This is a genomic window from Microbacterium wangyouchuni (assembly GCF_054072595.1).
The window spans coordinates 1-56065 of record NZ_JBSVRM010000009.1; the positions used below are offsets into that span (position 1 = coordinate 1).

Below are 56065 nucleotides of genomic sequence, written 5' to 3' on the forward strand. Positions count from 1 at the left end.
ACTCAGCGGAAACAACGTGACCATGAACAGCTCCTTCAATCAGAGCGTTGCTCCCACCATATGAATCCGCCTGGGTTTTAGCGACACGAAGTGCGACCGGAGCGGGAAGGGGGCGACACTCCAGCGCTCCCGTCGCAATTGGTGCTGTTAAAAGTGGGTTTTAACGACACAAAGTGCGACCGAAGCGGGTGGCGCGGGTAGCGCGAAGCGCTACAGAATCACGGTCGAGCGGCCGTGCACGATCACGCGGTCCTCGGCGTGCCACTGCACAGCACGCGCGAGCACCAGCCGCTCGACGTCGGCGCCGCGGCTCTGCAGCTCGGCGGCCGAGTCGGAGTGCGTGGCACGTGTGACGTCCTGCTCGATGATCGGGCCCTCATCGAGGTCGGCCGTCGCGTAGTGCGCGGTCGCACCGATCAGCTTCACGCCCCGCTCTTTCGCGCGTGCGTACGGGTTCGCGCCGATGAACGCCGGCAGGAACGAGTGGTGGATGTTGATCACCGGAGCGCCGACCTGCTCGATGAAGTCGTCGGTGAGGATCTGCATGTACCGCGCAAGCACGACCAGGTCGACGTTGCCGCGCAGCAGGTCGAGCTGACGCTGCTCCATCAGAGCCTTCGCCTCGGCGCCGGAGCCGGAGGGAATGTGCACGAACGGCACACCGAAAGTGCGCACGGACTCGGCGAGATCGGGGTGGTTGGAGATGACCATCGTGATGTCGACGTCGAGCTGACCACGCTGGGTGCGCCACAGCAGCTCCATCAGGCAGTGGTCGTACTTCGACACGAAGATCGCCACGCGCTTGCGCTTGGCCACGTCATGCAGCGACCACTCCATGCCGAACCGCTCGCCGACATCGCCGAGATCGGCTTCGAGCGCGAGGCGTGCGGCCGAGAGGCCGGGCAGGTGAATCACCGTTCGCTGGAAGAAGCGTCCGTCCTCGGCATCGGTGGAGTGCTGATCGAGCGAGATGATGTTCGCGCCGTGCTCAGCCAACACGTTGGCGACGGCGGCGACGATGCCGGGCTGGTCATCACAGGCGATGAGCAGACGTGCGGTATCGGGTTGAGACATGGATGCTCCTTGCAGAAGTTCTGTGTCGATTCTGCCCCGTTCATCCGGGGCTGGCGAATCGAGCGCGCCGACCGCAGTGCCGATACTCTGAGCGAGTGAACGCGAGCGAGGCCGGACTGGTGCTGATACCGCTGCTGGCGGTTGCCGCGCCCTTGCTGGCCCGCGGCATCCGCCCGGCGCTGCGCGTGCCCATCATCGTGTTCGAACTGCTCCTAGGCATCCTGTTCGGGCCCGCAGTACTCGGCTGGGTCGAATCGGGTGTCGTGCTCGACAGGCTCAGTGACTTCGGCCTCGCGATGCTGTTCTTCATGGCGGGCGCCGAGATCGACTTCCGCGCTGTCTCCGGTCGTCCGCTGCTGCGTGCTTCGCTCGGATGGCTGCTCAGCCTGCTGCTCGGCATCGGTGTCGGATTCCTCATCGCGCCCGATGAGGGCATGGTCGTGATCGGCATCGCGCTCAGCTCGACGGCGCTGGGCACGCTCATGCCGATCCTGCGTGACGCGCGTGAGCTGGATACGCCGTTCGGTCGGGTCATCTCCGCGATCGGCGCGGTGGGGGAGTTTCTGCCGCTGATCGCGATCTCTATCTTCCTCAGCACCCGCAGAGCGCCGATCGCCGCCGCGGTCCTGCTGGCTTTCGTCATTCTCGCCGCGGTCGTGGTGCTGCTCGCCCATCGCGCGCCGCACGGGCGTCTGCACGAATTCATTCGGGCCACGCTGCACACATCCGACCAGTTCGGTGTGCGATTCGTGCTGCTGCTGATCTCCGCCCTGGTCGCGCTCAGCGTCCTGTTCGATCTGGACATGCTGCTGGGCGCATTCGTCGCCGGCGCTGTCTGGCGCATCATCATGGCGAGGGCGCCGAAGCCGGATGCCGAAGCTATCGAGAGCAAACTCGAGGCGATCGCGTTCGGGTTCCTCGTGCCGGTCTTCTTCATCTATACCGGCGTCACCTTCGATCTCGCATCGCTCACCGCCTCACCTCTCGCACTTGTCCTGGTACCGGTGTTCCTGATCGCGCTGCTGGTGATCCGGGGCAGTGCCGCACAGTTCTCGGCACCGTCGGACGCCGGTGGCAAAGACCGCATGTCGATCGCGATGCTGGCTGCCACCGGACTGCCGATCATCGTGGCGGTGACCGCGATCGGCGTGAACGAGAAGATCTTGGACCCGGCGATCGCCGCGGCGCTGGTGGGCGCGGGAATGCTGTCGGTGTTGATCTACCCGCTGATCGCGATGACGCTGCGCGGTGACCGCGAGCGGTTGGATGCTATCGAGCAGGACCAGCCGCAGGGAGAATTGTGACCGCTTCGGAGATGCTGTCCGCCGCACGCGCCGCGCTCGCGGATGTGTCCAAGGAAGGCCTCGGCGAAGAACGCTCGTCCCGCTGGCGCGGGGATCGGATCGTTCGCGTCGGCGAGGCATGGCACGTCGGCGTGCTGCTGCTCACCGATGATCGCGTGCTCGCTACCGCCGAGATCCTGCGCGCCGCAGATCCCGGGCGTCGTGGCTATACGGCCGAGTCGGCGCGCGAGCGTGCTGCGCGTCGACAGATGGCGCTGCGTGGTGGTTTCGCTGAGGGGGAGGTCGTCCACGTCGGCTGGTCGGTCATTGATGTGAATGTGGTGGATGCCGGCGGCTCATCCGGCCCGCTCGCATCGGTGGATGCCATCCCGCACGTGCGATGGTCTCCGACGGGTGCGTACATGCCGCTGGACGCCTATCTCCGCGAACGCATCGAGCTGATGCGCAGCCTCTGACACTCGTCGGGAATACTTGCGTCCTCCGCGCGTTTAACTTGAGTGAACTGCACTCAACTTTCAGGAGAACGCACATGCCCAACGACTTCAGCGACACCGGCGCGGACTCGTTCGATGAGTTCCTCGCTCGTTATCTCGCGGGCGATCGAGCCCGTCAGACGCGATCGATCGACCTCAGCCGGTTCCTCACCGCGCGCACGCAGCAGATTCTGCAGAGCGCGGGCCGTTTTGCTCTGGAACGCGGACAGACCGAGATCGATGCCCTGCACATCCTGCGCAAGATCGTCGAGGACACCGCCGTCGCGCAGGCGATCGAGCGCATCGGGGTGACCCCGCAGCAGATCATTGACGCTGTCGAGACCCGGTTGCCATCGCCCGCCGAGCGCGCCGGAGTGGATGCTGCGACGATCACTCCGAGCGCTTCTCGTGCGCTCTTCCACGCGTATCAGGTGGCCCGCTCTTCCGGCGCGACATACATCGAGCCCGTGCACCTCTTCTTCGCGCTCGTGCTCGGCCAGGACGTGCCGGCAGGTCAGGTTCTCGCACAGATCGGCGTGACGGCGGATGCCCTTACCGAGGGCGTCCGTGAGCACGTCGATGCACCGGTGGGCGGCGATGCCGCGCAGACCGGCGACGCGGCATCCGACTCGCCCATGCTCGACAAGTACGGCATCGACCTGACCGCGCGCGCCCGCGAAGGCGCTCTCGACCCGGTGATCGGCCGCAGCGAGGAGATCGAGCAGACCATTGAGATCCTCAGCCGCCGGACGAAGAACAACCCCGTCCTGATCGGCGAGGCCGGTGTCGGCAAGACGGCGATCGTCGACGGCATCGCACAGGCAATCGTCGACGGCACCGTTCCCGCCCAGCTCGAGGGGCGCCGGGTGATTTCCCTCGATCTGCCCGGCATGCTCGCCGGAGCCCGCTACCGCGGTGATTTTGAGGAGCGTCTGACCAAGACCATGGATGAGATCGCCGCCCGCAAGGATGCGGTGATCGTGTTCATCGACGAGGTGCACACCGTCGTCGGCGCCGGCGGATCGGGAGAGGGCGGAATGGATGCGGGCAACATCCTCAAGCCGCGCCTCGCTCGTGGAGACCTGCACATGGTCGGCGCTACGACGCTCAAGGAGTACCGCCAGATCGAGAAAGATCCGGCGCTGGAGCGCCGCTTCCAGCCGGTGAAGGTGGACGAGCCGAGCATCGAGGACGCCGTGCGCATCCTCGAGGGCCTCGCAGACGCGTACCAGGATCACCACCGCGTGACCTACACGGATGCCGCGCTGCGCGCTGCCGTGACGATGAGCGCGCGTTACCTGCCCGAGCGTGTTCTGCCGGATAAAGCGATCGATCTGATCGATCAGGCCGGTGCGCGGCTGCGGCTGAAGCTGGGCCTGCCCGAGGACACCTCCGCGCTGATGGCAGAGCTCGCCGACCTCGAGGCACAGAAGAACGCGGCCGTTGCGGCTGAGCACTATGAGGAGGCATCGCGGCTGCGCGATGAGATGGTTCAGGCTCAAGCGCGGATCGACGCGGTCGAATCCGGGCACTCGGCTGACGGTCCGGCGATCGTCGATGAGCGCGAGATCGCCGAGGTGATCGCGCGGGCGACCGGTATCCCGGCCAGCCGCCTCACCGAGGGTGAGCGTGAGCGTCTCGCCGACCTGGAGAGCGACCTGCATGCGCGGGTGATCGGTCAGGATGACGCTGTCGCCGCCGTGGCACGTGCCGTCCGTCGCAGCCGCACCGGCATGGGCGATGCCCGCCGACCGGTCGGTTCGTTCCTCTTCCTCGGACCGACGGGTGTGGGCAAGACGGAGCTTGCGAAGGCTCTCGCTGACCGTCTGTTCGACGACGAGAGTGCGGTGATCCGCTTCGACATGAGCGAGTTCGGTGAACGTCACACGGTGTCGCGGCTCGTCGGTGCCCCTCCCGGATACGTCGGCTACGACGAGGCGGGACAGCTGACCGAACGGGTGCGGCGCAATCCGTACTCGATCGTGCTGTTCGATGAGATCGAGAAGGCGCACCCCGACGTGTTCAACCTGCTGCTGCAGGTGCTCGATGACGGACGCCTCACCGATGGTCAGGGGCGCACCGTCGACTTCCGAAACACGGTGATCGTGATGACCTCGAACATCGGCAGCGAGTTCCTCGCCTCACGCTCGGGTGCGCTCGGTTTCGTCTCATCGCAGGATGCCTCGGCAAACGGCTTCGCATCGATGAAGGATCTCCGCGATCGCGTGATGGGAAAGCTCCGTGAGGCGATGCGACCGGAGTTCCTCAACCGCATCGACGAGATCGTCCTGTTCCAGAAGCTGACTCGCGATGAGTTGGTGCCCATCGTGCGGTTGCTTCTCAGCGCGAGCTCGGCCCGTCTGGCTGAGCGGGATATGCGTCTGCACGTGACGGATGCCGCGGTTGAATGGCTCGGCGAGCACGGCTACGAACCGGAGTTCGGTGCTCGTCCGCTGCGCCGCCTGATCCAGCGGGAAGTCGATGATCGCATCGCCGATCTGTTGGTCAGCGGCGCTCTGGACGATGGTGGCGATGTGCATGTGGATGCTGACGAGAACGGCCTCATCGTGAAGGCGGCCGTGCTCCAGGAGGTGTGACGGAACCTCGTCGTCAGCCGAACGTTAGCGCGAACCTGCGCAGCAGATCCTCGCCACCCACATCCTGGGCGGCGAGGATCTCTGCTTTCACCGCGTCGAATTCGGCAGCATCAAAATAGCCGTTGTTTCGGTAGAACGTCATGCGGTTCGCGAAGTCCTGCGGACTCGGCTCGGGGTGGAACTGCGTCGCATACAGCTGCGTTCCCACCCGGTACGCCTGTACCGCGCAGGCGGCGTTGGTCGCGAGAAGCGTCGCACCGGGCGGGACGGCCACCGCGCTCTCTTTGTGCGCGGTGAAGACGGTCAGCGCGGGTGCGCTCGGTCCGAAGAGCGGGTCGGATGCGGCCTCATCGGTGGTGCGGATCTCGGATGCGCGCGTGGATTCGGGCCGCTCGAGCGTGAGCGCACCGCCGAGCAGCCGGGTGACGACGCCGATGCCGTAGCAGGTGAACATCGCGGCGGCTTCTCCGGACAGCGCGCGAGCGGCGATGCGCTCGAGGTCGGCTTCGACGCGCTGCTGCAACGGCGTCTTCACAGCATCCGTCACGTTGAACGGTGAGCCGCCGATGACGAAACTATCGTGGCGGCTGAGCAGCTCATCGGTGAGTGGATCGGAGATGAGGTCGAGCTGATCGAGCGCTGCGACGCCGAGCCCGCGCTGGAACGACACATGCTCGGCGTCGGCGGCGCCGCGTTCCGGGCGCACGCAGACGTAGAGGATCGACGCCATCAGTTCGGGCCCATCACTCCGGTACCGTGCTTGTGCAGTAGTTCATACGCCTCGGCGTAGGTCTCTGGCTCCGGGGCATCCGAATCTCCGAACCTCGCCTGCAACAGCCCGATGAGTCCGCGCGCGGGCGGGCTGAGCGGCTTGTCCTTGTGCACGTGGGCAGGATGCGGCGGTGCCTCCTGCGGGTTGGCGGGCACCCACTGCGGCATGGTCTCCGGCCAGTCATCGGGATGCCGCGGTTCGGTGAGGTTCACGATCGACAACAGATCGTTCGCCCCGGCGTCGCGGTGAGTCAGGGGCTCGAGGCCGTGCAGTTCGCTGAGCGTCTTGATGACAGCGCCGTGGTGCATCTCGTCGTTGATGATCGTGCCGCGACGGGTGTACGCCGACACGGCGATGGCGGGAACGCGGCATCCGAGTCGGTCGAATCCGAAGCCCATCTCGCCGGGTTCCTGATCCGTATACGGGGGCTGGGCGGCAGGAGGTGCGGCATGGTCGTAGGTTCCGCCGTGCTCGTCGAAGGTGATCAGCAGCATCGTGTTGACCGCGTTCGAACCCTTCGGCGTGCGCGAGTTCTTGACCGCCGTGTAGATCTCGTGGATGAGTGCCTCACCGGCGCGCACGTCCGAGATCGCGCTGTCGACGACCTCGACGACGTCGATCTTGCTCCCGCGCAGCTTGCCGAACGGCGGATGGAAGTCGTTGTGGTTGAACGTCATCCGGGGTTCGATGAATGCGTACGCCGGCAGGGTGCCGTTTGCCGTGTCGGCGTAGAACTGGTCCATCGTGGCGAAATGTTCGCTCTTCCAGAAGCGCTGCAGCGCCGGTGCGTGCAGAAAGCCGGTGTATGAGACGAGTTGCAATTCGTCGTAGTAGATCTTCCAGCTGAGACCGGCATCCTCGAGGCGGTTGAAGATCGTCGGGATCTCATCGGCATCGATCCACTTGTCGTAGCCGCCGCCGTGCTTGTTGGTGACGAATCCATGCGAGGACGAGGCATGAAAGAACGATCTGTTGCAGAACGTCTGCGATGGCACGGCCGCGAACCAATTGTCGAAGACAGCGAACTCTTTCGCCAGCGTCGACAGCACCGGCAGCATCTGCGGGGAGAAGCCGCCCATGATGTTCTGCAGCTGATCTGTGCTCGGCTTCTTGCCGTTTTGGAGCCGGCGATAGTTGATGAAGTAGTCCTGCACGAATCCGCCGTTGGTCGGCTTCGCGCCACGGGGCGGGGTGTTGTACGGGGACGACATCTCCTCGACCCACAGGTGCTCGTTCTCTCCCGGGGCGACGTGCTCGAAGAGCTGGGTGTTGACGTGCGGGAACTCCTCGCCCGGGTCGGGATTCGGGTAGCCCATCACGTCATCCGTCGGGCCGTCGTACACGTGGGCGGGAATCACGGTGCCGTCGGGTGCGACGTTCGAGTAGTCCCCGAACGCGATCCCGTCGAAGCTCTGCCCCTCGGGCAGATCATCGGGGGTGTACAGGTGGCCGAGCAGGTTGTCGAAGGAGCGGTTCTCGCCCATGACGACGACGATGTGGTCGAAGCCGGGTGCCGATCGCGGCTCAAGCGCGTCGAAATGGCTGTCACCAGCGGCGAAACCGGCACGATATCCGGATGCTGCGCCGATAGCCGCACCGGCAGCACCACCGGCGGCAGCACCGAGAGCAGCCGCGCCGCCAATCTTGAAGAACTGCCGCCGGGAAGCATCCTTGGGGCCGTTGCGATCGCTGGACATGCAGATAAATCTATCGCCGGTCAGCGGGAGGAGTTTGCCGTGCGTCCGCGCACGATCCCGACGAACGCCTCGACGTCTTCGGTCGTCCGCTCGCGGGGCCAGGCGAGTGCGACGGTGGAAACCGGTCCGTCGACGAGCGGGCGGTAATCGGCATCCTTGCGCTGGTGCATCCGCGCGAGCGACATTGGCACGATGACGATGCCGACACCGGATGCGGCCGTCGCGATCGCTTCTCCGGTGGTGGGAAGCGGCGCGAAGCGCGGGGTCTGGATGCCGGGAATATCCAGCGGCCCGAGCACGTCGTCCAGCGGCGTGATGAGCACTTCGTCGGCGAGGTCAGCGGCGGTGAGCTCATCGGCTGCCAGAAGGTGCGATTCGATGGATGCCACGACCACCGCGAGCTCGTCGTAAAGAGGAATGAGGTGCAGGCTCTCATCGGTCAGCGGCAGGCGGATGAGGGCAGCATCCAACTCATCGAGGGCTGAGCGCTGCGTTTCCGCCTCGATCGGGACGAGTTCGAGCGTGACATGGGGCATCCGCTTCTTCCACGTGTCGATCCACTTGCCCGGTGTCGCACCCGCAACCGCTCCGAGGCGGAACGTGCGCGGTTCGGGGGCCGGGGGCGGCGGCGGTGCGGGCTGCTTCTTCGCGACTTTCTGCGGATGCTTCGCCGGCTGCCGCTTCGTCGATCGAGCGGGTCCGCCCAATGACGCGCGAGAGCGTGATCTGCCGGAATGTGCCATGGGTTCAGCGTACTCGCGGCTGCTCGCGCTCGCGGAATTCACGACTCGTTCACGCAGCCGTCAGAAGCGCGCCGCGCTGCGGTCGCCTGCGGAGCTTTAGCTGTTCGACATCGGCTGTCCCGCCGAGAAAACCCATGCACCCACGCCTGCGAAAGGTTCCCCATGCAGTCAACTCTGAAGCGCGGTCTCGCGATCGCCGCCGGTCTCACCCTCGCCTTCGGTCTTGCCGCCTGTGCCGCTGACCCGGCTGATTCCGCAACCGGCGGAGAAGCAACCGGCGGTGAGAGCGCGGAAGGCACGTTCGCCTCCGGCGACTCCGACACCCTTGTTTTCGCTGTTCTCCCCGACCACGAGGGCGCCGACCAGGACGCCCAGCCGATCGCCGACTGGATCGCTGAGATCACCGGTAAGAAGGTCGACTTCTTCCAGGCGACCGACTACACCGCCGTCGTGCAGGGGCTCGCCGCCAACCAGATCGACATCGCACAGATCTCGGCGTTCACCTACTACCAGTCGCAGAACGCCGGCGCTGACATCGAGCCCATCGGTGCGCAGATCACCCAGGATGGCGCTGAGCCCGGATACTTCTCGGTCGCTGTCGCGAACCCGGAATCCGGAATCACCTCACTCGCGGACTTCGCCGACCAGCCGGTCTGCTTCGTCAACCCGACCTCCACCTCCGGCTTCGCCGTTCCCATGGGCGGCCTGCTGGATGTCGGGGTCACCGTCCCCGCGAACGACCGCGTCTTCGGTGAGGCTCACGACCTCAACGCGAAGAAGGTCGCCGAGGGTGTCGACTGCCAGGTCGGCTTCGCACAGGACCTCGACGCCCAGCCGCTCATCGACTCCGGCGAGCTCGTCGAGGTCGAGAGCGTGCAGGTTCCGGCTGCGCCGATCGTTCTGCAGGCGGGCCTCCCGCAGGAAGTCAAGGACCAGCTCTTCGACGCGCTTGCCGACAGCACCCAGTCCGACCTGACCGACTCTGGCGTTGAGCTCAACGAGTTCCTCACCGATGGCTGGTTCGGCTTCGGCGCAGTGGACGACTCGTACTACGACCTCATCCGCACCCTGTGCGATGAGATCGCAGACGAGGTCGAGGCCTGCCGCGCCTGATCCCGGTTCCCGACGCACTGACAATCCAGGAGTAAACAGATGACGTACAGCGACACCCCCGCCGTCCAGATCGCAGATCTGGGTAAGACATATCCCGGAGCCGGAAAACCAGCTCTGTCGGGGGTGTCGCTGGCCGTCGATCCCGGAGAGATCGTCGTGCTCCTGGGCCTGTCCGGTTCAGGGAAATCGACGCTGCTGCGTCACATCAACGCGCTGGAGACTCCCACCACCGGTGCGGTCGAGTCTCTCGGCCAGACCATCTCCGCCCTGCGCGGGTCCGAGCTTCGGGCGCTGCGCGGGCGTATCGCCTTCATCTTCCAGCAGTTCGAGCTGGTCGGTGCCCTGACTGTGCTGGAAAACGTGCTCACCGGTGGCCTGTCCACGCTGCGCGGCCCGCGCGTCGGCATCCGCACCTACCCGCGCTCCATGCGCGAGAAGGCACTCGGACACCTGGAGCGGGTCGGCCTGCTCGATTTCGCATACCAGCGCGCCGACAATCTCTCCGGTGGTCAGCAGCAGCGCGTCGCCATTGCGCGCGCGCTGATGCAGGACCCGGAGATCCTGCTCGCCGACGAGCCGGTGGCATCCCTCGATCCCGAATCCAGCAGCCAGGTCATGGCGCTGATCCGCGAGATCGCCGCGGAGCGCTCGCTGACGGTGATCTGCTCCCTGCACCAGGTCGACCTCGCACTCAGCTGGGGTGACCGCATCATCGGATTGCGCAACGGCGCCGTCGTCCTCGACACCAGCACCGACGACCTGACGCGCGAAGAAGTGATGGAGATCTACGGTCGGGTTGCCACTACTACCCGCGAGATCCATGCGCTGGACGACGAGCTCGCGGAGGCCCGCGAGCAGGTGCTCAGCCGCGAGCTGTACCGTGCTGCCGCCCGCGAGCGCCTCGCCGAGGACTTCGCCAACGAGGAACCGGCATGACCGCACTTGCTCCACGCACGATCGAGTCACCGACCGCCCCGCGTGCAGCATCCGTGCCGCGGCCGGCTCCGCGTCTGTCCGCGATCGTCTCGTACGGCACCATCATCGCGATCCTTGCCCTCGGTGTGTGGTCGTTCATCGGCCTCGATTACTCGTTGAAGAGCCTCGACGTCACCGCCGGGAACATCAGCCGATTCCTCACCATGGCGACACCCATGCAGTGGCCGGGCTGGGAGGTCGCCGGCGAGCGGCAGGCAGACGGCACGACGGTGTTCGTCACCACCTGGGTCGGGTTCGAGCCGATCTGGGACATGTTCCTCACGATCGTCATCACCCTCTCCCTGGTGATCGCGGGTACGGCGCTTGCTGCGGTGCTTTCGGTTCCGGTGGCGTACGGCGCCGCGCGGAACACGACCCCGAACTCCGCCGTGATGGCGCTGTGCCGTGCGATCGGCGTGATCGCCCGCGCGATTCCCGACGTCGTCTTCGTCGTGGTCCTCGCCTTCCTCTGGTTCAACTCCGGAACACTCCCCGCGATCGTCGCGATCGGTCTGCATTCGGTGGGCATGATCTCCAAGATGTTCGCGGATGCCATTGAGCAGATCGATGAGGGACCGAGGCTCGCGATCCGCGCGGCTGGCGGTTCGAAGTCGCAGGAGTTCTGGTCGGGGGTCGTGCCGCAGGTGCTGCCCGCCTGGGTCGCTGTGACGCTGCACCGCGCCGACATCAACCTGCGTGCGACGGTCATCCTCGGCGTCGTGGGCGTCGTTGGCATCGGCTACGAGCTCAACGGAGCGCTGCACGGCGGGCCTGCGGGCATGCGTCGAGTGATCCCGCTGGTGGTCATCATCATCGCCCTGTGTGTGGCTTTCGAGATCGTCTCGTCGCTGCTGCGCGCTCGCCTGTTGAACGTCCGTCCGACCGGGAAGGGCGTTGGTGACTCGGTTGCCCGTGCGGTGTCGCGCAAGCCGTCGGCATCCGCCGGCGTCACGAGCACGATCAAGACGCAGGATCGCAACGCCCGGATCGAAGCGGCCATGCACCGGCCGTGGGATCGGAGCCGCATCGGCAACACAGTGTGGGTGTGGGCCGGCATCCTCCTCGTCGTGGCAGCATTCCTTTACGCCGCGCCGGACGTGGCGAAGATGTTCGCCCCGTCATGGAGCGAACTGGTCAATCCCGAGCGCGACCGGGCGATCTGGCCGCCGCACTTCGGCAGCCGCAGCTGGGGCGACGTTCTGGCCGCGGTGGTCACGACCATTCAGATCGCGTTCGCAGCAACCCTGATGGCCACGATCATCTCGGCTGTCGTCGGGCCGCTGTCCGCCCGCAACGTCGCTCCGAACAGCTGGGTGCGCAATACGTTCCGGGGCATCGCCCTCGTCATTCGTGCGATCCCGGACCTGGTCATCGCGATCCTGTTCATCATCGCAGCCGGCATCGGGCCGCAGGCCGGTGCGCTCGCGCTGGGTATCGGCGGAGTGGGCCTGCTCGCAAAGCTCATCGGCGATTCGATGGAAGAGGTACCAGGCGGCCCCGAGCGGGCGCTGTTCGCCGCCGGTGGCACCCGCACTCAAGTGTTCTTCTCCTCCACCATGCCGATGTCTGTTCCCGCGATGGTCAGTCACCTGATGTACCTGCTCGAGCAGAACATCCGCTCGGCGACCCTGCTCGGCATCGTCGGTGCCGGCGGTATCGGCTTCCTGCTGCTGAACGCTCTGCAGGGCCGACACTTCGACGAAGTGCTGGCCTATGTGCTCGTCATCATCGCGATGGTGGTCGTGGTCGAGAGCGTGTCGATGCTCATTCGGCGGTCGCTGAAGTAGCCCGAAACGGTAATACCGCGCCGGGACTGTCACGATGGGTGGCAGTCCCGGCGCGGTATTCGTGCAGGTTCAGGTGAGGTGCTCAGGCAGCGAGCCAGAGGCCCCTGCGGTCGGTCGCGATGCGCAGGCCCGCGGCGACGGTCTCGTCGTCGCCGATGCGTGCTCCGCGGGCGATGCGTGCGCCCGCGCCGATCTCTGTGCGGACGCCGATGTGGGCGCCGTCGCCGACGGCAGCGCCAGCGCCGATGTGGGCGTGAGCGTCGATGTACGCGTTTTCGCCGATGCTGGCATCAGGTTCAACCCACGCTCCGCGCACGAGTATTGCTCCGGCGCCGATGCGCGCGCCGGGTTCGACATAGGCGCCGATTTCAACCACAGCCTGCGGATGCACCTTCGCGCCGTGCGCGACCAGTCCTCGACCATTGACATGCTTGCGGTAACGCAGTGCCTTGCCCTGGTCGTCTTCGATGTCGATGTAGTTCTTACCCAAGATTCCTCCCGTGTCCGGACACCTCCGGATATATCAACAACCACGGCGAGGCCCGATTCATTCCCGAATCGAGATGATGGCTACCTCTGGCAACGCGGGCACCAGAACGTCACCCGTTCGCGGGTCGCGTCGGCGCCCTGTTCGCCGCGCAGGATGAGTGTGCCACATCGGCGGCACGGACGATTCGCGCGACCGTACACCCAGGTCGTCTGGCCCCGCCGGTTCACCCCCGTGAAGGTGCGATCGAGCCGGTTCCGGTTGGCCTGGATCGTGCGCGCGCCCAGATCGAGCAGCGCTCGGGCGTCGACGTCAGATGCCGCCGTGGTGGGCAGGATTCCGCGCAGGAAGAGGAGCTCCGCTGCGTATTCGTTGCCGAAACCGGCGACGTTTCGCTGATCGAGCAGGGCGACATGGATGCTGCGGGCATCCGCGCCCACGCGCCGCGCCGCCGCTGCAGCATCCCAATCCTCGGCGAGGGGATCAGGGCCCAGATAGTCGACGAGCTGTCCCTCGTCGCGGGTTGAGACCAGCTCGATCTCGGCGAGGTCGACGCCGACAGCTTCGCACCGTGCGGTGCCGACGATCGCGCGCACCGGAAACGCCGGATGCCGCCACTTCTCGCCCGCGCTGTACACGAGCCAGGCGCCATCCATGCGCAGATGAGAATGCAGCGTGTGCTGACCGATGCGCATCAGCAGGTGCTTGCCGCGGGGAACTACGCTGTGCACGGATTCACCGGTGAGATCGGCGGTCGCGAAGGCAGGAACGCGCAGGTCGAATCGTGTGACGGTGTGCCCGGCGAGCGCGGTGTTCAGTCGCTGCGCGGCGCGAAAGACAGTGTCTCCCTCAGGCACTCGGGTGCTCCGGGTCTCTCGGCGCGTTCTGCGCCGTCATGGTGGCCGGAGGTGGCGCAATGGGTCGCTCCGGAGCCGTCGGGGCGGCCCATTGCGACACCTCCCGGCTGTCCTGCAGGCTGCGGGCGAGGATCGTGGAACCCGCGACAGCCGCCGGCATCGTGACGATCGCCCCGAGCGGCACCAGAAAACAGAGTTGGGTGGCGACACCGAAACCGATCACCCGTGCCCGTCCGCTGCCGAGCAGTTCGGAGCGTGTGTAGGTCGTGATCCCGCGGGCATCGAAGGCACGGGCGGTGAGCTCTCGTGCCAGCAACCGTCCGGAGAGGATGACACCGATGACCGAGGCGAGCACACCACCGACGAGCGGCATGAAACCGAGCAGCAGCGTCAACAGCGCGACCAGGATGCCCAGGACGACCAGCCGGATGCCCTCACCCACGGTGGTCCAGAAGCCGGTCTCGCCGCTGGGCTCTGGCCCGCCGAGCTCGCGCTCGACGCCGCGCCAGATGCGCTGGTAGAACGGATCCCCGATGGTCAGGGTGAGAGCGGTGAACACCGTCCCGGCAAGGGCGAGCGCGGCAATGAAGATCACGATGCCGAGGCCGACCCGCAGCAGTTCTCGCCATGGCGAGAGCCAACTGTCCGCGAACGGGGTGATCCAGTCGGTGATCGAGCCGAGCGTGAACCCGAGGGGGATGAGCGCGGCCACCAGCGCGACGAAGGCGATGAAGGCCGGAATGAGCCCGAGCGCAAGCAGCTTCGGGTGCGTGCGCCACATGCCGAACCCGCGAAGGAGGATGCGAACCCCGGCGAAGAATTCACGGATCAATAGGGGTACCTCGCCTGCAGGTTTGTGATGGGTCGCTCACTGGTCATCGTAACTTCACAGCGCCTTGCGCAGCGTGAACCCGCGTGGGGTGGGAACGAATCCGGCCTCTTGCAGAGCCAGCGCGAACGGTGTCGCATAGATCGCCTCACCGTTGATCTTCTCCACGGTGAGTGTCTCCAGCCGGCGGGCGCGCGAGGTTGCTACGAGATCGGATGCCGCGGCCCGCAGTACCTCCGGATCATCATCGAATGCGAGCACAGTGCGTCCACCGCGTTCGAGGTAGAGCACGAGCGAACCGTCGACAAGGACGACCAGCCCGCCCGCTTTGCGCCCGGGCCGGTGGGAGACGCCCTCTCGTCGCGGCCAGCCGAGCGCCGCGCCGTAGGGGTTGGCCGGGTCGGTCGCGGCGAGGGTGATGGCTTTCAGCGGGGGTGGGTCGGCGAGGGCTGCGAAGGTGCGCAGGCGGTCGACGGTGGCGGATGCTGCGAACTGCGCGACGCCGAGCTTCTCGATGACGTACCCGCGGCGGCAGTGTCCGGCCTCTTCGAACCCGGCGAGTATTCGGTACGCCTGGGCGAAGCCGCCGGGTACGCCCTCGGACTGCACGGCGCCTCGGGTGACGACCCCATAGCGGTCGAGTAGCAGCCCCGCGGTGACGGTTGCCCGGCACGCAGCATCCGTACTGGTCTGCGCTCCTGTGGTTGCAGGCAGGGCAGACCAGCGTCCGCCGGTGATCGTCGGACGCGGCGTCTGGCCGGAGAAAGAGACACCCCGGTAGGCGCGTGTGCGCGGCGCGCGGCGCACCGACTTGTGCGCCTGTGAACCGCCGGCGAGCAGCTGGCGCACGGGCGCGAAGGTGTCGTTCGTGATGCGGCTCGACCAGGTCAGATTCCAGAGGGCGTCGAGCACGGACTGCTCGTTTGGGGCTGAGGTCATGTCGCGCAACTGAGCTGCGAAGTAGGCGCCGCCGGCGCTGAGCGCCGCGAGCAGGTCGGCTTCGAGGGACTCCGACGCCGCGCCCTCTGGCTCGGGCAGTGTGAATGGGGCAAGGTCGGCGGGATGCAGCGACACCCACCCGTCACGCCCTGGCAACGTGCCATGCCCAGACCAGACGACTTCGCCGCTCGCGGTCAGTTCGTCCAGCAGCGCTGGTGTGTAGTCCCGCACTCGTGAGGGCAGCACCAGCGATTCCCAGGCGCTGGCGGGAATCGGCACCCCGGCGAACTGCTCGATGACGTTCAGCACGCCGTCGATGCCTTCGAGCGGACGATCCAGATGCTGCCACGCCGGAAGGAAGCGTGCGTAGGCCTCGGGGGAGACCGGCTCGACGCTGCCGCGGATCGCCGCAAGCGAGCGCATCCGCAGGCGGCGCAGCACTTCGGCATCGCACCATTCGGACTCCGACCCGGTGCCCGCCGCGTTCGGCAGAAAATAGCCGCTGGCGAGCCGTCCCGCCTGCTCGAGCCGTTGCAGAGTGTGGCGTGCGACGGCGCCACCGAGACCGAATCGAGCGGCGGCAGCATCCGTTGTGAACGGACCGTGCGTGCGGGCGAAGCGCGCGAGCAGATCACCGAGCGGATCGGCGACCGGCTCGAGGAAGGCGATCGGGATGCCCGTGGGCAGCGCCACACCGAGCGCGTCGCGCAGGCGCCCGGCATCCTCGATCGCGGCGACGCGCTGGATACCGGCGATGGTGACGGAGATGGCGCGGCGCGCGGCGATCAACGCGTCGAGGTGGGCAGATGCCTCCTGTGTGCCGGATCCCAGACGGTCGGGGCTCTGGTCGGAGTGTCGCCCGTCCGACACGCCGTCGACGGGTACCTCCGTCTGGGATTCGGAACCAGCCTCGGCGGGCTGCAGTCGTTCGGCGACCTCAGTGGCATCGAGAGGTCCGAGCAACCGGAGCAGATCGGCAACGCCCTCGAGCCCGCGCACGCGCCGTTCCGGGTCGAGCCGCTGGGCTTCGCGTTCGAACTGGGCGAGCACGTCCGGGTCGAGCAGTTCGCGCAGTTCGACCGTGCCGAGCAGCTCTCCCAGCAGTGCCGGGTCGACCGACAACGCCGCTGCCCGTCGTTCGGCCAGCGGCGAATCGCCCTCGTACATGAATGCGCCGACGTAGCCGAACAGCAGATCGCGCGCGTACGGGGAGGGCTGGGCGGGCTCGGTCTCGATGAGGCGGACGCGTCGCTCGGCAATCGACGTCGCGAGTCGGCGCAGCGAGGGGAGGTCGTAGACATCTTGCAGAACTTCGCGCAGCGTCTCGAGGATCACGGGGAAGGTCGGATGGCGGCGGGCCACCTCGAGCAACTGCGCGGAACGCTGTCGCTGCTGCCACAGCGGGGTGCGCTTATTCGGATTCATGCGCGGCATGAGCAGCGCACGCGCCGCGCACTCGCGAAAACGGGACGCGAACAGGGCTGATCCGCCGACCTCCTCGGTGACGACGTGCTCCAGCTCATCGGGTTCGAACACGAACAGTTCGGCGCCCGGCGGTTCGGCGTCAGCATCCGGGATCCGCACGATGATGCCATCGTCGCTGGCAACAGCAGAGCCATCGACGCCGAGCCGCTCGCGCACCCGGGCGTTGATCGCCAGCGCCCACGGCGCGTGCACCTTCATGCCGTATGGGGAATGAAGGATGACACGCCAGTCGCCGACCTCGTCGCGACCGCGCTCGACGGTCAGAGTTCGATCGGTGGGGAGGGTGCCGGTTGCCTCGCGCTGCTCGCTGAGATGCGCGAGCAGGTTGCGGCGCGCCTGCTCGTCCAGGCCCGCATCGATCAGGCGCTGGGCCGCCTTCTCTGGCGGGGCGGATGCTACTTCTCGGGAGAACGCACCGAGCGCCTCACCGAGTTCGAAGGGGCGGCCAATGCCGTCGCCGTGCCAGAACGGCACGCGTCCTGGCTGTCCGTAGGCCGGGATGACGTTGACGCGGTCGTGGGTGATCTCGGCGATTCGCCAACTCGTGGTGCCGAGGGTGAAGACGTCGCCGACGCGGGACTCGTAGACCATCTCCTCGTCGAGCTCACCGACTCGGCGTCCGGCTCCTTCGCCGGCGACGAAGACACCGAACAGGCCGCGGTCGGGGATTGTGCCGCCGCTGGTGACAGCGATGCGCTGTGCGCCAGGGCGGCCGGTGAGGGTGCCGGCATCTCGGTCCCAGACAAGTCGGGGGCGCAGCTCGGCGAACTCGTCGGAGGGGAACCGGCCGGCGAGCAGATCGAGCGTCGCCTCGTACGCCGAGCGCGGCAGCGTGTGGAACGGCGCGCTGCGGCGCACCGTCTCGAACCACTCCTCGACGCTGAGCGGGTCGAGCGCGCAGGCGGCGACGGTCTGCTGGGCGAGGATGTCGAGCGGATTGCGCGGCACGGCGATCGCCTCGATCTTGCCCGCCAGCATCCGTTCGGTGACGATCGCGGTGTGCAAAACGTCGCCGCGATGCTTCGGGAAGAGCGCGGCGCGGCTGATCTCGCCGACCTGGTGCCCCGCACGGCCGACGCGCTGCAGACCGGATGCCGCGGATGGTGGTGCCTCGACCTGGATGACGAGGTCGACCGCGCCCATGTCGATGCCGAGTTCGAGGCTGCTGGTTGCGACGACACAGCGCAGGATGCCGGATTTCAGTTCTTCTTCGACGAGAGCGCGCTGCTCTTTGGATACCGAGCCGTGGTGTGCCTTGGCGAGCACGGGATCGGCGCCCGCCGTGGACCCACCCTGTGCCATCATCGCGGCGGGCGGTGCCGTTGCCTCGGGAAGAGGCGCGCCGATGCGCTCCGCGTAGATCTCATTCAGTCGTCCGGTCAGTCGTTCCGCGAGACGACGCGAGTTCGAGAAGACGATTGTCGAGTTGTTCTCGAGGATGCGATCGACGATGGCCTCTTCGACGTGCGGCCAGACCGATCCGGTGACCTCCGTGTACTCGGCGGGATCATCGCCTGCGGCCGGCGTGCCGGGCGGTGGCGGCGGGTTCGTCATGTCGTCCATCGGGACCGTGACGCTGAGTTCGAACGTCTTCGATGCCTTCGGCGCCACGATCTCGACGGGCTCAGATCCGCCGAGGAATCGGGCGACCTCGTCGATGGGACGCACAGTCGCCGAAAGTCCGATGCGCTGTGCCGGTGGGGCATCCGGTCGATGCGAGCGCCGCAGCGAGTCGAGGCGTTCGAGACTGACCGCAAGGTGCGCACCGCGTTTGGTGGCGGCGACGGCGTGCACTTCGTCGATGATCACCGTGTGCACGTCGCGCAGCGTTTCACGAGCGCGGCTGGTGAGCATCAGGTACAACGACTCGGGTGTGGTGATCAGGATGTCTGGCGGATTCGCGACGAGTTTTCGCCGATCGCTGGAGGTGGTGTCGCCGGAACGGACGCCCACGCTCACTCCCGGAGCTTCGAGTCCCAGCCGTCGGGCGGACTGGCCGATCCCGACCAGGGGCGAGCGCAGGTTGCGCTCGACGTCGACGCCGAGCGCTTTCAACGGGGAGATGTACAGGATGCGCGTGTGGGCTTCGCCGTCGGCGGGGCCGGATGCCGGGGCATCCGCTGGCTTGTGAATTTGATGGGCACGGAAGACGCTGTCGATCGCCCAGAGGAATGCCGAGAGCGTCTTACCCGACCCGGTTGGGGCAACCACGAGCGCGTGCTTGCCCGCTGAGATTGCCTTCCATGCGCCGGTCTGCGCGGGAGTCGGCGCGCTGAAGGCACCTCGGAACCAGTCCTGGGTCGCCGGGGTGAAACGGTCGAGCACGTCGCTCATTCTTCAATCATCACCCGGGCCACAGACATTTGAATTCAGCGGTCTCGCCGACCGGTCACCCGCGCCGCATAGTTTCGACCCTGGACGATTTCGATAGACGGGGCCATGCTGTAGCCATGGCTGCGCACACGACGAACTATCAGAGCACTTTCATCGAGGTTTCGGAGGACTGCCCGATCGATCATGGCACCGAGCCGCCGATCGCGGAGAACATGTCGATCGCTGCGCTGCAGTATCGGCTGATCATGGAGCGTCCGTTCGAGCTGACGTCTGACGATGTCATCTTCGAGACGCATGCGCTGCGCAAGGGTATCGACGCCGACGATGCCGCGGCGCGGGAAGAGTTCTTCTCCAAAGGGCAGGCGTGCTTGCGGTCATCGCAGTTGGGGAAGCGCTACGGCTGGGGGATCCTGCACGACGCCGAGGGGCGCGTCGGCCTGATTCCGCGTGACTCCGCTGAGTACACGGCGTCTGCCGCGGATTCGGAGCTTTCGCACATGCGCGCGATGCGCAGCAGCCGGCGCTGAGACCCCCGGGCCGCTGGCCCCGCACAACGCGCGCTAACGTGAGGTCCATGGATGACGCCGCGTTCGAGAGCCTCTACGGAAGCTGGGCGCCTCGAACATCGGCGGACGCGGCCCAGCTGTTCGACGGCTACTCGGGTACCTGGTGGATCGCCGGAGGCTGGGCTCTGGAGGCTTTCACCGGAGTTCGCCGGCACCACGAGGATATTGATCCGTCCGTGCTGCGCGCAGAACTCCCCCTGCTCCGAGACCACCTCATCGGACGCCTGCACGTGTGGGCTGCCTTTTCCGGTGCATTGAAGCCCCTCATCGATGGTGACCGTCCGAACGCACCAGCGGAAGATCTTCTTCCGGACGGCTGCGGGCAACTCTGGGTTCGCCCGAACACCGCCCATCGCTGGGAGTACGACATCCTCCTCAGCCCGGGCAGCATCCAGGAGTGGGTCTACAAGCGTGACGACCGTCCGGTTACCGATGGCCGAAGCGTTGTGGATGCGCGATGGCATCCGCTATCTCCAACCGGAGATCCAACTCCTCTATAAGGCCAAGGGGCAGCGGCCCAAAGACGATATCGACTTCGCCGCCACCCTGCCGTACCTGGACGTTGCACGTCGTGACTGGTTGCGCCAGGCTCTTGAACGGACGCTTCCCGGCCACTCGTGGCTGCGGCAGCTGTGATCAGCGCCACGCGTTCAGAAGCTACCGATGCCCTTTCCGAGCACCTGGGAGCCCAACACAATGAACACAACGGTCATGATGGTCGCATTGTTCGCGGCGAGCCAGGTGCGCACACGAGCCAGAACCTGTGCAGCCTTGTCCGGCGTGATGATCGTGATCAACACGGGCGCGGCAACGGAGAGGGCGGCAACGACGATGAAACAGGCGATGGCGATCATCGAACTGCCGAGGTCGACGCCGGCCCGCCCGATCACCGTTCCGGCCGCGCCAGCGACCAGGAGATTCTTCGGATTGACCGCGGCGAGGGCGAACCCGAGCCCCAGGGCGGCGATTGCACGCAGTGAATCGATCTTCGACATCCACGCCGGAAGTTCCGCTTCAACACCGACGGCCGGGCGCGAGCGCCATTGCCGAATGCCGAGCAGGATCAGCAGCAGACCGATCACCAGCTGAATCACTCCGATGACCGGTTGAGATTCGCCGGAGGAACTCGGCTCCGGTATCACCCCGGCCAGGAGCGTGAACACGGTCGTTGCGACCAGGATTCCGAGAACCCATCCGATGAGGAAGCCGATCCCCAACTGTTTGGACCGGGGCGACATCAGCATGAGGATCACCGCGATGATCGGGATCGGACTGATTGCGACCGCGACAGCATTGGGAAGGATGCTGCCCAGGATCTCAAGCATTCATGGATCCGAGCAGTTGCTGCTTGGCCAGCGTGAATTCCTCCGAGGACAGCAGACCCTGCTGGTGCAGCTCACCGAGCTGCTGCAGGCGCGTGACAACATCGGTGGCTGGCGCCGCGGGCATCGCCGGCGCGGGAGTCGTCACGGGCGCGAATGCCGCCTGTTGCTGTTGTTCCTGCAGAGCCTGCCGCTCGGCGGCGCGATTGTGCTGGCGCTGTGCGACGGCACCGCTCACCGCAGTCGCCGTGCCGGCGACGACTGCGGTCCGCGCGGCCATTCCCAGCAGACCGGGGCGACCGCCCCTTCTCATGATCGGCATGTCAGGCTCCTTCATCCGCGGCCAGTGAGGCCGCGACCAGTTCGTTCACCAGTGGGGCAGGAACGCGTTCCGTGCGCACCACTCGTCCCTGCGCGGCGGCGAGACGAGAAGCCAAAGCGGTCGCCCAGCGCATCTCGATCGCAGCAAGGGCCACCCCGAAGCCGGGCGCGACGCCAGCGATGGATTCAGCGATGTCTTCTTCGCCGATGAGTCCCTCGATCTCCAAGTCGAGTCCGATTCCGGACAGAGCGTTCGCGGCATCCTCACGCAGCTCGGTGACCCGCACCTCGCCGTCAGACATTCGCGTGACCACGACAAGGTCGACCACGCGAACCGTCCCGGTCGCCGACAGCTCGAGAAGCGCATCGAGGACGGTAGGCGCGAGGCCCTCTCCTTCGAACTCGACCACGTAGACATCAATCGGCCCGTACTCGAACCCGGCGGAAGCCTGGTTGTTCGTCATGATGCCTCGATCGTGGGGAAGGTCCAAGTGCCGTCCAGCACCTCAGGACGCGGACGATACAACCGAACGAGGTAGTTCCAGCCCTCCATGATCGGCAGCGCATTGGGCGCGCTGGGATCCCCGCCGAACCGGACAGTGACCGAACCGTCGGCGTTCCGCTGGCCGGTGATGTTGTTGACGCTGTATGCGCCCGCGGGGTTCTCCGCGAAATAGCCCTCCGAGTTGTACAGAGAGATCGACCAGAATCCGTCGACGGGAACGTCTCGGACTGTCAGCGTGTACTCGCCGACCGGGAGCTCCGGATTGACGTTGATGTAGAACGCCTCAGCCTCGGGCAGGCCGCCCCAGCCGGCCGCGGTGCCGAGCAGATGGCGGATCGGGTCGACATCCTCCTTCGCGCCGAAGCAGCTCTCCAGGCCGCCGAGTCCTTTCGCGAGCTCCAGGATCGCGCCGCGTGTCGTTTCGAAGGACGCCTCGTCGTAGGGCTGCATGGCGAACTGCCTGCCCGCGACGGAAGAGAGAGCGAACTGATCCTGCAGCGTGTTCACAGCCGCGACGTCGGCCGCATCCTCGGGGTCCACCAGGACGCGGGCCGCCGCGAGCACGAAGTCGCTTCCCAACTGGTCGGCGGTGAGGTCATAGGTGCCGGCGGAATGCAGCACGAGATTGATGTAATGGTCTTCATTCACCAGCATCACCGAGACGTACCGCTCTCCGGCCTCGGGGATGGTGATGCTCGCTCCCTGCGAGACGTCGATGATCGCGGCGCTGTACAGCGTGTCGCGATTCATCCGAATGACGGTCTGTTGATCCACAGGAGTCGGCGTCCGGTAGTGGTTCCAACGGTTGGATCCACCAGCCGACGCGGCGATACCAGCGAACATGCGGGCGCTTTCGACTCGCGCGAAGTCTGCGAAGGTGACAGGGACAGGGGAGTCGGCCATGGACTGCCTTTCTCAGGGATTGCGCTCATCCTCCGGTATCGCCGTTGGGGCCACATCATCAAGCGAGGATGATTTTTCCGGATGCCTGCGGTGAAGTCGCCGCGGACACGATGGAATCGATGTGGCACTACGAGCGAAAGGCACACCGATGACCAACCTCACGATCGGGTCCGCCATCGGCGACCCCGCAGCCGCAGTCGAATTGGACGCGCGTCGCTTCAACCGGCACACGTTCTGGTGCGGCCAGAGCGGCAGCGGCAAGACCTATGCGCTCGGCGTGGTCTTGGAGCAGTTGCTTCTCAACACGGAACTGCCGATGCTCATCCTTGACCCGAATGGTGATTACACGCGTCTGCGCGAGACACGCCCATCTGCGGATGGCGCGAGTGCGTCCCGGATCGCGGACGCCGATATCCGGGTGTTCCGTTCGGGCAGCGCGCCGGGCGAGCGTCTGCATGTTCGCTACACCGAGTTGTCGGCGGCATCCAAAGCGGCGGTATTGCACCTGGACCCGATCGCGGATGCTGAAGAGTACAACGTGCTGCTTCACGCCGAGGAAGATGCGCAGAGCTTTGACGGACGCGAGATGCTGATGCGGCTGCGGGCATCGGGAGACGCCAGCGAAGCCAGACTGGCGAACCGCATGGAGAATCTGCAGGTTCTGGAATGGGACCTGTGGTCTCGCGGTGCGGAATCTGTCGTCGATGTCATCGATGAACGTCCGCGCGTCACCGTTCTCGACATCGGCGGTTTCACGCACCCGGCAGAGCCGAAGGTGGCAGCGCTCGCCGTGCTCGAACAGCTCTGGGCGCGGCGCGAGGAGCGTCGCCCGGTGCTGATCGTCATCGATGAAGCGCACAACCTCTGTTCACCACAACCGCAGACCGCGGTCGAGAGGGCACTCACCGAACAACTCGTGCAGATCGCTGCCGAAGGGCGGAAGTTCGGACTCTGGCTGCTGCTCTCCACCCAGCGTCCGACGAAGATTCACCCCAACGTGCTTTCACAGTGCGACAACCTTGCACTGATGAGGGTGAATGCGCCGCGGGATCTCGCCGAATTGGCTGAGGTGTTCGGTTTCGCCTCAGAGGAGGCGATTCGGCATTCCGCGGAGTTCCTCCAGGGCCAGGCGCTGTTCGCCGGTGGATTCGTCTCTGAGCCGACGTTCGTGCAGATGGGCGAGCGGATCACCGAGGAAGGCGGCGGCGACGTGAAGGTGCCGCTGCGCCGAACTGAGTGACAGAAGTCCTCTACAGACGCAGACGGATCGCATCGCGCCGGTTGGAGACACCCAGTTTGCGATAGATTGCGCGCTGGTGTGTACGGATCGTGTTCACAGACACGAAGAGCGCTTCACCGATCTCCGTCGCCGTCATGCTCGTGTGTAGGAATCCGTAGATCTCGCGTTCGCGAGCGGACAGCACGACACCATGGTCGAGATCACTCATACCGCTCGACCCGTGCGACGCGAGACGCGACGCGATGAACTCTTCGTGCGCCGTACCGCTGCCGGCGTGGACGGCGAGCAAAGTGCGCAGTCCCTCATCCGCTATGGCAAACGGACGGATTACCCCTTCTGGCACCGCGACATCGAGCGCGCGTTCGAGGATGCGGTGCGCCCGGGGATCATCGCCGCGTTCGTGAGAGATCAGCGCGGCCGTCACGTGAGCGGAGGCGGCGACGTAGGAGATCGAGAGCTCAGCCCTGGACAGTGCGGAGAGCAAGTGCCCGGCTTCGCCGAGCCGACCGGCACGTCGCATGAGCTCTGCAGCACCGACGCGCACGACCGGTACGTTTGACTGAGCGCGGATTGGTTCGATGGCGGCAATCGCTTTATCGAAGTCGCCAGCGGCAGCGAACAGTTCTGCGCTCGCGAATGCCTGGTAGGTGTGCCACGGCAGACCGTGGACCTCCTGCCTGCTCACCCCGGCGATCGTCGCGCGTGCAGTGCGTAGTGCCATCGGCCGCCCGTCGATCGCGGCGCACAGTGCCACGTAGACCCGAGCGAGCGCCGTATATGACGCGTCGTGCCCACCTGCCGCGACGAGTGCGAGGAAGACCTGCTCTGCCTCGGGGATGCGGTTCTGCCAGTAGTCGGTGAACCCGCGCGCGAAAAGTTCGATGCCGCCGTCGTAATGCTGCCAGTCCTCCACCGCCTCGCTCTGCGCGAGCCCCGAGTCGATGCGCGTACGTGCCCGGGTGAGGTTTCCCGCGTAGCCCAGGGCGAACAGAAGATTGTTCGAGGCGCGGCGAGCGAGCACCACGAGACGTGCGGCATCCGCTTCGTGCAACGCAGACTCGAGCAACCGGACGGCGGACTGCGGATCGCGGCGCAGCCGCAGTTCGGACCAGCCGAGCAGGAACAGGCAGTGCGCATGCATTCCTGACGCGGTACCACCAAGTTCCAACATGGTCTTCGCTCTGTCGACCGCCGACGCGAGCTCTGAGTGCGCATCAGCGAGGAACAGAGATGCGAAGGCATGGGTGATTTGGGAATCGGCGTCCGTGCTCGCGGCTGCGTGCGCCTGGGAGGAGAGTAGATCGGCTCCGGTGCGGTCTCCCATGAGGTTGAGGCAGCATGCCCGGATCAGCAGGATCTCCGGATGTGCAGCGAGCGTCGCCGGAAGCGCGAGACACTGCACATTGAGCGACTTCGCTCCCGCCTCGATGATCACCCGCATCCACGAGGAACGGATGATACCGATCGCAAGAGCGGCATCATCCGCGCGCATGGCATGCATCACGGCTTCTGCGGGGAAGTGCGGTGTCAGCCAGCGTGCGGCCGTGACATCCAGGGCGCGCCGGCGTGAGCTGTCGGCTCGTCCGAGGATGTCGCGACAGCGTGCCGCGAACTCATCGTGCCATCGGTAGATCCTCGAGCCGTTCTCGTCGACGTGCCGATACAGGAAAAGTCCTTGTGAAACGCAGTCCTCAAGGAGAGACTCGGCGTTGTCCGCGCCGCTGAGCGCACCGGCGAGCGCGGGCGTCAGCCGACTGCAGACGCTGGTCGCCAGGACGAAATCCGCGAGCCCTGGACTCAACCGGGGCAGCACGTTGCCGGCTATGTAATCGGTGAGCAGTCCTTCTGCGCCGGTGAGTGAGGGTTCGTTGCCCCCGGCCAGTCGATGAAGGTGCACGGCGATCGGCCATCCGTCGGTCGCTTCACGCAGCGCCGCGGCTGACGCCCGATCGTCTGCAGTCGGTGTACTGACCCCGTCCGTCATTATCTCTTCGGCCGTCAAAGCGAGATCGGCGGCGGTGAGCACGGCCGTGTGCTCTCCGGCTATCACGCGGGAGAACCAGGACGTCAGCTCCGGCGTGCCAGCGAGCGCGAAGCGCAGTCGGCCTGCGGTGAGTGCCGTGAGCACGTCGATCACACCGCTCGCCAGGGACGGGCCGGCGTGGTGCGCGTCATCGATCACGATGACCACGATCTCGTCGAGCGAGCCAGTGATCTCGGCGATGCGCCCGATCAACGCGCGGGCGTCCGCATCTGGGGTCAACGCCACCCGCACGGCAGTTTCGGATGGCAGTTCCGTGAAGCGACGCAGTGCGCTGAGGATGCCCGCGAGTACGAGGGCCTCGTCGCCGTGATCGTGGCGAGTCAGTGTCAGCCAGGCAGTCGTCGCCTCACGACGTCGCGCCCATTCCGCCAGCAGTACGGTCTTACCGTAACCGGAGGGGGCAGCGATCAGCGTCACCGCGTGATCGCTGGTGGACGCGTCCAGACGCGTGAGAAGCCGCTCGCGGGGGATCGTGCCTCGGGGAGATTGCGGAGGAGAAGTCAGGAACCACGGCGAAGGCGCCCAGAGCGCTTGCGACTGAGTGTCCATAACTCCAGATGATAGCGATCCGGCGACGTCTCATATAGGGGTGGATCCGCCGATGCGCATGCGGCACGACTGCATGCCGCAGGTGGTGCGATTGCGGCCGCGAACCGCTGGCGTGACCGACCGTAGTCGCGCTCATCCATCGTGCATGATTTTCATCGCGATTCCCGCGACGAATGTGCACTACGACACCATCGGGACGATGTGCACCGATACGCTCCGGAGATCGACGCTCGAACGATCGCGCGCCGATTCTCGTCCATTTCTCGTCCAATTCGAAAAGAAAGCTGGATCCGTCATGGGAATCCTCGAGTCCCTGTGGGACATCATCGTGCTGTTCTTCTGGTCGTTCGTGTTCATCGCCGCGCTCTTCGCATTCATTCTGGTCGTCATCGATCTGTTCCGTGACAAGAAGCTCAACGGCTGGGCGAAGGCCGTATGGGTTGTGTTCCTCGTCTTCGTTCCGCTGTTGACCTCGCTGATCTATCTCATCGCGCGTGGTGCCGGTATGCCCGATCGCATCAACGACGAGGCACGTCGTCAGCGCGAAGCCAACGAGGGATACATCCGCGACGTGGCGGCGATCAGCCCCGCGGACGAGATTCTGAAGGCGAAGACACTGCTTGATTCCGGAGCGATCTCGGCCGAGGACTTCGCAGTGTTGAAGGCGCGGGCGCTGGCTTCTTCCTCCGTCTGAGCCCGCGAAATGACAGACGCCGCGGCTGACTTCACGAAGGAAATCAGCCGCGGCGTCAGTCGCGAAAAGGCCCGTTAGCTGCGCGTGCGCAGCCGGCGGAACAGGACCAAGCTGCCGCCCAGGAACAGCAGAATTACAGCCGCGGACAGGGCAATGATCGGTGCGTCGGCACCGGTCGTTGCAAGGTCCGTGCCGTCTGCGTTCCCAGCCTCGGTTGCGTCTGCGGCATCCGTGCTGGTCTCATCGTTGTCGGCGTTTCCAATGCCCTGGTTGCCAGAACCAGAGACGCCGTCTGTTGCGTCGGTGGCGTCTGCAGCGTCGGTTGCGTCAGCGTCGGTGGCGTCGGTAGCGTCAGCGTCGGTTGCGTCGGTTGCGTCGGTTGCGTCAGTGTCGGTTGCGTCGGTTGCGTCGGTTGCGTCGGTTGCGTCGGTTGCGTCAGTGTCGGTGGCGTCGTCTGCGTCGTCGGCGTCGTCTGCGTCGGTTGCGTCAGTGTCCGTGGCGTCAGCAGCGTCTGCGTCAGCTGCGTCGGCATCCGTTGCGTCGGTTGCGTCGGTGGCGTCGGTGGCGTCGGTGGCGTCGGTGGCGTCTGCGTCGGTGGCGTCGGTTGCGTCAGTGTCGGTGGCGTCGGCTGCGTCGGTTGCGTCAGTGTCGGTGGCGTCGGTTGCGTCGGTTGCGTCAGCGTCCGTAGCGTCAGCGGTGACATCGATGATCGCCGCAGCGTCGAAGCCCTCTGTCTCCCAGAGCGCGAAGACCTGGCAATCGCGGTCGAGCAGGTCACCCGTGTCGCTCTGGACGAAGCGGTTTCCGTTGCCGATGCGGCTCAGCGCCAGCTCGTAGCCGCCCTCCTCCGAAGCAGGACCGCCACAGAGCGAGATTGTGACCGACGAGCCGGCGTCACCATTCACGGTGAGCATTCCATCGGTGATGGTGGCGTCTCCCGCGCACACTGTGACAACGGTGTCTGCGTCGATGACGATGGGGGTGTTCACGACGTTGGTCGTGACGCCCCACTGCAACGTTTCGCCGATCTCGATCTGGGAAGACACCGGCGTGACTGCCATGGCCGGGCGCAGAGCAGCACCGGCCGCGACGAGCTCGGCTCGCTCTTCATCGCCAATCCCCGTGAGGAAGCAGTTCATGCCGCCGGCGGAGTCGGGGTTTGTGATGCACCACACCATGTTCTGCAGGACGCTCCGCTCGAAGCTCGTCATGTCGGTGGCGCCGACCACGTCGTTACCCATGAAATCAGTGCCGGTGTACCCGAACTCGATGAGCGCGCTGACCGCGTCGATCTGGTCCTGGCTCAGCCGGGTGGTCTCGATGTCTTCGGGAAACGGAATGGTCACGGCGGTGCCGGTGTCATCCCGAATCTGCACGAGCTCGCCGCCGGCACCAAGGCCGCCGCACGTGTGCAGATCGGCATCGGTGCAGAACATCCAGGTGGTGACGGGACCATCGACGGTGGCGTCGTAGTACAGGGCGCACACGGCGGGGGTGGAGTCGGCCTCGGCGCGGCCGTTCGTGTCGTACAGTGGCACAACCTGGCCGGCGTTGTACGCCGCCAGACGGTCGCCGTTGACGGTGGCGAGGTTTTCGTAGCCGCTAACAGTTCCGCTCGTCGCTGGATCGAACGTCGTATCGCCCGCGCACAGCTCCGCTGTGAATGCAGAAGCAGGAGTGGCCGGTGCCTCGGCTGCATGGGCCGGGGCCGGGTTCGTAACAGCGAGGACAAGCGAGCCGGCAACAATTGCCATGGCTGTCAGGGCTGCACGCAGTCTTCGAGTTCGACCGGTGGTGATGCGTGTGTTTTTGAGCACGCCGATTCTCCTTAATCGTCAGAGGTCCGCAGCGCGAACATCGTTTCGAGGACGGCAAGCTACTGCGAGGTGCGCTGGGATGTGCGCACAGAGAGAGACATTGAATTATGCATTTTGTAAAGGATGGAAGCAAATCTTTCCGTTGCGTTTAGTTGCACTCAAACGCAGCGACTCGAGCAGCTGCGCCCCTACTGCGTGACCGGCCTGGTTTCGCGCTGCTGCATCCGTTCCTCAGCGATCTCCAGCAGCAGGTCCAGCTCCAATCTCTTCAGAAACGCATCGTCGTGGCTGACGACGAGCACGGCACCGCGGTATGCGCGCAACGCGTCGACGAGCTGATCGACCGTGTCGAGGTCGAGGTTGTTCGTCGGCTCATCCAGCACCACGAGTTGCGGCGCGGGGTCCGCGAGCAACAGCTTCGCCAGCGCGACGCGGAAGCGTTCGCCGCCGGACAGCGATGACACCGCTCTGTCGGCAGCGCCGCCACGGATGAGGAACCGGGCCAACCTGTTGCGCAGCTCCTTCTCCGGTATCGCCGGTGCCACCTCCGTAATGTTCTCGACCACCGATGCCGCGTCATCCAGTCCGTCGATCCGTTGCGGCAGGTACCCGATCCGGTCGGTGTGCGCGGTCGCGGTGAGCGTGCCCGGTGCATAACTCCTGAAGATTTCGGGTTTCGGAACGTTTTCAGCACTATTGAGGCCGTTCTGCCGAGAATCTCCGGAGTTGTGCGCGGCACTCGCCACCAACCGCCGCAGCAGCGTCGTCTTGCCGACGCCGTTGCGACCGATCAGCGCCACGCGCTCCGGCCCCTGAATGATCCAGGACCGCTCCCCGTCCGCGATCGTCGCGATGCGGCGGGACGCCGACACATCCGGATCGGGCAGCTCGATCTTCATCGAAGCATCGCCCCGAACGCGTCGGCCCGCCTCATCAAGCGCGTTCCTTGCGTCGGACTCCTTCTCCGCCACCTCGGTGCGCAGCCGTCCCGCCGACACCTGGGCGGCGGCCTTCCGGCCGTTGGCGACGATCTTCGGCACGCGTTTCTCGATGAATGCCTTGCGCCCCATCTGTGCGCGCCCGGCCAGTTTCGTTTCCGCTTCGATCCGCTGGCGCTTCTCCTTCTTGAGTGACTGTTTGGCATCGCGTTCGTCCTGCTTCGCGGCATCCTGCTCGGCGTCGAGCCATGCCCGCCACTCGGAGTACGGACCGCCGAACACGCTCAGCGTGTTCGCGTACAGCTCGGCGGTGGCATCCATCAGTTCGAGAAGCGAGACATCGTGACTGACGACGATCAGTGTGCCTTTCCACGACCGCACCATCGCGGCGAGCTTCGCGCGCGCGTCACGGTCGAGGTTGTTGGTCGGCTCGTCCAGAAGCGTGATCGGCGCGCGCCGGAGACGGATGCCGGCAATCGCGACGAGTACGGACTCTCCGCCGGACAGCTCGCCGACCGAGCGGTCGAGGAATGACGGATCCAGACCTGCTTCGGCGAGGGATGCTTCGGCTCGAGCCTCGATATCCCAGTCGTCGCCGACCGCATCGAAGTGCGCCGGGTCGACATCGCCGAGCGCGATAGCGCGAACGGCGTCGAGCGCCGGTGCGACGCCGAGGAGTTCGGCGACGCGGCGTTCGACGTCGAGCGTCAGTTGCTGCGGTAAGTAGGCGACCTCACCGGCGGCGTGCACCGCTCCCGATGTGGGCTGGAGGTCGCCGGCGATCAGGCGCAGCAGCGTCGACTTGCCGGATCCATTGCGGCCGACGAGACCGATGCTCCCGGCGCTGAAGACGCCAGAGATCGTGTCGAGTGCGGTGGAGCCGTCCGGCCAGGTGAAGGTGAGGCGGTCGAGAGTGACCGCGGCGTGCGGGGTCGGTGTTGACATACGTGTCTCCGGAAAATGTGCGAGAGCACTGACACCGGGGGTGTCCGGATCGACGCCGAAGATGGCGGATACGGTCCCTGAGCCTGTCGAGGGGTCGTCGGGTCAGCGCGCGGAAAGATGGGCGCGGAGGCGACGACTCAGATCAAAGAACTTCCAAACACGGCGGACAGGAATCATCGATGTTACCCGGGCGTGTCGCAGCGCGCAACCGAAATTGCTCGTCGAGATCCCCCATAGGGCGGATGCTGAAGCTCCTGCGAACCCGTACCGTTGAAGTTATGGCCGACCATCAGATGAGCAGCAGCGAGATGCGCCAGCGACTGAGCTGGGGCGCCGGCATCGCGATCGGCATGGGTGTCGGAGTCGCGATGGGCTCGGCACTAGACAACATGGGGCTCGGCCTCGCGATCGGCATCGCCGTCGGGATCGTCTTCGCTATTGCGATCGGCTCAATCGGGCGCCGTCGTAGGCGCGGTCACTCCGCCGAGGAATCGGCCGAGGAATCCTCAGAAGAATCCGCCGAGGAGCCCGCAGAGAACCCCGACCTGGGCGATGAGGTCGACCCGAACTCAGCTCGCTGAGCCGTCGCGCCACTTCTCCAGGAACACCCGCACGTCGTGCAGTTCATCTTCTGAGATGCTGTGCGTGAGCCCCGGGTAGACGCGTCCAGTCAGCTCGGAGTGGTCGGGCAACCACTGCGCGGTGTGATCGATCAGGACGGCAGGGATCACGTCGTCGTTTGTCCCGCGCCCCCAGAACACCAGCGGCCGGGATTCGCGCAGTTCCTCGTCATCGGGCAACTCACCCGGCGAGGCATAGCCGCTGAGGGCGACGACGGCGCCGAAGCGCGAAGCATCCAATCTCAGCGCCTGCAAGGAAACGGCCGCGCCCTGCGAGAATCCGAGCAGGGCGATCTTCGGGGCATCGGCCGCATGAGCGTCGAGCCACTCGAGCACAGCTTTCGCGGCGTGGGTCACGGCATCCGGATCCCTGCTCTCAAGACCATCGATCGGATACCACGAGCGGCCCGGCGAGGGCCACGGTGGAGACAATGGCGCCGCGAGCGACGCGACAGCAATGCCTTCGGGGAGGTGCGGGACCAGTCCGAACAGGTCGTGCTCGTCCGCGCCGTACCCGTGTAGCAGCACGAGCAAGGGCAGGCCGGTTCGGTCGTGGGTCGTCCAGCGCGTGGCATCCGCGTCGAGTTTCAGGTTCTGGCTCACAGTCTCTATCCTGCCAGCGGGCTCCGACACTGGTAGAAATGAGACATGGCGGTGCGCACCCCTGATCCTGATCCTGACTCCGAGGGCTCCGAGAATGACCTCTCGCAGTTCAGTGAGCTGCCCAGCGACGCGAGCAATCCGGCGTGGCTGAGTGAGGTCGAGCTCGCTGAGGCGAGGCGACGCATCCCGATGCTGTACGTCGAGGCTATTCCGGTGCGCACGGACGGTTCCGGGCAGGTCGCCGAGGTCGGAATTCTGCTCCGTTCCACCCCGCTGGGTGAGATGACCCGCACGATCGTCTCGGGCCGTGTCCGCTACGGCGAAACGGTGCGCGATGCGCTGTTCCGACACATCGAGAACGATCTCGGCCCGATGGCATTCCCGTTACTGCCGCCGCAGCCGTTGCCGTTCACGGTGGCCGAATACTTCCCGCTTCCGGGGATCAGCGCGTACCACGACGAGCGTCAGCATGCGGTGTCGTTGGCATTCGTGGTGCCAGTGACCGGGACGTGCGAGCCGCGGCAGGATGCCCTGGAGCTGACGTGGTTCTCTCCGGAGGCCGCTGCATCCGACGCCGTCGCAGCAGAAATGGAAGGAGGGCGCGGCACTCTCGTGCGCCACGCCCTCGCCAGTCTCGGGCTGCTGCGGTAGCTGCCCTAGTGCGGTTCCGTTCGGATCGCAGTACCCTGTATATACGCGGCGTATATACAGGGAGAGTTGAATGTCTCAGACCACGCTTTTCCGCAGCAACCGCACGCAGGCCGTGCGTCTGTCCAAGGACGTCGCGCTTCCCGATTCGGTCACAGAGGTGACCGTCACCGCTATCGGCGATGCACGCGTCATCATCCCGGTGCGCGCGGACTGGATCGACTGGTGGGCGAACGGCATAAGCGTCACCGGTGATTACCTCACCACTCGGGATCAGCCTGAGGCGCAGGAGCGCGACTGGTGAGTGCGGGATATCTGCTCGATGCGAGCATCCTCGTGTTCGCGCTTCGGCGAAGCCTGCCGGTGATCGCAGAGCGGATGAACGAGGCATCCGGCTCGCTGCACGTGTCGAGCATCTCAGTCGCCGAGCTCTCCTACGGTGCGGCACGATCGAGCGACCCCATGCGCAACCGCATCGCCGTGGAAGAGATTCTGAGCCGGTTGATCGTCCTCGACTTCGATGCTGCTGCCGGGCATCATTCCGGTGATATCAGAGCTGGCCTCGCGGCGCGGGGAGAGACGATCGGTGGGTATGACATCCTTCTCGCCGGGCACGCGCGGTCGCGAGATCTGACGATGGTCACGCACAACGTGAATGAGTTCGACCGGGTCTCCGGTCTGCGTGTCGAAGACTGGACGATCCCCGCCTGAACTCTGGCGGCGCACTACCAAGCCCCGCAGCCCACCCCTACGCGGTTGTCAGGCGTGCGATCTCGGCGATGAAGGCGTCCACGTCCGACTCTTGCGTGTCGAAGCTGCACATCCAGCGCACTTCGCGGCGCGCAGCATCCCAGTCATAGAAGCGGAACGATTCGCGCAGACGATCGGCGATGCCCTCCGGCAGTGTCGCGAAGACGCCGTTGACCTGCGTGGGCTGGGTGAACTCGACGCCACGGATGGTGCCGTCGGCGATTCCGGCCTCGACGCCCGCCCGCAGCCGCGCGGCCATCGCATTCGCGTGGCGTGCGTTCTGCAGCCAGAGGTCACCCTCCAGCAGGGCGATCAGCTGCGCCGAGATGAAGCGCATCTTGGATGCCAGCTGCATGTTGTATTTGCGACCGTAGATGAGACCGGTGGATGCCTCGGGGTTCAGCACCACGATCGCCTCGCCGAGCATGGCACCGTTCTTCGTGCCGCCGAAGCTGAGCACGTCGACGCCGGCGTCGCGGGTGAAAGCACGAAGCGGCACGTCGAGGGCGGCCGCGGCATTGGAGGCGCGGGCGCCGTCCATGTGCAGGTGCATCCCACGCTCGTGCGCGTGGTCGGCGAGCGCGCGGATCTCCTCGACGGTGTACAGCGTGCCGAGCTCGGTGGACTGCGTGATCGAGACGGCCAGCGGCTGAGCGCGGTGCTCGTCACCCCAGCCCCACGCTTCGCGGTCGACGAGTTCGGGGGTCAGCTTGCCGTTGTCGGTCGGGACGGTGAGCAGCTTCATGCCGCCGATCCGTTCGGGTGCGCCGCCCTCATCAACATTGATATGGGCGGTGGATGCCGAGATCACAGCGCCCCAGCGGGGGAGCATCGACTGCAGGCCGACGACGTTCGCTCCGGTTCCATTGAAGACGGGGAAGATCTGGACGTCGTCGCCGAGGTGGCTGCCGAAGACCTCGTGCAGCCGCGCGGTGTACTCGTCTTCGCCATAGGCGATCTGGTGGCCGTCATTGGCCGCGGCGATCGCCTGGAGAACATCGGGGTGGATGCCGGAGTAGTTGTCCGACGCGAATCCCCGGATCTGGGGGTCATGCAGTGTGCTCACCGGATAAGCCTATGTGCAATGTCCGCGGTAGCGTTTACGATTTTTCCATGCAGCGCACCGCAGCGCGAACGGCCTTCGCCAACGTCCTCGTGAACACACTCATCGCCAACGTGACGACGAGCTTCCTGTGGTTCGCGCTGACCTTTTGGGTCTACATCGAGACGCAGTCGGTGCTGGCGACCGGGATCATCGGCGGCGCCTACATGCTGTTCGTGGCGTTCTTCGCGATGGTGTTCGGCACGATCGTCGACCGCAACCGAAAGCACACCGTGATGGTGCTCTCCAGTCTGCTTTCGGCGTCGGCATTTCTGATCGCGGGCCTGCTGTATCTCTGGCAGCCCGAATCTCAACTGCTGAATCTCGGCGGGCCGTGGTTCTGGCTGTTCTCGGTGATCATCCTGTTCGGTGGGGTGATCGAGCAGCTGCGCAACATCGCTCTGTCGACGACGGTCACACTGCTGGTCGAAGAAGACAAGCGCGCCAATGCGAACGGCCTTGTGGGCACCGTGCAGGGGATCGCGTTCATGGTGACCAGTGTGTTCTCCGGGCTGTCGATCGGCTTCCTCGGGATGGGGTGGACGCTGGTGATCGCGATCGGCGCCATGGTCGTGACATTCGTGCACCTGCTGTTCGTGCGGATTCCGGAAGAGGCGCCGCAGCCCGATCCGAACGCCTCGAGTGCGCTGGACTTCCGGGGCAGTGTGACTGCCATCCGCCTCGCGCCGGGGCTGTTCGCGCTCATCATTTTCTCCACCTTCAACAACCTCATCGGCGGGGTGTACATGGCGCTGATGGACCCGTACGGGTTGACGCTGTTCTCCGTTCAGATGTGGGGGCTCGTGCTCGGGGTCACCTCGACCGGGTTCATCGTCGGTGGTGCGCTGGTGGCGAAGTTCGGGCTCGGTAAGAAGCCGATGCGCACGATGCTTCTCGTCGTGATGGTGATGGGGCTGCTCGGTGCCGTGTTCATGATCAGGGAGTGGTGGCCCTTGTACGCCTTGGGGATCTGGGTGTATATGGCGCTCATTCCGCCGGTGGAAGCGGCTGAGCAGACCGTGATTCAGAAGGTCGTGCCGTTCACGCGGCAGGGCCGGGTGTTCGGTGTTGCCGCGGCGATGGAAGCGGCTGCCGCTCCGGTGACGGCATTCCTCATTGCTCCGATCGCGGAGTTCGCGATCATCCCATATATGGATTCTTCGGCCGGGCAGCGGCAGTGGGGCTGGCTGCTGGGTGAGGGCGAAGCGCGGGGGATCGCGTTGATCTGCCTGTTCGCGGGGCTGATCATGGTGGCCGCGGCGGGGCTCGCGTTCCTGACCCGTTCGTATCGCAAGCTCACCGAACTGTATGCGGAGGCGCCGCCGGTCATCGATGATGCTGCGGAGGGTGTCGGGAGTGACCGCGAGAGCGGGGTCGCCGATGCCGGACCTCCCGTGCGGGGCATTCCGCCGACCACTCCTGGTCCGCTTGAATGAGCCCCGCGGACGAGCTGGGGCTGCGAGATCCGCAACGTGTGCGCGGCCGGGCGCGGTCGATGGGTCGAACGTCGGGACGTTCAGCCCAGCTCGATCATCCGGTCATTGAGTGCGGGGGCATCGCCGTCCCAGAGTCCGACAATCGCCGGTGCGAGCGCCTCGGGGTCGAGGGCTTTGGCGCGGAACACGACGGATGCCGTGCGCAGTGGCTCGCCGGCATCCCGCGCGGCCTTCGCAAATCCCTGAGCCATCGCATGGGTCCACGCCTCGCTGGCGGCCTTCACCGCTGCGTAGTTCGCCCCGCCGGCGAGCGGGCGCGCGACGGCCGTGGATGACACGATCGCGAAGCGTCCGGCATTCGAGGCCTGCAGCAGGGATGCGAAGGCACGCGACGTCGCGCGCACGGCCTGAAGTGCAGGCAGGAGCGCAACGAAGTCCTCATCGGACTGACCGGCGAGACCGCCGCCGCCGCGCCAGCCGCCGACGAGCGAGAGTACACCGTCGACCGGGCCGAGCTTCGCGGCCAGAGCGGACATGTCCTCGAACGAAGTGGCATCAGCCACGGCGACCTGGGCGCCAGCGTCACTGAGCGGTTGGAGTCGTTCGGCCGAGCGTCCGGTCGCGATCACCCTTGCTCCAGCGTCGACCAGAGCACGCGCAACCGTGAGCCCCGCCGCGCTTGTCGCACCCGCAACAACGACCACACGATCTGCGACGCTCATCGCTCACTCCCGATCGTGAACTTCGCAGAACTGCACTTATCTCGCACGAATCTGCCCGAAATCTGCGAAGAAGCTGCACTTCTGCGAGAGGCGTGCGCGCCGCCCTCACTCATCGCCAGCCCGGATCCCCGCGGTCGACTCGATCACAGGCCGCATCTTCTTCTCCAGTGCCTCGAAGAACATCGACAGCGGGAACTCATCATCGAGCACCTCATCGGTGTATCCCTTCGGGGTCCCGGCGAGCACCTCGTCCGGCAGCCCACGAGCCCAGACGGATGCCGGGTTCGGCGTCAGCACGGAACGAACAAGTTCGTACGCCGCCAGCCAGTGCGCCTTCTTCGGTCGATCGATAGAGCGCCAGTACAGCTCATTCACCGCGTCGCTGAGCGCGATCACCGCATCCGGCACCGCATCCCAGTCGAACGTCAGCTGGGTGTCGGTCCAGTGCAGCACGCCGCGCTGGTGCAGCCAGGCGAACAGCAGCTGCCCGCCGAGCCCGTCGTAGTTGCGCACCCGGGATCCGGTGATCGCGAAGCGGAAGATCCGGTCGAAGATCACCGCGTACTGCACGAGGGAAGCGTGCTCGAGCATCTGTTGCTCGCTCGCCGAGAGCACATCCGACCCCTGAGCCTGTCGAAGGGTGAGGGCGTTCTCGATCGCCACGCTCTCGCGGAACGCGGTGAGGTCGCAGCGCAGCTCTTCGAGCGAGTACAGGAAGTACGGCATCCGCTGTTTGATCATGAATGGGTCAAACGGCAGGTCACCGCGCATATGCGTACGGTCGTGGATGATGTCCCACATCACGAACGTCGTTTCGGTGAGGTCCTGGTCATCCAGCATCCGCGCCGCGGCCTCGGGCAGGTCGAGCTTGGTGATCTCGGATGCTGCGCGCACCACTCGCCGGTAGCGGGCAGCTTCGCGGTCCTGGAAGATCGCGCCCCACGTGAACGTCGGGATCTCCCGCATCGCGACGGTCTCCGGAAAAAGTACGGCCGAGTTCGTGTCGTAGCCGGGGGTGAAGTCGATCAGTCGCAGCGAGACGAACAGCTTGTTGCCGTAGTCGCCGGCTTCGAGTTCAGCGATGAACTCTGGCCAGATCGTCTCCACGATGAGCGCTTCCACGAGCCGATCGGGCGAGCCGTTCTGCGTGTACATCGGGAACACGACCAGGTGCCGGATGCCGTCGACGCGGTGTTGCTGCGGTTGGAAGGCGACCAGCGAATCCAGGAAGTCCGGGATGCCGAAACCCTCCGCCGCCCACCGTTCGAAGTCGCGGATGGATGCTGCGAGGTATTCGGCATCGTGCGGGAACGCGGGAGTGAGGGCGCGGATGCTCGCCACGATCGCGGCGACGTGCTCTTCAGCCTCGGCTCCTGCTGCAGCATCCGGGATCGACCCGTCCTTGACCTGCAGTCGACGAATGGCGATGGCGGCATCCTTCAGCATCCGCCATGCGGCGCTCGACTCGGCCTGCGAGGCATCCTCGAGGCCCTCGCCCTTCGACAGGCGCAGGGACCGGGCGTCGGTTTGCGGGGGAGTGGTGGACATGAAGTCCTCCGATCCGGAGACGTGACGGAAATAATCCGGCGAATTGATACTTATGCCGATATTCTTCCATCTATGGAAGATGCTGTCGACCGTCAGATCATTGCCGAGATCTCTCGTGACGCCCGGGCGACGCTCGCGCAGCTGTCGGATGCTGTCGGCCTGTCGAGCTCGGCGGTGCAGTCGCGGCTGCGCCGACTCGAATCGCGCGGCGTCATCGCCGGGTACCGACCGATCCTCGACGCGGAAGCTCTCGGCAAACCGCTGTCGGCGTTCATCGAGATCACTCCGCTCGATCCTGCTCAACCCGACAATGCGCCGGAACTTCTCGAGCAGCGCGCCGAGATCGAGGCGTGCCATTCGATTGCCGGGAACGCGAGCTACATGCTGTTCGTGCGGGTGGCCTCACCGCGGGCGTTGGAGCAGCTGGTCAACGACATCCGATCGATCGCCAACGTGAGCACGCGCACGACCGTGGTGCTGCAGACGTACTACGAGAACCGGCCGATCAGCGTCGAGGAGTAGCGGCCTCTTAGAGCATGTACGCTCGTACATGCTCTGAGAGGACCATGATTAACAGCATCCGTCTGCGCCAGCTCGCGCTTGCCGCACTCTTTCTCGTTCCCGGCATCGGAATTGCCTCGTGGGTCACGCGCACCCCGGACATCCGCGACCTGCTTGGCGCATCGACACTCGAGATGGGTCTCGTGCTGTTCGGTCTCTCGGTCGGCTCGATGCTGGGCATCCTCGTATCCGGACCTCTCGTTGCGCGCTTCGGGGCACGGCCGGTGATCGCCGCCGGAGCCATCGGCGTTGTCATCAGCATGCCGACGATCGGAGTTGGAGCCGGTCTGGGTGAGCCTTTCGTGGCTGCCGCAGGACTGTTCCTGTTCGGCGCGGGCATGGGCGGCGGAGAAGTTGCCCTCAACGTCGAAGGTGCCGACGTCGAACGAGTGACGGGCCGATCCTTCCTGCCGCAGTTGCACGGATACTTCAGCCTCGGCACCGTCATTGGCGCGGTGCTGGGCATCTTCGCCACAGCATCCGCTTTCCCCGTCTCGCTGCACCTCACCTTCGTCGGCGTGGCCGCGCTTGCCGCGGTGATCTTCTCGGTGCCGCGGATCCCGTCCGGAACCGGGCGCGTCGAGCGCGCAGCATCCGGCACTCCGCGGCGATCGAACGCCCATCTCTGGCGTGACCCGACGCTACTGCTGATCGGCGTGATCATCCTGGCGATGGCGCTCGCCGAGGGGACGGCGAACGACTGGCTGCCGCTGGTGATGGTTGACGGTCATGGGTTCGACGCGGCATCGGGGTCGGCGATCTACGCAGTTTTCGCTGCGGCGATGACGACCGGACGGTTCATCGGTGGCTGGTTCATCAACCGGTTCGGGCGGGCCACGGTGCTCTGCGCGAGTGGCGTGTTCGCCACGATCGGGCTGGCGGTCATCATCTTCGTCGACGGCCAGGTGGCAGCGACGGCGGCAGTTCTGCTGTGGGGTCTGGGCGCATCGCTCGGGTTCCCGGTGGCGATCTCCGCTGCTGGAGACTCCGGCTCGGACTCCGCCGCCCGGGTATCGCTGGTTGCAACCCTCGGCTATGTCGCGTTCCTCGTCGGCCCGCCCGCGCTCGGCTTCGTCGGTGACGAGTTTGGTCTGCGCGCCGCGCTGATCATTCCGCTCGTTCTTGTTGCGGTGGCCGCCGTGGCCGCCGTCGGCTATGGCCGCCGCCTGCGCGCCGAGGTCGACGTCGAGCGAGTCGCGTAGTCACAGCGTCTGGCCGATCATCGCCTCGCCGAGCGGTGTGCGCGAGTGCAGCATCCGATTGCCGGAGCGTTCGCTGGCGATGAGCCCGGAAGCGCGCAGGACGGCAAGATGATGCGATGCCGTCGAGGCGGCGATCGCGGTGTCGACGGCGACCTGAGAGGTCGTGCGCGCTATGTCGGCCGCGAGGAGGATCTCGGCGCGTGCGGGGCCAAGCAACGCTCGTAATGCCGCGGCAGTGGATGCGGCATCGCGGGCCCACTCCGCGGTGACGCCGCGAGCCGGATAGAACAGCGTCGGCTGCGCGGGAGGTTCGGTGAGCACCAGGCATCCCCACGACGACATGACCGAGGGGACGAGTACGAGTCCGCTGCCGCGGCAGTCGACCTGCTCGCGGTGCTTGCGCAACTCGACCCGTACCGAGCCATCGCCCCAGCTGATCTTCGGGTGCAGCCCCGCGGCCATGCTCGCGAGCCCGTCGGTGCTGATCGTGCGCGAGCGCACGGCGATGTCGGCGCGCAGGATGCGCTCCAGCTGCGGCCACACCGGCGCGAGCGCGGCATCCCACATGATCATCCACGCATCGGCGATTTGTGTGCGAGCGGCTTCGGGGTTCGCGCGCATTTCGCGCAGGCGCTGCTGTCGCTCGCCCGAGGATCGCGCGATCATCTTGTCGAGGTCGACGCGCATCGGGGCAAGGGGAGTATCTCTCAGCGCCGCCGCCTCAGCCGTGGGCGTCAGATCCCAGCGCGGTGCGGTGGTCAGGAAGTCCGGCAGATAGCCGTCGATGCCGATCGCGGTGGCCAGCAGGGCGAAAGGCTCGCGGGGGAATCGGTCGCGAGCATCCCGCAGCCATCCCCATTGCAGTGGATGCTGCGCGGGGCGCAGCAGGATGCGCACCGCATGCGCGAGCTCATGGCCCGGCGAGATGCCGAAGCGCACGGCCTGGATGTCGCCGGGGCTGAGATGGAAGTCCACGAAGTTTCGATCCACATCGAAACTCTAGGAGTCGCGCCGCGAAGTGTCGAGAGTGGGTGCATATCCACCGATTGACCGCCGCACCCGAAGGAGCACCCATGTCATTCCAGGCGTACCTCGACGCCGTCGAGACCAAGACCGGACTCACACCTCGTCAGCTCGTCGACCTCGCCCGCGAGAAGGGCTTCGATGAGACCACCAAGGCCGGGCCCATCCTCGAATGGCTGAAGACCGACTACGACCTCGGGCGCGGCCACGGCATGGCCATGGTGCACGTGATCACCAAGGGTCCGCAGATCAGCACGAAGCACGTCGGCTCCGGCGGCACGCATGCGGATGCCACCGAAACGCTCTGGCTCGACGGCAAGGCCAGCAACCCGACCCCGTGACTCAGCGGCTCATGGATGCTGCCAGTAGGCTTGCCTTCCGTGGCAGCATCCTCAAAACGCAAGTCGTCGGCCCCGAAGCGGAAGCCGGTGCGCACCAGCGGAAACCCGGCCAAGCGCCCGATCGTGGAGGCGCCGCCGATCACGGCGCGCGACTGGATCGGCGCTGCGCGCCTGCGCACACTGCCGCTCGCGATCGCGCCGGTCATCATCGGCACGGGTGCCGCGCAACTCGTCGACCAGAATCTACACTGGGTCATTGCCCTCGCCTGCCTCGTGGTCGCGGTGCTGCTGCAGATCGGCGTGAATTTCACGAACGATTACAGCGACGGCATCCGCGGTACTGACGCGCACCGGGTGGGGCCTGCGCGCCTCACTGCCTCGGGCCGCGTCAACCCGCGAACGGTGCTGAATATCGGTCTGGTCTTCTTCGCGCTCGCCGCTCTCGTGGGCCTTTTGATCGTCATCCGCACCGGCCAGTGGTGGATGCTGGCAGTCGGCGCCGCCTGCATTGTCGCAGCGTGGTTCTACACCGGCGGAAAGCGACCCTACGGCTACTTCGGCCTCGGCGAAGTCTTCGTCTTCGTCTTCTTCGGACTGGTCGCAACGCTCGGGACAACCTGGGTGCAGGCGTTCCAGCTGCCGCAGGAGGCATGGCTGGGAGCCGTGGCCGTCGGACTCTTCGCCTGCGGCGTGCTGCTGGCCAACAACCTGCGCGACATCGATCAGGATCGCGCGGTGGGCAAGCGCACGCTGACCGTGCTGATCGGGCGTCGCGCGACGCAGGTCGTTTACACCGTGTTCCTGGTGGTGCCGTTCCTGCTGTCGAGTTTCATCGCGCTGCTGTATCCAATCGCGTGGCTCACGCTGATGGCGCTGCTGGCTGGCATCCCGGCGATCGTCATCGTATGGATGCACCGGCAGGCGCGCGAGCTGGTCGTCGCTCTCGGACTGACCTCGCTCACGGCGATCATCTACGCCGGCGCGCTGTACTGGGCGTTCGTCGGCTGAGGACCTAGTTCGGGTTCGGCGTGCTGTCTGCTGAGTCGTTGCCCGCATCGTCGATCGCGGCATCCTCGGCGTCAGCATCCTGTGCGGCGGCGTTGCGCTTGCCGGTTGCTTCGCGCGCTTCGCGGCGCTCGTACATCACCGAGGATGCACCGGAGAGCGGCGCGCGCAGGAACAGGATCGAGATGCTCATGCCGATCAGCGCGGCGAAGATCGCCGTCAGCCACCACAGCTCGCGCATGATCGGGAAGAAGAACCACATGATCGCCAGCGGTACGAGGAACGCGAGCAGTCGCAGCACGGAGTAGACGAGGATCGGCGGCAACTTCATGCTTCCAGTCTAAGTGCGTCCCGCTGGGTGAACGGCAGGTGGGCACCGCGTGAAATCTGCCGTCACCGGCAGACGCACTCGGCAATATCGTGACCGAACCCTGGCCAGAAGCATCCCCGACAGGTAACGTCGAAGACACCGCGACGGTCCGGGTGGTCCCGGGCTCCAGCTCATACCTGGGGGTGTAGCGGGTTCGAATCCCGCCGTCGCGTCTACGTGAAAAGCCCCGCCAGTCCCTGAAATATCAGGGCTGGCGGGGCTTTCTCTTCGCCTTATGCGGAGACGGCCTCGGCGGGAACCAGCGACAGCTCGTCGAGGATCGACTGCAGCGAGTCGGTGAGTTCGGCGGGGGCCGTGAGCTTGCCGTCGGCGTCGAGCAGCGTCCACGGGTTCTGCACCTGCAGATCGGCGGAGGTGCGCTCCAGGCCGAGGTTGCGCAGTACGAAGTCGAGCTGGCCGATCATCCGGCTCTCCGGGTACGCGCCGTAGGCGAGAACGCCGGCGCGCTTGCCCTGCCACTCAGCGAGCAGGTAGTCCACGGCGTTCTTCAGCACACCGGGGTACGAGCCGTTGTACTCGGGGCTGACGAAGAGGAAGGCGTCTGCGGCGGCGACGCGCTCGGCCCACGCCAGCGTGTGCGGCAGTTCGTACTTGCCCATCATCGGCGCGTGCGCCTCGTCGAAGAACGGCAGAGCGATCTCCTGCAGATCAGCGACGTCGACGGTCAGGTCTGCGCGCTCCTTCGCCGTGTCGATCGCCCAGTTAGCGACGGTGTGGCCGATGCGGGCTTGGCGGGTGCTGGCGACGATGACCATGAGATTGGGCACGAATGACTCCTGAGAAATTGGGATGCGAGGAAAACGCCGCGTCCTCGCGGACTGCGGCGTCGACGGTGATCAACGGCTGCCGCGGCTCGGATATTCCCGATGCGCGTGAATATATTTCATTACAACGGCCAGGAGTAGGAATCGGCCGGTGTCAGGAGAATCGGGACAGGGCGAGTGAGAGCGCGGCCAGCACGACGGCGATCAGCGCCATGACCGAATAGGAGCCGGTCGCGGTGGCCAGCAGTGGTCCGAGGGCAGGCCCGATCGCGCCGACGAGAGTTATTGGAGCAGCGAAGACGCCGTTGATGGCGCCGTAGCTGTGGATGCCCCAGCGATCTGCGACGGCCGACCCCTGCACAAGGGTCTGTGCGCCTCGCACAGCTCCCGCGGCGATGCCGATGCAGATCAGCAGCCACGGTGGCCCGGGGACGAGTGCGAGAAGGGCGAGGAACACGATGCTGAGCGCGGCTGTGGCCGCCAGCGGGATCCACGGCGCCGCGGTGCGCGGGATCGCCACGTAGAGCAGTCGTCCGATGACCTGTCCTGCCCCGAGAAGTCCGAGCGCCCACGCGGCGAGCTCGTAACTCATCCCCTTCTCCGTGAACAGCGGGATGACGGACAGCGTGACGCTGAACAGGGCTGCCGCCAGCGCGAGCATCGACAGCAGCAGCATCCAGAATCGACGTGTGCGCACGACCGTGCTGACCGTGTGCGCCGGTAGATCGGGGTCGTGAGGCGCGGGTGTCCAAACGCGTTCGAGGCTGAACCAGTGCAGGGGCGCGGTGGTGACCAGCAGAATGCCAGCGAGGAGGAGAAAAGTCGTGCGCCAGTCGGTGACCGTCAGCAGCCCCGCCACGACCGGTGCGAACACCGTCGAAGCGAGCCCGCCGGCCAGCGTCAGTATGGTCATCGCGCCACGGCGGCGCGCCCCGTACCGACGGGCGATGACCGTGAAAGCCGCCTGATAGAGCACGGCGGATTGCGCGATGCCGGCGATGACCCATCCGAGCGTGAATACCGACAGGTCGGGAGCGAGTGCAACGATGACGAGGCCGACCGGACCCAGGACGCTGCCGACGGTCATGATGAGCCGGGGCCCGCGCGCATCGAGCCAGTGTCCGACGAGCACTCCGGCGCCGGCAGAGGCGATGAGGCCGCACGAGAACGACAGGGTGATGAGAGCGATCGGCCAGCCTGTCTCGTCCGCTATCGCCGGGGAAGCGACGATGAGGGCGTAGAACAGGATGCCCCAACTGATGACCTGCCCCGTCGAGAGCGCGGCCAATCGTCCGCCCTGGCGAGGCGGGGCGGACGTCGCGGTCATACCGAACGGAGGGCGTCGGCGGCCGCGTCGAGCGCGCCGTCGTTGAGTGCGAAGTACGCCCACTTGCCTCGCTGCTCCCGTGAGACCAGCCCGGCATCGGTGAGCAGCTTCATGTGATGCGAGACCGTGCCCTGAGAGAGACCGACCGGTTCGGTGAGGTCGCAGATGCATGCCTCCCCGTCGGTGCCGGCAGCGATGAGCGACAGCAGTTTGACGCGGGTGGGGTCGCCGAGGGCTTTGAAAACCCGCGCGATGCGTTCGGTGTCCTCAGCGGTGAGTGAGGACGTGATGGGTGGCACGCAGCAGGCTGTTGCATCGGTGGTCGTCGGCAGGCTCACAGCCACAGTCTGGCACGTATTGACATTCTTCGATAGGTGCGTGAGAGTTTTCATATCGAAGAACGTCGATTTGAGGAGACCTGTGATGACCGAGCTTCCCGTCATCGTCGTCGGAGCGGGGCCGCAGGGTCTTGCCGCCGCGGCGCACCTTGCTGAGCGAGGTATCGAGGTGGTCGTCCTCGAGCGCGGTGATGGTGCCGCCGCCGCGGTATCGGACTGGGGGCACGTGCGGCTCTTCTCGGCGTGGCCGGAGCTGACCGATGCGGCCTCGCGTCGTCTTCTCGCGTCGACAGAGTGGAACGCGCCGACGTCGGGCTACCCGACCGGAGCGGAGTGGGTGAGCGGGTACCTTGCACCGCTCGCCGCAGCGCTGGGTGAGCGGGTGCAGTACGCCACCACGGTGACAGGCATCTCGCGTCAGGGGCGCGACAAGAGCGTCGACGGTGGGCGGGAGAGCCAGCCGTTCGTTGTGCACACGCGCGATCAGGACGGCAACGAGTCCCGCCTGCACGCTCGTGCGGTCATTGATGCCAGCGGCACCTGGGGGCGACCGAATCCGGCGGGAGCGGACGGTCTGCCCGCTCTCGGCGAAATCGCCGCTTCGGAATCGATCTCCTATCGAATCCCTGACGACGTCGCCGGGTTCGCCGGCGGGCACATCGTGGTCGTCGGTGCCGGGCATTCCGCGACCCACGCCGTGCTGCGACTGAGTGAATTGGCGCGCCGTTCACCCGGAACTCGTGTGACCTGGGTGTTGCGTCGGGGGAGCGCCGCGAATGTTTTCGGCGGCGGAGCGGGCGATGAGCTTCCGGAGCGGGCGGCACTCGGCGCGCGCGCTCGCGCGGCGATCGATCGGGGACTGGTGACTCTAATGACCGGGTTCCGCATCGCGGAGTTCCGTGAGGTCGGCGATCGGCTCACCGTCTTTGCCGAGAATGGCAGCCAGATCGACGGCGTCGACCACGTATTCGCCGTGACCGGGTTCCGACCCGATACCGAGATGCTGCGGGAGCTGCGCATTGACCTTGACCCCGCACTGGAGGCCGTCGCCGGTATCGCCGCGGAGATCGATCCGAACATCCACTCCTGCGGTTCTGTCTCGGCGACGGGTGCCGCTCAGCTCACTCAGCCGGAGCAGGACTTCTTCATCGTCGGAGCGAAATCCTACGGACGTGCACCGACCTTCCTCGCGTTGACCGGCTACGAGCAGGTGCGCAGCGTCACCGCACGCCTCGCCGGTGACCATGAGGCCGCGGCACGCAACGAACTCGTCCTGCCTGACACGGGGGTGTGTGGCGGTTCCGGTGACTTCGACGACGACGCTGGAAGCTGCTGCGCCGCGCCAGCGGTGCTGCAGATCGGAGCCCGCCCGGTCGCGGTGAGCTGAGAAGTAGCTCCGCGCGAGGCGCTGACACGGCACACGCACAGGGGTGCGAGAAGCCCACGCTGAGGAGTAGTGTTCTTCTTCGTGTCGTCTTACCGCACAGCCAAACGTGGGGGTTTCGCCAAGCGGCGGGGCCTGGCACCTGCGCAGGTCATCGTGTCCGGATTCACTGCAGCGATCCTTGCCGGGACCGTACTGTTGATGCTGCCGTTCTCGTCCGCCGATGGCCGGTGGACGGGCTTCGTCGACGCGTTGTTCACTGCGACATCGGCGGTGTGCGTTACCGGCTTGGTCGTCGTCGACACGGCGGTGTACTGGAGTCCTTTCGGCAAGGTCGTGATCCTGGCGCTCATCCAACTCGGCGGCCTGGGCATCATGCTGTTCGCCGCTCTGGTGGGACTCGTTCTCGCACGCAAGCTCAGCGTGAAGTCCCGTGTGCTCGCCAGCACCGAGACGAAGACTCCCGGCGTCGGGGACATGAAGCGAGTCGCGACCGGCATCGTGATCACGACGCTGGTGATCGAGGCGGTGGTCGCGCTCCTGCTGTTTGCGCGGTTCGCCACGGCGTACGGCTACGACGTCGGCCGGGCAGCGTGGCATGCGCTGTTTCACGCGGTGTCGGCCTTCAACAACGCTGGCTTCGCGCTGTACACCGACAGCCTGATGGGCTTCGTCTCGGACCCCTGGATCTGCCTGCCGATTTGCGGTGCGATCATTCTGGGCGGACTGGGGTTCCCGGTGCTGCGTCAATTGCGACGGGAGTTCCAGCGGCCGCTGCACTGGTCGATGAACACCCGAATCGTGCTCGCGATGACCGCCGTGCTGCTGGTTGCAGGAACCGTATTCGTGCTGTTCATGGAGTGGGACAACCCCGGCACGTTCGGTGAGCTCCCGATCGGGACACGCATCCTCGCCGGGTTCGTGCACTCGGTCCAATCGCGCACGGCCGGTTTCAACTCGGTCGATGTTTCGCTCATGAATGACGAAACCTGGTTGGGCACCGACGTGCTGATGTTCATCGGTGGCGGACCTGCAGGTACAGCCGGCGGTATCAAGGTCACCACTTTCGCGGTGTTGTTCTTCATCATGTGGACGGAGCTGCGCGGTGGCGCCGCCGTGAACATCTTCGGCAAGCGCCTTTCGCGCGCCGTGCACCGCCAGGCGATCACCGTCGTGATCATCGCCCTCGGCGCCGTCATGGCCGCGGTCATCGCCATCCTCGCGATGACCGATTTCGACCTCGACCGTGTGCTCTTCGAGGTGGTTTCGGCCTTCGGAACCGTCGGGCTGTCGACGGGGATCACCGCGAGTCTTCCGCCGGCAGCGCAGATCATTCTCGTCTTGCTCATGTTCCTCGGACGTCTCGGACCGCTCACCCTCGGCTCCGCCCTCGCCCTGCGAGAGCGACCGACGGCTTACGAGTTGCCCAAGGAACGCCCAGCCATCGGCTGATGGCATGCGGGCACGACAACCAGTGAAAGGACACATGATGGGAAAGTTCCTCTCTTTCGGCCAGGATGCGAAGCGGATCGCCGAGGCCGACTCCGTCGCCGTCATCGGGCTGGGCCGATTCGGAACGGCGCTCGCTCTGGAACTGATGGCCTCCGGAACCGAAGTGCTCGGCATCGACGATGATGAGGCCCGTGTGCAGTCGTTGAACGGTGAGCTCACCCAGGTCGTCCGCGCCGATTCGACCAGGCTCGAGGTCCTGGAGCAATTGGCAGTCGGTGAGTTCGATCGGGTCGTCGTTGCCATCGGGAGCGACATCACGGCTTCCATCCTCACTGCCTCGTTGCTGCTGAAGCTTAATGTTCCGGTGATCTGGGCCAAGGCTGTTGACGAGCAACACGGCGCGGTGCTGGAGCAGCTGGGAGTGCACCGGGTCATCTACCCCGACAAGGACATGGGGCGCCGCGTCGCGCATCTGGTGCGCGGCGCAGCGGCTGACTATCTGGAGATCGACAAGGGCTACGCGATCGTCAAGTCTGTTGCTCCGCGGTACCTGCATGGGATCACGTTGGCGGACGGTGCAGTGCGCAGTGCTCACGGCGTCACCATCGCCGCGTACCGTCCGGTTCTGGGCGACTGGCGGAACGCGCAGGCCGATACCGTTCTTCACGAAGGGGACTCCGTGCTCGTGGTCGGTCCGACGACGAGCGTCGAGAAGTTCGCTCAGTTGCGCTGACGCGGGAGGGGCGCCCCACGGCATCCTCGGATAAGCTGGATGCTGGAGTGTCGGGAAGCCTGGTCGACGAATTCTGTCGTCGACCAGAAAGGCGCTCATGTCGCCCAAGCCCTCCCGCATCGCTCGCGTCCGTAGTCTCTTTCCCTCATCCTCGCGCGCGGAATCGCTGCGCGTGGGGGAGATTCTTCGCAAAGAGACCGTCGGCGGCATCCTGCTGGTCACGCTCGCCGCCATCGCCATCATCTGGGCCAACTCACCATGGGCGGATTCCTACTTCGCGCTGCGCGACTTCGAGGTCGGCTACGAGCCGTGGCATCTTCGGCTCTCGCTCGGTGCCTGGGCAGCCGACGGGCTGCTGGCGATCTTCTTTTTCCTCGTCGGACTGGAATTGAAGCGGGAATTTGTCGCCGGTGATCTGCGAAAGCCCAGCACAGCGATCGTGCCGATCGTCGCCGCGATCGGAGGCGTTGCGGTTCCCGCGGTCATCTACGCCATCGTCGTCGCGGGCGCGCCAGGCATGGTGCAGGGGTGGGCGATTCCGACCGCCACGGACATCGCGTTCGCGGTTGCGGTGCTGGCTATCATCGGCTCACACCTGCCCAGCGCGTTGCGGATCTTTCTGCTCACCTTGGCGGTCGTCGATGATCTGATCGCCATCGGCATCATTGCGATCTTCTACACCGAGACGATCGATCTGATCCCGCTGGTGTTCTCCCTCGTCGCCATCGCCGTCTACGGCGTGATCGCCCAGTTGGGTCGCCGGTTCTTCCATCTGCGCGCGGGGGCCGCCTGGCTGGTGCTGCTGCCGATCGGAGTCGCGGCCTGGGCGTTGCTGCACGCATCCGGCATCCACGCGACCATCGCCGGGGTGCTCCTCGGGTTCACCATCCCCGTTCTGCACAAGAAGACGGCCCGTGCTGCGGACGCTGGCCCGGGCCTCGCGGAGGTCTTCGAGCACCGATTCCGGCCGATCTCGGCCGGGGTGGCCGTGCCGGTGTTCGCCTTCTTCTCGGCGGGCGTCGCCATCGGCGGTGTCGACGGATTCATCTCTGCCTTCGAAGACCCGGTGGTGATCGGGATCATGCTCGGACTTCTCCTCGGCAAGCCCATCGGCATCACTCTGGCGACATGGCTGGTGACTCGCATCCGTCGGGTCACGCTCGATCCGTCGCTGCGTTGGATCGACCTCACAGGTGTGGGGCTGCTCGCCGGTATCGGGTTCACCGTGTCGCTCCTGGTCGCTGAGCTCAGCTTCTCCAGCGGCAGCGAACACCACGACCACGCGAAGGTGGCGATCCTGACCGCATCGGTCGCCGCCGCCCTGCTTGCATCGATCGTGCTCGGCATCCGCAACCGTCGCTATCGACAGCGTGCGAACGCGAACGACGGCGAGTTCGTATAACGCTGGCTCGCGGGTTACGAGTCGGTGAACTCTCGTCCGTTCGAGTTGCGGGCAATATCGATGGATGTCAATATAGACGCATGTCGATACAGTCCGTGTGCAGCGCATGAGTGACGCAACCCTCCCGGCGCCTCCGGCGACGCGTCGCCTGTCAACCCTTGACCGGTGGCTGCCATTGTGGATCGGGCTCGCCATGGTGGGGGGACTCCTGCTCGGGCGCTTCGTCCCCGGCGTCTCGCCCCTGCTCGCCCAGCTCGAGATCGGTGGCATCTCCGTCCCGATCGCGCTCGGGCTTCTGGTGATGATGTATCCAGTGCTCGCGAAGGTCCGCTACGACAAAGTCGCCGCCATCGCCGGCGACAAGAAGCTGCTCATCTCGTCGCTGGTGCTGAACTGGCTCATCGGCCCCGCGCTCATGTTCGCCCTCGCCTGGGCGTTCCTGCCGGATCTGCCCGAGTACCGCACGGGGCTCATCATCGTCGGTCTTGCTCGGTGCATCGCGATGGTCGTGATCTGGAACGATCTCGCCTGCGGCGACCGGGAAGCCGCAGCCGTCCTCATCGCGATCAACTCGATCTTCCAGGTCGTGGCGTTCTCGCTGCTCGGCTGGTTCTACCTCACTGTGCTCCCTGGATGGCTCGGACTCGACACCCAGGGAGTGGATTTCTCCGTCGGCGCGATCGCGCTCAACGTGCTGATCTTCCTCGGTGTGCCGCTGCTGGCCGGGTTCGCATCCCGCTTCATCGGGGAACGCCGTAAGGGGCGCGACTGGTACGAGGAGCAGTTCCTGCCGCGCATCGGCCCGTGGGCGCTGTACGGTCTGCTGTTCACGATCGTGCTGCTGTTCGCATTGCAGGGAGAGCAGGTCACCTCCCGGCCCCTCGATGTGGCCCGGATCGCACTGCCGCTGCTGGCGTACTTCGCGGTGATGTGGTTCATCGGCCTCTTCACCGGCAAGACGCTCGGCCTCGGCTACGCACGCTCGACGACTCTGGCCTTTACCGCAGCTGGAAACAACTTCGAGCTCGCGATCGCCGTCGCCATCGGTACCTTCGGCGCGGCATCCGGCCAGGCGCTCGCCGGTGTTGTGGGGCCGCTCATTGAGGTACCGGTGCTGGTCGGACTCGTCTATGTCTCACTCTGGGCGGCCCGGCGCTGGTTCCACACCGATCCGTACACCTCCGAGACACAGAGCGCTGAAAGGATGCCCTCGTGAATGTCACTGTGACCACGGACGATACCTGCAGCCCGGTGGCCACGCACGCGATCGGCCAGGATGCTGCCTCCTCGGTGGCCGCCACCCTCAAAGCGCTCGCCGATCCGCTGCGTCTGCGGATGCTCTCCGCGATCGCCTCCGACCCCCGCGGCGAGTCGTGCGTGTGCGACCTCGCCGAACTCGCGGACGTCTCACAGCCGACGGTGTCGCATCACCTCAGGGTGCTCAAAGACGTCGATGTGCTGACGTCACAGCGCCGCGGTACCTGGGTCTGGTACTCAATCAATCCGAACCGTCGCCGCGCCGTCACGACCCTGTTGGATTCGTTCGCGCCGGCCACGGTCGCCGCGTCCTGGTCAGATGGTTCGGCAGAGGATGCGCGGCATCCCGATCTTGATACTCGTGTCACCCATCTCGCGGACGAGCTCGCTGCGGAGATCTCCGATCTCGACCGGGCCGTCGTGCTGACCATCGTTCGCGAGTCGTACACCGCGCTGGCCCGCACGGCCCGTGTGACATCGGCGCTGATCCCGCTGACGGAGAGGTTCGCCCGCCAGCGGTTGAGCGATCTCACCCGCGACCGTGATTCCGCTGTCCCGCAGGTGCTGTTCGTCTGCGTCGCCAATGCCGGCCGCTCCCAGCTCGCCGCCGCGCTCGTGAACCAGATCGCCGACGGCAAGGTCGTGGCACGCTCCGCAGGCTCGAGCCCCGCCGACAGCATCCACGCGCACGTGCGCTCGCTGCTCGCAGAGATCGAAGGCGACGGCGCCGTTGAGCGATTCCCGAAGCCGCTGACCGATGACGCCGTGCGCGCCGCCGATGTTGTCATCACCATGGGCTGCGGCGACGTCTGCCCGATCATCCCGGGCATCCGCTACGACGACTGGGCCGTCGGCGACCCTGCCCTCGCCTCCCGCGAAGGTGTCGAAGCCATCCGCGATGACATCGCCGCCCGCGTTCGCACCCTTGTCAACGAACTACTCGAGGAGACCCCATGACCGACACCAAGCCTTCCGTCCTGTTCGTCTGCGTGCACAACGCGGGTCGATCTCAGATGGCCGCGGGTTTCCTCCGCGAGATCGCCGGCGACCGCATCGAGGTGCGTTCGGCCGGCTCCATGCCCGCGGATCAGATCAACCCGATCGCCGTCGACGCGATGGCCGAACTTGGGATCGACATCACCGCCGAATCCCCGAAGGTGCTCACCACCGAAGCGGTGCAGGCATCCGACGTCGTCATCACGATGGGCTGCGGCGACGCGTGCCCGATCTTCCCTGGCAAGCGCTACGAGGACTGGGAACTCGAGGACCCGGCAGGCCAGGGCATCGATTCCGTGCGTCCGATCCGCGATGACATCCGGGCGCGCATCGAAGAGCTGGTGGCGGAGCTGGTCTGAGCAGTCCGCGCATAGATAACCCGCCTAGACTGGGCTCGTGGCAAGAGTACTGATCGTAGGCGGCTTCCTGGCTCTCATCTTCTGGGTGTTCAGCATCGTCGACTGCGCGGTTCAACCGGCAACCAGGCACCGCGGAGTGCCCAAGGGCACCTGGATTGTGATCGTCGTGCTGATTCCCGTGCTCGGCGGGATCCTCTGGTTCGCACTCGGACGTCGAAACCGCAGCGATCAGCAGCAGACACGCAGCATGGCCCCGGATGACAACCCGGACTTCCTGCGCACCCTCGGCAAGAACGAGCAGGACGAGCGCATCCGCCGCCTCGAAGAAGAGCTCGCGCGCCTCGACGACGAAACAGACGGGCCCGCCCCGGACACACGTCCATGACGGCATCGCCGGCAATGGATGCTGCGGCATCTCTGCTCGCAGAACTTGTCGAGCACGGCATCCGTGACGTGGTGATCTCACCGGGGTCTCGTTCGCAGGCGCTCGCGCTCGCCGCCACCCACCTCGCGCGTGAGGGCGCGTTGCGCGTGCATGTGCGCATCGACGAACGCGTTGCCGGTTTCACTGCTCTCGGCCTTGCCCGCGAGACGCGTGTGCCGGCCGTGGTCATCTGCACCTCCGGCACGGCTGCGGCGAACCTGCTGCCCGCGGCGATGGAGGCCTTCCACTCCGGCGTTCCGCTGCTGCTACTCACCGCCGACCGTCCGCCCGAATTGCGCGGCGTCGGCGCGAATCAGGCGACCACTCAGCCCGGCCTTTTCGCGCCGTGGGTGCGCTTCGCCGAGGATGCTCCGGTTCCCGGTGATGGCTCGTGGACGGGCCTGGGTGTCCAGGCGGTTCGCGCCGCGATGGGGGCGGATGCCGCGCCCGGCGCACTCGCCGGCATCGCCGGACCCGTGCACCTGAATCTGCCCTCGCGGGAGCCGCTTTCGGGTGCGCTTCCGGCGGGATTCGCGCTTTCGAGCGGGACGGTACCGACACCGGATGCCGGTGAGCCGCTCGTTCTGGAACGGGGCCCGCGCACCGTCGTGATCGCCGGCGCGGATGCGGGAGCGGCCGCAGAAGAGGTTTCACATGCGGGCACCTGGCCGCTGATCGCAGAGATCGTCAGCGGCTCGCGGTTCGGCCGTCACGTTGTGCACGGCTACCGGGAACTGCTGCGGGAAGCTGCGCTCGGCGGACGGATCGAACGCGCTGTTGTGTTCGGGCATCCGACGCTCAGCCGAGAAGTTGCGGCGCTCCTCAGTCGTGACGATGTCGAGGTGATCGCGGTGCGATCCGGTGGCGAGGCGCTGAATCTGAACGGGCGGACGGTGGCTGCGGCATCCGTTCGTGTCGCCCCGGGGGAGTCTGACCGGGCGTGGATGGGGGAGTGGATGCGGGCATCCGCAGCATCCCTCGTCGATCTGAGCGAGTCGGCACCCGACCAGGACGCGCTCAACTCGAAGGATTTCGCGACCCGCCGCGATGCCGTGCGCGCCGAGCTCGACGCGGTGCGCCGGCCGCTCGATCGCGAACTGCTCGCGGATGCCGTGTGGCGGGCGACCTGGCCGCACGATCGGCTGATGTTCGGGTCGTCGCGCATCGTTCGTGTGGCCGATTCGGTGCTGGCCGGCAAGAAGGTCCCGGTGCACGCGAATCGCGGCTTGGCCGGAATCGACGGCACGATCGCGACGGCAATGGGAATCGCTCTGGCGAGTCAAGCCGAGGGATCGCCCGGCGTCACCCGCGTTCTGCTGGGGGATCTGGCGCTGCTGCACGATGTCGGGGCGATGCTGCTGCCGCCGGATGAGCCGGAGCCGCGCCTGCAGGTCATCGTCGGAAACGACGGCGGCGGCACGATCTTCGACTCGCTCGAAGTCTCCTCTTCCGCGCCGCGCGAGGATCTTGACCGTGCCTTCTATACGCCGCACACGACACGGCTTGAGCAGTTGGCGCTCGCCTACGGCTGGGAGTACCAGCGGATCACGACCCGCACGGCCCTTGACCAGGCGCTGACATCTCCGGTTGCCGGTCGGCAGTTGATCGAAGTTCCGCTGCCGCGTTAAAGTTCTGCCGGCGTCGCATGCGGCAGGATGGGCGCATGGCGAAACGCGGCTGGACAGGCGAAGCATCCGACATTCTGCGCGTGGGGGAGGGCTTCCGGCTGGCGGACGTCGACCCCGACGCTCACCCGGGGTATGAAGGCGACAAGAAATCTGGCGCCGAGGACCTCGCTGTCGGCATCGAGGCGTTGGGTGAGCTGCAGGAGCGGCTTTTTGCCGCGAGCCGCGCGGGTGTGGCCACGGATGCTGTGCTGCTCGTGCTGCAAGCGATGGATACCGCAGGCAAGGGTGGTGTGGTTCGGCACGTTGTTGGCGGCGTGGATCCGCAGGGTGTGGAGCTGGCCGCGTTTAAGGCGCCGACGGCGGAAGAGCTCGAGCATGACTTTCTCTGGCGCATCGAGAAGCGGCTGCCCGAGCCCGGTTTCATCGGTGTCTTCGACCGCTCGCACTACGAGGATGTGCTGATCGGCAAGGTGCGCTCGCTCGCATCTGCGGACGAGATCGAGCGGCGGTATGACGCGATCAATGCGTTCGAGGCTCAGGTTGCGGCATCCGGTGTCCGCATCATCAAGGTCATGCTGCACATCTCGCCCGACGAGCAGAAGCAACGGCTGACGGAGCGGCTCGACCGGCCCGACAAATACTGGAAGTACAACCCGAGCGACGTCGACGAGCGGCTGGTCTGGCCGGAGTACATGGATGCTTATCAGGCGGTGTTCGATCGGACGTCGACTGCCGTCGC

At 65.9% G+C, this 56065-nt stretch carries 53 protein-coding genes and 1 tRNA gene (1 of these 54 cut by a window edge); 30 read left to right on the forward strand and 24 right to left on the reverse strand.

Annotated elements, in window-relative coordinates; all coding sequences use genetic code 11:
- Positions 1 to 210: 210 nt before the first annotated feature.
- Entirely contained in the window at positions 211 to 1074 is an 864-nt protein-coding gene (purU, locus tag ACW5CM_RS14630; RefSeq protein ID WP_438254223.1) for a formyltetrahydrofolate deformylase, read from the reverse strand.
- 95 nt (positions 1075 to 1169) lie between these two features.
- Here purU and ACW5CM_RS14635 point away from each other — a divergent pair, with 95 nt between their 5' ends.
- The 3 genes from ACW5CM_RS14635 to ACW5CM_RS14645 all read left to right on the forward strand — a co-directional run bounded on the left by ACW5CM_RS14635 (position 1170) and on the right by ACW5CM_RS14645 (position 5448).
- Positions 1170 to 2378, forward strand: a complete 1209-nt coding sequence (locus ACW5CM_RS14635) for a cation:proton antiporter (protein WP_439256281.1) — start codon at positions 1170 to 1172, stop codon at positions 2376 to 2378.
- Complete coding sequence (locus tag ACW5CM_RS14640) at positions 2375 to 2833, forward strand: glutaminase (RefSeq protein WP_457125447.1); 459 nt, start codon at positions 2375 to 2377, stop codon at positions 2831 to 2833. Before ACW5CM_RS14635 ends, ACW5CM_RS14640 begins: the two co-directional genes overlap by 4 nt.
- A 74-nt stretch (positions 2834 to 2907) precedes the next feature.
- Positions 2908 to 5448, forward strand: coding sequence for an ATP-dependent Clp protease ATP-binding subunit (locus tag ACW5CM_RS14645; protein ID WP_457125448.1), 2541 nt, complete (start codon positions 2908 to 2910; stop codon positions 5446 to 5448).
- A gap of 13 nt (positions 5449 to 5461) precedes the next feature.
- Here ACW5CM_RS14645 and ACW5CM_RS14650 read toward each other — a convergent pair whose 3' ends face one another.
- The 3 genes from ACW5CM_RS14650 to ACW5CM_RS14660 are packed head-to-tail and all read right to left on the reverse strand — an operon-like array spanning position 5462 to position 8660.
- A complete protein-coding gene (locus tag ACW5CM_RS14650) occupies positions 5462 to 6178 on the reverse strand; it encodes a glutamine amidotransferase-related protein (protein WP_457125449.1) in 717 nt (238 codons plus the stop codon).
- Complete coding sequence (locus ACW5CM_RS14655; RefSeq protein ID WP_457125450.1) at positions 6178 to 7917, reverse strand: alkaline phosphatase family protein; 1740 nt, start codon at positions 7915 to 7917, stop codon at positions 6178 to 6180. The genes ACW5CM_RS14650 and ACW5CM_RS14655 overlap by 1 nt, the downstream gene beginning before the upstream one ends.
- Positions 7918 to 7937: 20 nt before the next feature.
- Positions 7938 to 8660 carry a LysR substrate-binding domain-containing protein gene (locus ACW5CM_RS14660; protein WP_438254232.1) on the reverse strand — a complete coding sequence of 241 codons (723 nt, stop codon included), beginning with the start codon at positions 8658 to 8660 and terminating at the stop codon, positions 7938 to 7940.
- A gap of 162 nt (positions 8661 to 8822) precedes the next feature.
- Here ACW5CM_RS14660 and phnD point away from each other — a divergent pair, with 162 nt between their 5' ends.
- Genes phnD through ACW5CM_RS14675 form a run of 3 tightly spaced genes read left to right on the forward strand, consistent with a single transcriptional unit; the run spans position 8823 to position 12535 of the window.
- On the forward strand, positions 8823 to 9773 hold the full coding sequence (gene phnD, locus ACW5CM_RS14665; RefSeq protein WP_438254234.1) for a phosphate/phosphite/phosphonate ABC transporter substrate-binding protein: 951 nt from the start codon (positions 8823 to 8825) through the stop codon (positions 9771 to 9773).
- 39 nt (positions 9774 to 9812) lie between these two features.
- Positions 9813 to 10709: a phosphonate ABC transporter ATP-binding protein gene (gene phnC / locus ACW5CM_RS14670; protein WP_438254236.1), complete on the forward strand. Its 897-nt coding sequence runs from the start codon at positions 9813 to 9815 to the stop codon at positions 10707 to 10709.
- Positions 10706 to 12535 carry a PhnE/PtxC family ABC transporter permease gene (locus ACW5CM_RS14675; RefSeq protein WP_457125451.1) on the forward strand — a complete coding sequence of 610 codons (1830 nt, stop codon included), beginning with the start codon at positions 10706 to 10708 and terminating at the stop codon, positions 12533 to 12535. The genes phnC and ACW5CM_RS14675 overlap by 4 nt, the downstream gene beginning before the upstream one ends.
- An 82-nt stretch (positions 12536 to 12617) precedes the next feature.
- Here ACW5CM_RS14675 and ACW5CM_RS14680 read toward each other — a convergent pair whose 3' ends face one another.
- From ACW5CM_RS14680 to ACW5CM_RS14695, 4 genes are all read right to left on the reverse strand, one after another.
- Complete coding sequence (locus ACW5CM_RS14680; protein ID WP_438254240.1) at positions 12618 to 13025, reverse strand: transferase; 408 nt, start codon at positions 13023 to 13025, stop codon at positions 12618 to 12620.
- Positions 13026 to 13105: 80 nt separating this feature from the next.
- The gene (locus ACW5CM_RS14685; protein WP_457125452.1) at positions 13106 to 13879 is read right to left on the reverse strand and encodes a DNA-formamidopyrimidine glycosylase family protein; all 774 of its coding nucleotides are present in this window, start codon (positions 13877 to 13879) and stop codon (positions 13106 to 13108) included.
- On the reverse strand, positions 13872 to 14711 hold the full coding sequence (locus tag ACW5CM_RS14690; protein ID WP_457125453.1) for an EI24 domain-containing protein: 840 nt from the start codon (positions 14709 to 14711) through the stop codon (positions 13872 to 13874). The genes ACW5CM_RS14685 and ACW5CM_RS14690 overlap by 8 nt, the downstream gene beginning before the upstream one ends.
- Before the next feature lie 54 nt (positions 14712 to 14765).
- Positions 14766 to 19466, reverse strand: coding sequence for an Lhr family ATP-dependent helicase (locus ACW5CM_RS14695; RefSeq protein ID WP_457125454.1), 4701 nt, complete (start codon positions 19464 to 19466; stop codon positions 14766 to 14768).
- A 116-nt stretch (positions 19467 to 19582) separates the two neighbouring features.
- Here ACW5CM_RS14695 and ACW5CM_RS14700 point away from each other — a divergent pair, with 116 nt between their 5' ends.
- Both ACW5CM_RS14700 and ACW5CM_RS14705 read left to right on the forward strand, forming a co-directional pair.
- A complete protein-coding gene (locus ACW5CM_RS14700; protein ID WP_457125455.1) occupies positions 19583 to 19993 on the forward strand; it encodes a DUF6157 family protein in 411 nt (136 codons plus the stop codon).
- A 47-nt stretch (positions 19994 to 20040) separates the two neighbouring features.
- Positions 20041 to 20532, forward strand: coding sequence for a hypothetical protein (locus ACW5CM_RS14705; protein WP_457125456.1), 492 nt, complete (start codon positions 20041 to 20043; stop codon positions 20530 to 20532).
- A gap of 150 nt (positions 20533 to 20682) precedes the next feature.
- On the opposite strand, the gene ACW5CM_RS14710 is transcribed toward ACW5CM_RS14705, so the two are convergent.
- The 4 genes from ACW5CM_RS14710 to ACW5CM_RS14725 are packed head-to-tail and all read right to left on the reverse strand — an operon-like array spanning position 20683 to position 23083.
- Positions 20683 to 21357 carry a GAP family protein gene (locus ACW5CM_RS14710; RefSeq protein WP_457125457.1) on the reverse strand — a complete coding sequence of 225 codons (675 nt, stop codon included), beginning with the start codon at positions 21355 to 21357 and terminating at the stop codon, positions 20683 to 20685.
- Positions 21350 to 21676, reverse strand: a complete 327-nt coding sequence (locus ACW5CM_RS14715) for an SHOCT domain-containing protein (RefSeq protein WP_438254253.1) — start codon at positions 21674 to 21676, stop codon at positions 21350 to 21352. The genes ACW5CM_RS14710 and ACW5CM_RS14715 overlap by 8 nt, the downstream gene beginning before the upstream one ends.
- A 1-nt stretch (position 21677) precedes the next feature.
- Positions 21678 to 22139, reverse strand: coding sequence for a DUF6325 family protein (locus tag ACW5CM_RS14720; protein WP_438254254.1), 462 nt, complete (start codon positions 22137 to 22139; stop codon positions 21678 to 21680).
- Positions 22136 to 23083 carry a DUF1214 domain-containing protein gene (locus ACW5CM_RS14725; protein WP_457125458.1) on the reverse strand — a complete coding sequence of 316 codons (948 nt, stop codon included), beginning with the start codon at positions 23081 to 23083 and terminating at the stop codon, positions 22136 to 22138. The genes ACW5CM_RS14720 and ACW5CM_RS14725 overlap by 4 nt, the downstream gene beginning before the upstream one ends.
- 148 nt (positions 23084 to 23231) lie before the next feature.
- On the opposite strand from ACW5CM_RS14725, the gene ACW5CM_RS14730 reads away from it, so the two are divergent.
- Entirely contained in the window at positions 23232 to 24323 is a 1092-nt protein-coding gene (locus ACW5CM_RS14730) for an ATP-binding protein (protein ID WP_438254257.1), read from the forward strand.
- A gap of 10 nt (positions 24324 to 24333) precedes the next feature.
- Here the strand turns inward: ACW5CM_RS14730 and ACW5CM_RS14735 are convergent, their stop codons facing one another.
- Complete coding sequence (locus tag ACW5CM_RS14735; protein ID WP_438254259.1) at positions 24334 to 26916, reverse strand: winged helix-turn-helix domain-containing protein; 2583 nt, start codon at positions 26914 to 26916, stop codon at positions 24334 to 24336.
- Between the two features lie 295 nt (positions 26917 to 27211).
- On the opposite strand from ACW5CM_RS14735, the gene ACW5CM_RS14740 reads away from it, so the two are divergent.
- Positions 27212 to 27610: an SHOCT domain-containing protein gene (locus tag ACW5CM_RS14740; protein ID WP_438254260.1), complete on the forward strand. Its 399-nt coding sequence runs from the start codon at positions 27212 to 27214 to the stop codon at positions 27608 to 27610.
- Positions 27611 to 27684: 74 nt separating this feature from the next.
- Here ACW5CM_RS14740 and ACW5CM_RS14745 read toward each other — a convergent pair whose 3' ends face one another.
- Positions 27685 to 29427, reverse strand: coding sequence for an LAVTG motif-containing sortase-dependent surface protein (locus ACW5CM_RS14745; protein WP_457125459.1), 1743 nt, complete (start codon positions 29425 to 29427; stop codon positions 27685 to 27687).
- A 188-nt stretch (positions 29428 to 29615) separates the two neighbouring features.
- Positions 29616 to 31310, reverse strand: a complete 1695-nt coding sequence (locus ACW5CM_RS14750) for an ABC-F family ATP-binding cassette domain-containing protein (protein WP_457125460.1) — start codon at positions 31308 to 31310, stop codon at positions 29616 to 29618.
- Between the two features lie 278 nt (positions 31311 to 31588).
- Between ACW5CM_RS14750 and ACW5CM_RS14755 the strand changes: the two genes are divergently transcribed.
- Positions 31589 to 31891, forward strand: a complete 303-nt coding sequence (locus ACW5CM_RS14755) for a glycine zipper domain-containing protein (protein ID WP_457125461.1) — start codon at positions 31589 to 31591, stop codon at positions 31889 to 31891.
- Here ACW5CM_RS14755 and ACW5CM_RS14760 read toward each other — a convergent pair.
- On the reverse strand, positions 31880 to 32533 hold the full coding sequence (locus ACW5CM_RS14760; RefSeq protein WP_438254265.1) for an alpha/beta hydrolase: 654 nt from the start codon (positions 32531 to 32533) through the stop codon (positions 31880 to 31882). The two genes, ACW5CM_RS14755 and ACW5CM_RS14760, sit on opposite strands and share 12 nt — an antisense overlap.
- Before the next feature lie 45 nt (positions 32534 to 32578).
- Between ACW5CM_RS14760 and ACW5CM_RS14765 the strand changes: the two genes are divergently transcribed.
- From ACW5CM_RS14765 to ACW5CM_RS14775, 3 genes are all read left to right on the forward strand, one after another.
- The gene (locus tag ACW5CM_RS14765; RefSeq protein WP_438254267.1) at positions 32579 to 33184 is read left to right on the forward strand and encodes a DUF4916 domain-containing protein; all 606 of its coding nucleotides are present in this window, start codon (positions 32579 to 32581) and stop codon (positions 33182 to 33184) included.
- 70 nt (positions 33185 to 33254) lie between these two features.
- Positions 33255 to 33485: a type II toxin-antitoxin system VapB family antitoxin gene (gene vapB, locus ACW5CM_RS14770; RefSeq protein WP_438255739.1), complete on the forward strand. Its 231-nt coding sequence runs from the start codon at positions 33255 to 33257 to the stop codon at positions 33483 to 33485.
- Entirely contained in the window at positions 33482 to 33892 is a 411-nt protein-coding gene (locus ACW5CM_RS14775; RefSeq protein WP_457125462.1) for a PIN domain-containing protein, read from the forward strand. Before vapB ends, ACW5CM_RS14775 begins: the two co-directional genes overlap by 4 nt.
- A gap of 37 nt (positions 33893 to 33929) precedes the next feature.
- Here ACW5CM_RS14775 and ACW5CM_RS14780 read toward each other — a convergent pair whose 3' ends face one another.
- The gene (locus tag ACW5CM_RS14780; RefSeq protein ID WP_457125463.1) at positions 33930 to 34997 is read right to left on the reverse strand and encodes a threonine aldolase family protein; all 1068 of its coding nucleotides are present in this window, start codon (positions 34995 to 34997) and stop codon (positions 33930 to 33932) included.
- A 47-nt stretch (positions 34998 to 35044) separates the two neighbouring features.
- Between ACW5CM_RS14780 and ACW5CM_RS14785 the strand changes: the two genes are divergently transcribed.
- Positions 35045 to 36469 carry an MFS transporter gene (locus tag ACW5CM_RS14785; RefSeq protein WP_457125464.1) on the forward strand — a complete coding sequence of 475 codons (1425 nt, stop codon included), beginning with the start codon at positions 35045 to 35047 and terminating at the stop codon, positions 36467 to 36469.
- Between the two features lie 80 nt (positions 36470 to 36549).
- Here ACW5CM_RS14785 and ACW5CM_RS14790 read toward each other — a convergent pair whose 3' ends face one another.
- Positions 36550 to 37191 carry an SDR family oxidoreductase gene (locus ACW5CM_RS14790; protein WP_457125465.1) on the reverse strand — a complete coding sequence of 214 codons (642 nt, stop codon included), beginning with the start codon at positions 37189 to 37191 and terminating at the stop codon, positions 36550 to 36552.
- Positions 37192 to 37296: 105 nt separating this feature from the next.
- Positions 37297 to 38739: a DUF6421 family protein gene (locus ACW5CM_RS14795; RefSeq protein ID WP_439256298.1), complete on the reverse strand. Its 1443-nt coding sequence runs from the start codon at positions 38737 to 38739 to the stop codon at positions 37297 to 37299.
- A 72-nt stretch (positions 38740 to 38811) separates the two neighbouring features.
- Here ACW5CM_RS14795 and ACW5CM_RS14800 point away from each other — a divergent pair, with 72 nt between their 5' ends.
- Both ACW5CM_RS14800 and ACW5CM_RS14805 read left to right on the forward strand, forming a co-directional pair.
- Positions 38812 to 39261 (forward strand): Lrp/AsnC family transcriptional regulator, encoded by a 450-nt coding sequence (locus ACW5CM_RS14800; RefSeq protein WP_438255733.1) that lies wholly within the window; start codon positions 38812 to 38814, stop codon positions 39259 to 39261.
- Positions 39262 to 39305: 44 nt separating this feature from the next.
- On the forward strand, positions 39306 to 40502 hold the full coding sequence (locus ACW5CM_RS14805) for an MFS transporter (RefSeq protein ID WP_438255732.1): 1197 nt from the start codon (positions 39306 to 39308) through the stop codon (positions 40500 to 40502).
- Here ACW5CM_RS14805 and ACW5CM_RS14810 read toward each other — a convergent pair whose 3' ends face one another.
- Positions 40503 to 41492 carry an ArsR/SmtB family transcription factor gene (locus ACW5CM_RS14810; RefSeq protein ID WP_439256299.1) on the reverse strand — a complete coding sequence of 330 codons (990 nt, stop codon included), beginning with the start codon at positions 41490 to 41492 and terminating at the stop codon, positions 40503 to 40505. It abuts the gene before it with no gap.
- A gap of 83 nt (positions 41493 to 41575) precedes the next feature.
- Between ACW5CM_RS14810 and ACW5CM_RS14815 the strand changes: the two genes are divergently transcribed.
- Positions 41576 to 41866, forward strand: coding sequence for a DUF4287 domain-containing protein (locus tag ACW5CM_RS14815; protein WP_457125466.1), 291 nt, complete (start codon positions 41576 to 41578; stop codon positions 41864 to 41866).
- 39 nt (positions 41867 to 41905) lie between these two features.
- On the forward strand, positions 41906 to 42874 hold the full coding sequence (locus ACW5CM_RS14820; protein ID WP_438255730.1) for a 1,4-dihydroxy-2-naphthoate polyprenyltransferase: 969 nt from the start codon (positions 41906 to 41908) through the stop codon (positions 42872 to 42874).
- A 4-nt stretch (positions 42875 to 42878) separates the two neighbouring features.
- Here the strand turns inward: ACW5CM_RS14820 and ACW5CM_RS14825 are convergent, their stop codons facing one another.
- A complete protein-coding gene (locus ACW5CM_RS14825; RefSeq protein WP_457125467.1) occupies positions 42879 to 43202 on the reverse strand; it encodes a DUF4229 domain-containing protein in 324 nt (107 codons plus the stop codon).
- Positions 43203 to 43341: 139 nt separating this feature from the next.
- Between ACW5CM_RS14825 and ACW5CM_RS14830 the strand changes: the two genes are divergently transcribed.
- A tRNA-Met gene (locus tag ACW5CM_RS14830) sits at positions 43342 to 43414 on the forward strand.
- 60 nt (positions 43415 to 43474) lie between these two features.
- Here the strand turns inward: ACW5CM_RS14830 and ACW5CM_RS14835 are convergent.
- From ACW5CM_RS14835 to ACW5CM_RS14845, 3 genes are all read right to left on the reverse strand, one after another.
- Positions 43475 to 44029, reverse strand: coding sequence for an NADPH-dependent FMN reductase (locus ACW5CM_RS14835; RefSeq protein ID WP_439256303.1), 555 nt, complete (start codon positions 44027 to 44029; stop codon positions 43475 to 43477).
- A gap of 151 nt (positions 44030 to 44180) precedes the next feature.
- On the reverse strand, positions 44181 to 45353 hold the full coding sequence (locus ACW5CM_RS14840; RefSeq protein ID WP_439256304.1) for an MFS transporter: 1173 nt from the start codon (positions 45351 to 45353) through the stop codon (positions 44181 to 44183).
- A complete protein-coding gene (locus ACW5CM_RS14845) occupies positions 45350 to 45691 on the reverse strand; it encodes an ArsR/SmtB family transcription factor (protein ID WP_439256305.1) in 342 nt (113 codons plus the stop codon). The genes ACW5CM_RS14840 and ACW5CM_RS14845 overlap by 4 nt, the downstream gene beginning before the upstream one ends.
- A gap of 85 nt (positions 45692 to 45776) precedes the next feature.
- Here ACW5CM_RS14845 and ACW5CM_RS14850 point away from each other — a divergent pair, with 85 nt between their 5' ends.
- From ACW5CM_RS14850 to ACW5CM_RS14895, 10 genes are all read left to right on the forward strand, one after another.
- Positions 45777 to 47078: an FAD-dependent oxidoreductase gene (locus ACW5CM_RS14850; RefSeq protein ID WP_457125468.1), complete on the forward strand. Its 1302-nt coding sequence runs from the start codon at positions 45777 to 45779 to the stop codon at positions 47076 to 47078.
- An 81-nt stretch (positions 47079 to 47159) separates the two neighbouring features.
- Positions 47160 to 48527: a TrkH family potassium uptake protein gene (locus tag ACW5CM_RS14855; RefSeq protein WP_457125469.1), complete on the forward strand. Its 1368-nt coding sequence runs from the start codon at positions 47160 to 47162 to the stop codon at positions 48525 to 48527.
- A 37-nt stretch (positions 48528 to 48564) separates the two neighbouring features.
- Positions 48565 to 49260, forward strand: coding sequence for a potassium channel family protein (locus ACW5CM_RS14860; RefSeq protein WP_438255723.1), 696 nt, complete (start codon positions 48565 to 48567; stop codon positions 49258 to 49260).
- Positions 49261 to 49357: 97 nt separating this feature from the next.
- Positions 49358 to 50662, forward strand: coding sequence for a Na+/H+ antiporter NhaA (gene nhaA / locus ACW5CM_RS14865; protein ID WP_457125470.1), 1305 nt, complete (start codon positions 49358 to 49360; stop codon positions 50660 to 50662).
- Positions 50663 to 50768: 106 nt separating this feature from the next.
- The gene (gene arsB / locus ACW5CM_RS14870; RefSeq protein ID WP_438255721.1) at positions 50769 to 51878 is read left to right on the forward strand and encodes an ACR3 family arsenite efflux transporter; all 1110 of its coding nucleotides are present in this window, start codon (positions 50769 to 50771) and stop codon (positions 51876 to 51878) included.
- Positions 51875 to 52876, forward strand: coding sequence for a metalloregulator ArsR/SmtB family transcription factor (locus tag ACW5CM_RS14875; RefSeq protein WP_457125471.1), 1002 nt, complete (start codon positions 51875 to 51877; stop codon positions 52874 to 52876). Before arsB ends, ACW5CM_RS14875 begins: the two co-directional genes overlap by 4 nt.
- On the forward strand, positions 52873 to 53274 hold the full coding sequence (locus ACW5CM_RS14880; RefSeq protein ID WP_457125472.1) for an arsenate reductase ArsC: 402 nt from the start codon (positions 52873 to 52875) through the stop codon (positions 53272 to 53274). Before ACW5CM_RS14875 ends, ACW5CM_RS14880 begins: the two co-directional genes overlap by 4 nt.
- A gap of 37 nt (positions 53275 to 53311) precedes the next feature.
- A complete protein-coding gene (locus ACW5CM_RS14885; RefSeq protein ID WP_438255718.1) occupies positions 53312 to 53659 on the forward strand; it encodes a PLD nuclease N-terminal domain-containing protein in 348 nt (115 codons plus the stop codon).
- Positions 53656 to 55326 carry a 2-succinyl-5-enolpyruvyl-6-hydroxy-3-cyclohexene-1-carboxylic-acid synthase gene (gene menD / locus ACW5CM_RS14890; protein WP_457125473.1) on the forward strand — a complete coding sequence of 557 codons (1671 nt, stop codon included), beginning with the start codon at positions 53656 to 53658 and terminating at the stop codon, positions 55324 to 55326. The genes ACW5CM_RS14885 and menD overlap by 4 nt, the downstream gene beginning before the upstream one ends.
- A gap of 35 nt (positions 55327 to 55361) precedes the next feature.
- Positions 55362 to 56065 carry the 5' portion of a PPK2 family polyphosphate kinase gene (locus ACW5CM_RS14895; RefSeq protein ID WP_457125474.1) on the forward strand. Its footprint extends 151 nt past the window's final position, so 704 of the gene's 855 nt are visible here — the first part of the coding sequence; its start codon is at positions 55362 to 55364; its stop codon lies beyond the right edge, outside the window.

What these genes read in the sequence shown, in the direction of transcription:
- ACW5CM_RS14650 (WP_457125449.1), bottom strand. Translation starts at nt 6,178, where the DNA reads ATGGCGTCGATCCTCTACGTCTGCGTGCGCCCGGAACGCGGCGCCGCC.
- ACW5CM_RS14880 (WP_457125472.1), top strand. Translation starts at nt 52,873, where the DNA reads ATGACCGACACCAAGCCTTCCGTCCTGTTCGTCTGCGTGCACAACGCG.
- phnC (WP_438254236.1), top strand. Translation starts at nt 9,813, where the DNA reads ATGACGTACAGCGACACCCCCGCCGTCCAGATCGCAGATCTGGGTAAG.
- ACW5CM_RS14740 (WP_438254260.1), top strand. Translation starts at nt 27,212, where the DNA reads ATGGGAATCCTCGAGTCCCTGTGGGACATCATCGTGCTGTTCTTCTGG.
- ACW5CM_RS14815 (WP_457125466.1), top strand. Translation starts at nt 41,576, where the DNA reads ATGTCATTCCAGGCGTACCTCGACGCCGTCGAGACCAAGACCGGACTC.
- ACW5CM_RS14695 (WP_457125454.1), bottom strand. Translation starts at nt 19,466, where the DNA reads ATGAGCGACGTGCTCGACCGTTTCACCCCGGCGACCCAGGACTGGTTC.
- vapB (WP_438255739.1), top strand. Translation starts at nt 33,255, where the DNA reads ATGTCTCAGACCACGCTTTTCCGCAGCAACCGCACGCAGGCCGTGCGT.
- ACW5CM_RS14795 (WP_439256298.1), bottom strand. Translation starts at nt 38,739, where the DNA reads ATGTCCACCACTCCCCCGCAAACCGACGCCCGGTCCCTGCGCCTGTCG.
- ACW5CM_RS14765 (WP_438254267.1), top strand. Translation starts at nt 32,579, where the DNA reads ATGGCGGTGCGCACCCCTGATCCTGATCCTGACTCCGAGGGCTCCGAG.
- ACW5CM_RS14660 (WP_438254232.1), bottom strand. Translation starts at nt 8,660, where the DNA reads ATGGCACATTCCGGCAGATCACGCTCTCGCGCGTCATTGGGCGGACCC.
- ACW5CM_RS14720 (WP_438254254.1), bottom strand. Translation starts at nt 22,139, where the DNA reads ATGACGAACAACCAGGCTTCCGCCGGGTTCGAGTACGGGCCGATTGAT.
- ACW5CM_RS14790 (WP_457125465.1), bottom strand. Translation starts at nt 37,191, where the DNA reads ATGAGCGTCGCAGATCGTGTGGTCGTTGTTGCGGGTGCGACAAGCGCG.
- ACW5CM_RS14715 (WP_438254253.1), bottom strand. Translation starts at nt 21,676, where the DNA reads ATGCCGATCATGAGAAGGGGCGGTCGCCCCGGTCTGCTGGGAATGGCC.
- ACW5CM_RS14735 (WP_438254259.1), bottom strand. Translation starts at nt 26,916, where the DNA reads ATGGACACTCAGTCGCAAGCGCTCTGGGCGCCTTCGCCGTGGTTCCTG.
- ACW5CM_RS14850 (WP_457125468.1), top strand. Translation starts at nt 45,777, where the DNA reads ATGACCGAGCTTCCCGTCATCGTCGTCGGAGCGGGGCCGCAGGGTCTT.
- arsB (WP_438255721.1), top strand. Translation starts at nt 50,769, where the DNA reads ATGAGTGACGCAACCCTCCCGGCGCCTCCGGCGACGCGTCGCCTGTCA.
- ACW5CM_RS14655 (WP_457125450.1), bottom strand. Translation starts at nt 7,917, where the DNA reads ATGTCCAGCGATCGCAACGGCCCCAAGGATGCTTCCCGGCGGCAGTTC.
- ACW5CM_RS14755 (WP_457125461.1), top strand. Translation starts at nt 31,589, where the DNA reads ATGGCCGACCATCAGATGAGCAGCAGCGAGATGCGCCAGCGACTGAGC.
- ACW5CM_RS14750 (WP_457125460.1), bottom strand. Translation starts at nt 31,310, where the DNA reads ATGTCAACACCGACCCCGCACGCCGCGGTCACTCTCGACCGCCTCACC.
- phnD (WP_438254234.1), top strand. Translation starts at nt 8,823, where the DNA reads ATGCAGTCAACTCTGAAGCGCGGTCTCGCGATCGCCGCCGGTCTCACC.
- ACW5CM_RS14860 (WP_438255723.1), top strand. Translation starts at nt 48,565, where the DNA reads ATGGGAAAGTTCCTCTCTTTCGGCCAGGATGCGAAGCGGATCGCCGAG.
- ACW5CM_RS14705 (WP_457125456.1), top strand. Translation starts at nt 20,041, where the DNA reads ATGGATGACGCCGCGTTCGAGAGCCTCTACGGAAGCTGGGCGCCTCGA.
- ACW5CM_RS14725 (WP_457125458.1), bottom strand. Translation starts at nt 23,083, where the DNA reads ATGGCCGACTCCCCTGTCCCTGTCACCTTCGCAGACTTCGCGCGAGTC.
- ACW5CM_RS14710 (WP_457125457.1), bottom strand. Translation starts at nt 21,357, where the DNA reads ATGCTTGAGATCCTGGGCAGCATCCTTCCCAATGCTGTCGCGGTCGCA.
- purU (WP_438254223.1), bottom strand. Translation starts at nt 1,074, where the DNA reads ATGTCTCAACCCGATACCGCACGTCTGCTCATCGCCTGTGATGACCAG.
- ACW5CM_RS14645 (WP_457125448.1), top strand. Translation starts at nt 2,908, where the DNA reads ATGCCCAACGACTTCAGCGACACCGGCGCGGACTCGTTCGATGAGTTC.
- ACW5CM_RS14785 (WP_457125464.1), top strand. Translation starts at nt 35,045, where the DNA reads ATGCAGCGCACCGCAGCGCGAACGGCCTTCGCCAACGTCCTCGTGAAC.
- ACW5CM_RS14730 (WP_438254257.1), top strand. Translation starts at nt 23,232, where the DNA reads ATGACCAACCTCACGATCGGGTCCGCCATCGGCGACCCCGCAGCCGCA.
- ACW5CM_RS14800 (WP_438255733.1), top strand. Translation starts at nt 38,812, where the DNA reads ATGGAAGATGCTGTCGACCGTCAGATCATTGCCGAGATCTCTCGTGAC.
- menD (WP_457125473.1), top strand. Translation starts at nt 53,656, where the DNA reads ATGACGGCATCGCCGGCAATGGATGCTGCGGCATCTCTGCTCGCAGAA.
- ACW5CM_RS14805 (WP_438255732.1), top strand. Translation starts at nt 39,306, where the DNA reads ATGATTAACAGCATCCGTCTGCGCCAGCTCGCGCTTGCCGCACTCTTT.
- ACW5CM_RS14675 (WP_457125451.1), top strand. Translation starts at nt 10,706, where the DNA reads ATGACCGCACTTGCTCCACGCACGATCGAGTCACCGACCGCCCCGCGT.
- ACW5CM_RS14825 (WP_457125467.1), bottom strand. Translation starts at nt 43,202, where the DNA reads ATGAAGTTGCCGCCGATCCTCGTCTACTCCGTGCTGCGACTGCTCGCG.
- ACW5CM_RS14840 (WP_439256304.1), bottom strand. Translation starts at nt 45,353, where the DNA reads ATGACCGCGACGTCCGCCCCGCCTCGCCAGGGCGGACGATTGGCCGCG.
- ACW5CM_RS14700 (WP_457125455.1), top strand. Translation starts at nt 19,583, where the DNA reads ATGGCTGCGCACACGACGAACTATCAGAGCACTTTCATCGAGGTTTCG.
- nhaA (WP_457125470.1), top strand. Translation starts at nt 49,358, where the DNA reads ATGTCGCCCAAGCCCTCCCGCATCGCTCGCGTCCGTAGTCTCTTTCCC.